The following is a 55,335-nucleotide window of genomic DNA, read 5'->3' on the forward strand; positions in this document are numbered from 1 at the left end:
GGGAGCGGCCTCGGCCGTGGTGCCGAGGGTCGTCGCGGCGATGCCCGCCGCGGCTGCCGAGGCGATGACCGTGCGTCTGTTCAGTTCCATGGGTACGGCTCCTCACACGACGTCAAAGGGAGGGGCCCCGCCGTGTGGCGGGGCCCCGGTGACTCACGAACCGGACTTGCGCTTGTTCCACACGTCGAACCCGACAGCCGCCAGCAGGGCGAAGCCCTTGATGACCTGCTGCCAGTCGGTGCCGACGCTGAGCAGGTTCATGCCGTTGTTCAGCACGCCGAGGACGAGACCACCGATGATCGCGCCGAGGACGGTTCCCACACCGCCGCTCATGGACGCGCCGCCGATGAACGCCGAGGCGATCGCCTCGAGTTCGTAGTTCAGGCCCGCCTTCGGGGACGCCGCGTTCAGCCGGGCTGCGATCGCCAGCCCCGCCAGGGCCGCGAGCGCGCCCATGTTCAGGAAGACGAAGAAGGTGACCTTCTTGTCCTTCACACCCGACAGCTTCGCCGCGGGCAGGTTGCCGCCGATGGCGTAGATGTGCCGGCCGAACACCGAGTTGCGCATCACATAGCCGTAGCCCACGACCAGGACGCCCAGGATCAGCAGCACGATCGGCGCGCCCTTGTAGCTGGCGAGCAGCATGGTGACGACGAGGATCGCGGCGACGATGGCGACCAGCTTCAGCAGGAAGAGGTTGCGCGGCACGACGTCGAGCGAGAACTCCCGCTGCCGCCTGCGGTCGCGGACTTCCTGCACGACCGAGAAGACGATCAGCGCGATGCCCAGCAGCAGTGTGATGTTGTGGTAGTTGGTGTGCGGACCGGCCTCCGGCAGGAAGCCGTTGCCGATCTTCTGCAGGCCGTTCGGGAACGGCCCGAGGGTCTGCCCCTGGAGCAGGATCTCCGTGAAGCCGCGGAAGATCAGCATGCCCGCGAGGGTGACGATGAACGACGGTATGCCGAGGTAGGCGATGAAGTAGCCCTGCACCGCGCCGGCCACCGCGCCCGCCAGCAGGCACAGCACCACCGCGACGGGCCACGCCACGTGGTGTTCCACCGTCAGCACGGCGGCGAAGGCGCCCACGAACGCGGTGACCGAGCCCACCGACAGGTCGATGTGACCGGCGATGATCACCAGCATCATGCCGATCGCGAGGACCAGCACATAGCTGTTCTGCAGGACCAGGTTGGAGACGTTGCGCGGCAGCAGCAGGTCGCCGTCGGTCCACACCGCGAAGACGGCGACGATCAGGCCGAGCGCGAGCAGCATGCCGTACTGGCGCATGTTGCGGCGCAGGCCGCCCACCACCAGCTGCAGCAGGTTCTCGCCCGTCGTGCCCTGGCCCGGGCCGCCGCCCGGCGGGGCGGCCACCGGGCTCTTGGTCACTTCGGTGCTCATCGCGTCACCTCTTCGTTCTGGGTGTCCTTCGTCATCCGGCGCATCAGCACTTCCTGCGTGGCCTCGGCCCGCGGGACCTCGCCGGTGAGCCGCCCGGCGGCCATGGTGTAGATCCGGTCGCACATCCCGAGCAGCTCGGGCAGCTCGGAGGAGATGAAGACGACCGCCTTGCCCTGCGCGGCCAGCTGGTCGATGACCGTGTAGATCTCGTACTTGGCGCCGACGTCGATGCCGCGCGTGGGCTCGTCCAGGATCAGCACGTCCGGACCCGCGAAGATCCACTTGCTGAGGACGACCTTCTGCTGGTTGCCGCCGGACAGCTTGCCCACCGGTTCGAACACGGTCGGCGCCTTGATGTTCATGGACTTCCTGAAGCCCTCGGCGACCTGCCGCTCCTCGTGCTCGTCGACCACGCCCCGCTTGGCGACCTTCTTCAGCGCGGTCAGCGAGATGTTGCGGTTGATCGTGTCGATCAGGTTGAGGCCGTAGTGCTTGCGGTCCTCGGTGACGTACGCGATGCCGTGCTCCACCGCCTCCGCGACGGTCTTCGTCCGGATCTCCTTGCCGTCCTTCAGAACCGTGCCGCCGGCGTAGCGGCCGTAGGAGCGCCCGAAGACGCTCATCGCGAGTTCGGTGCGGCCCGCGCCCATCAGGCCGGCGATGCCGACGATCTCCCCGCGGCGCACGGTCAGCGACACGTCGTCGACGACCTTGCGCTGCTGGTCGATGGGGTGGTGCACGCTCCAGTTGCGGATCTCCAGCGCCGGTGCCGCGCCGGCCTCCGGCTCGTGCGGGGTGCGCTCGGGGAAGCGGTTGTCGAGGTCGCGGCCGACCATGCCGCTGATGATCCGGTCCTCGGTCGTCTCCGGCGCCTTGACGTCCAGCGTCTCGATGGAGCGTCCGTCGCGGATGATCGTGACCGAGTCGGCGACCTTGCGGATCTCGTTCAGCTTGTGCGAGATGATGATCGACGTGATGCCCTGGTCCTTCAACTGCAGGATCAGATCGAGGAGTTTGCCGCTGTCCTCGTCGTTGAGCGCCGCCGTGGGCTCGTCGAGGATGAGCAGCTTCACCTTCTTCGACAGCGCCTTGGCGATCTCCACCAGCTGCTGCTTGCCGACCCCGATGTCGGCGACGCGCGTCTCGGGGTGCTCGTCGAGTCCGACACGGCGCAGCAGCTCGGTGGCGTGCTTGAGGGTGTCGTTCCAGTTGATGAAACCGCGGCCGGCGTGCTCGTTGCCGAGGAAGATGTTCTCGGCGATGGACAGATACGGCACCAGCGCCAGCTCCTGGTGGATGATGACGATGCCGTGCTGCTCACTCGCCCGGATGTCCCTGAACCGGCAGACCTCCCCCTCGAAGAGGATGTCCCCCTCGTAACTGCCGTAGGGGTGGACGCCGGAGAGCACCTTCATCAGGGTGGACTTCCCGGCGCCGTTCTCCCCGCAGATGGCGTGGACCTCGCCCTGGCGGACGGTCAGCGTGACGTCGGACAGCGCCTTGACACCGGGAAAGGTCTTGACGATCGAGCGCATTTCCAGGACGGGTCCCGCCATGGTCGTGCCTTCCAATCCTTCTCGGGGCCCGGTTACTTGAGCTGGTCGGCGGTGTAGTAGCCGCCCGCGACCAGGACCTTGTCGTAGTTGGTCTTGTCGACGCTCACCGGCTGGAGCAGGTAGGCGGGCACGACCTTGGAGCCGTTGTCGTAGGTCTTGCTGTCGTTGACCTCGGGCTTCTTGCCGTTCAGCACCGCGTCGACCATGCCGGAGGCGACCTTGGCCAGCTGGCGGGTGTCCTTGTAGACGGTCTGCGTCTGCTGCCCGGCGATGATGGACTTCACCGACGCCAGCTCGGCGTCCTGCCCGGTCAGCACCGGCAGCGGCTTGCCCGCGGAGCCGTAGCCGTCGGACTTCAGCGCCGACAGGATGCCGATGGAGATGCCGTCGTACGGCGACAGGACGGCGTCGACGCGGGCGCTCTTGTAGGACTTGGTCAGGATGTCGTCCATGCGCCGCTGGGCGGTCGCGCCGTCCCAGCGCAGCGTGGTGACCTGGTTGAGCGAGGTCTGGCCGGAGCGCACGACGAGCTTCTTGCTGTCGATGTACGGCTTCAGGACGCTCATCGCGCCGTTGAAGAAGTACTTGGTGTTGTTGTCGTCGTTGGAGCCGGCGAACAGCTCGATGTTGAACGGGCCCTTGCCGCTCTTCAGGCCCAGCTTGTCGGCGATGTAGTCCGCCTGGAGCCGGCCGACCTTCTCGTTGTCGAAGGAGGCGTAGTAGTCGACGTTCGGCGTGCCCAGGATGAGCCGGTCGTAGGCGATGACCGGGATGTTCGCGTCCTTGGCCTGCTGCAGCACGTTGCCGAGCGACTTGTTGTCGATGGCGGCGACGATGAGGGCCTTCACGCCCTGCGTGATCAGGTTCTCGATCTGGGAGACCTGCTGGTCGGGGTCGTCCTCCCCGAAGACCAGCTTGGTCTGGTAGCCCTTGGACTCCAGGTCCTTCTTGACGTTGTTGCCGTCGGCGATCCACCGCTCGGAGGACTTCGTCGGCATCGCGATGCCGATCGTGCCTCCCTTGGCGGACCCCGAGTCCTCCTTGCTGCCGCCCTCGCCGCTCTGGCCGCAGGCGGTCAGGGTGAGGGCGAGCGAGGCGGCTCCGGCTATCGCGGTCAGTGCGGCTCTGCGGTTGCGCATGGCGTCTTCCTTGATGTCGAGCACGGCCGACGGCGGCTGTGCGGCAACGCTGTCAGGAGGTGGTGCGGGGGGAACCGGTGAACGGTGGTGCGGAGAAACCGACGAACAGACGTGTGGGATTGTGTTCGGCTACGTCGTGTTCTGTGAAGAGGGAGTTGCGAAAATTTATGAACGTGTTTCGAACCGCTGCAGCTGTCCGGGCAGCCGGGACCCCAGCGGAGCCATGTCGTCGCCGGCCCCGTGCCGGGCGAGCAGGTCGAGGGCCAGCCGGCCCCGCCGCACCCGCTCCTTGGCCGTGGCCAGCGTGACGTCCCGCAGGTGGTGGCCGTAGGGATAGATCCCGGGGGCCTTGGACAGGCCGAACTTCAGATACAGCGGGGCGCCGCGCCGGATCAGCTCGGCCACCTCGTACATCCGGACGTAACCGCCCAGATCGTCCGGCGCCTCGATGTACATGTCCATCGGCGCGCCCGACGCACGCCGGATCTCGGTGAGATGCGCCGGCGTCAGATCGCTCGGCACATTGACGGAGTCGGCGCCGAGCCGCTCGTAGACCGCGTACGAGGCCGGGTTGACGGGGCCGATGAGCGCCGACACCTTCAGGGTCGTGTCGGCCGGGATGATCCCTTCCACGCGTGCCCGGTGCAGGGTCCACAGCACGCCCTCGTCGGCCACCAGCAGACACTTCACGCCCAGCTCGGTGGCGCGGACCGCGTCCTCGACACAACCCGCCACGGCGTCGTGGCCGCGGGCACGCAGCCCGGCCCCGCGCGAGTCGGTGCGGGTCGAGCCGCCGATGTCCCAGGTGCCGCGCGGCCCGGTGAACAGACACAGCTCGATGTCGCGTTCGGCGGTGGCCTCCACCATCTCGGTGATCTCGGCGTCACTCAGCATCCACACGCCGCTGCCCTGGCTGATGCGGTGGATCGGCACGTCCAGCCGCGAGGCCTCCTTCAGTACCACCGCGAGTGCCTCGGGGCCCTCGCACGAGGGGACCTCGGTGCGCCAGCGGCCGCCGCCGGGGAAGGTGTACGGCGAGGCGTCGGCGGGGTCGGGGGCGGGCGCGCCCAGGCCGAGCGCGGTGAGGGCGGGCTCACCGGGGCGACGGGCTGCCGTGGCGGAAGCGTCGGTCACAGGTTGTCCTTAGTGTCCTGGTGTCCAGAAGCCCTGGACGTTCGATATATCGGACGAGGTTCGCGGCTCATGGCGCACGGACTGCGCGGCTCATGGCGTACGTGCTGCGCGGCTCATGGCGTACGGGGCTGGTGGTACGCCGGTACGAAGGCCGTCAGGTCACCCTCGTACCGGCGTACGTCTGCACGGCGGGCGCTACGGATGCAGAAGAACCTTGCCCACCTTCGGATCGCCCGACCCCACCAGCTCCATGGCCCGCGGGAACTCACTGAGCGACAGTTCGTGCGTCACCAGCGGCACCGGATCCAGCAGCCCGGCGGCGAACACCCGCACCGTGTGCGACCAGGCGTCGGGCGTCGCCCCGAAGACGGTGTGCACCTCCAGCTGCCGTACGACGAGATCGGTCGGGTCGAGACCGTCGGCGCCCGGTGCCGGGATCCCGGTCAGCACCAGCCGCCCGCCCCGCCGCAGCAGTGCCGAGGCCGTTCGGGCCGCGTCGGCGGACCCGGCGGTCTCGATGACGACGTCGAAGTCGCCGGGAAGCTCCTGCTCCTTGGTGCAAAAGTCGGTGGCGCCGAACTGCCGCGCCAGCGCCTCCCGGTCCCTCCTGGTGCCCACGACCAGCAGTTCGGCCGGCGATCCGGCGCGCAGGAACTGCACGGCGAACATGCCGAGCGTTCCGGTGCCGACGACCGCGACCCGCTCCCCTGGCCGGGCGTTCGCCTTGAGCGCGGCCGCCGCGACACAGGCGGCCGGCTCCAGCAGGGCGGCAGCCGTCAGGTCGGCGTCGTCGGGCAGCACGTGCAGCAGCCGGGCCGGCAGGGTCAGCGTCGGCGCCATCGCGCCGGGCTGGGTGAACCCCGTCTCCTCGTATCCGTCGGTGCACAGCGTGGTCTCGCCGGCGTGGCAGCGGTCGCACACCTGGCAGTTGCGGAAACCCTCGCCGACCACCTTGCGGCCGGCCAGGCCCGCCGGGACACCCGGGCCGACGGCCTCGACGGTCCCGGACCACTCGTGTCCCGGCGTCAGCGGGTAACGGACGTACCCCTCGGGCCGGTTGCCCTGGTAGACCTCGCGGTCGCTGCCGCAGATCCCGACCGAGTGCACCCGCACCAGCGCCTCGCCGGCCTCGGGCGCGCGCGGGGTGTGCGCGGCGAGGCGGTGGTCGCCGGGCGCCTCGATGACGACGTGGACGGTCACTGCGCGCCCTTCGGCTGCCGCTTCTCCCAGCCCTCGGCCCACAGGTCGAACCGGGCCTGCTGCTGCGGGAACTCGGCGGCCGCGTCCACGTCCAGCTCGACGCCGAGGCCCGGCGCGTCGGAGAGGTGGAAGTAGCCGTCGACGACCTCGGGCGCGCCCTTGACGACCTTCTTGATCTCCGCGTCGGCGAAGTCGTTGAAGTGTTCGAGGATCTTGAAGTTCGGCGAGGTGAATCCGACCTGGAGGGAGGCCGCGGTGAGCACCGAACCACCCACGTTGTGCGGGGCGATGAGCATGTAGTGGGTCTCGGCGGTCGCCGCGAGCTTGCGCGTCTCCCAGATGCCGCCGATGTGGCCGAGGTCCGGCTGGATGATGTCGACGGCCTGGCTGTCGAACAGCTCCCGGAACTCGATGCGGTCGTGGATGCGCTCACCCGTGGCCACCGGGATGTCCACCTTCGCCGCCACCTTCTCCAGCGCCTTCAGGTTCTCCGGCGGCACCGGCTCCTCCAGCCAGGCCGGCTGGAAGGGCGCCATCTCCTTGGCGAGCCGCACCGCGGTGGCGGGGGAGAAGCGGCCGTGCATCTCCAGCATCAGCTCGGTCTCCGGACCGATGGCGTCCCGCACCGCCTCGATCAGCGAGACCGCGTACAGGGTCTGCTGGTGGTCCAGCTCGAAGTGCCCGGTGCCGAAGGGATCGATCTTCAGCGCCCGGTATCCGCGCTCGACGACCCCCTGCGCGGCCTTGTGGTACGCCTCCGGGGTGCGCTCGGTGGTGTACCAGCCGTTGGCGTACGCCTTGACCCGGTCGGTGACCTTGCCGCCCAGCAGCTGCCACACCGGCACACCGAGGGCCTTGCCCTTGATGTCCCAGCAGGCCATCTCGACCACGGCGATGCCGGACATCACGATCTCGCCGGCCCGCCCGTAGTCGCCGTACTTCATCCGCTTGACGAGGTCCTCGACGGCGAACGGGTCGGAGCCCAGGATGTGGTTGGCCTCGGCCTCCTTGAGGTAGCCGAGGAGGGCGTCGGTGTGGCCCAGCATCCGGGTCTCTCCGACTCCGGTCAGCCCCTCGTCGGTGTGCACCTGGACGTAGGTCAGGTTGCGCCACGGCGTCCCGACCACGTGTGTGCTGATTCCGGTGATGCGCACGGCAGTTGCCCTCCGCTGTTCGAGATTTCGTCACACGTTCGAAATGCTGGCGTGACAGTAAGGACGCGGCGGCGGCAGCGTCAAGGGGTCGGACGGGTAACGGTTTCGAGACTTTCGGTGAGCGGACGCTTGCCTTCCCACACAACATTCACAGCGGTGCCTAGGAACGTTACCCAGGGCGCACCTAGTCTTCCCGCGTCATGGACTTCTGCCACTCCTGTCACCGCCACCTCAACGGCGCCCTCGCCTGCCCGGGCTGCGGCGTGCCGGTGGACCAACTGCCCACCCGCACCGAGGAGCACCCGGGGGAGGGGTACGCCTACGGGACGACGTACGACTACGGGGAGCGGGGCGCGGAGGGCGCGGAGGATCCGGGGGACCCGGGGGATCGGGACGCGCCGGAGGCCACGCGGGACGCCCCCGCCGGCCGACGCCTCCGCAACGCCGCCGGAGTGCGCGCCGCGGACCGTGCGGCCACCGGTGGGCGCGCCGCCGGCCGCGCCGCCGCCGGAGGGCGCGGCGGGGAGGGTGGGAGCCGCCGGGACCGCAAGGCCGCCGCGCACCGCAGGCGGCGCCGCCGCACCCTGCTCATCGCCGCCGGGTTCGTGCTGGCCGCCGGTGGGCTGAGCCTCGCCGAACTGGGCACGGACGCCCCCGGCTTCTCCGCCCCCGACCCGGCGGCGGCGGGCGACCAGTCGCCGGACGGCGCGGCCGGCGGCGACGCGCAGCCCGGCACGGACGAGTCGTCCCGCCCGCACCAGGTCCCGGCCTCGGACACGCACACCGCGTCCGCGTCGCCGGGCCCCTCCACGTCCGCCTCGCCGTCCCCGTCGGGCAGCGCGCCGACCCCGAGTGCCGGTGCCAGTGCGAGCAGCGGCACCCCGGCCGCGCCCGAGACCCCCCGCTCCGCCCCCTCGGCGACCCGGACGGAAGGTCCGGCCCCGGAGCCCACCCGGCCGCCCGCGCCGACGACCCAGCCCCCCGCCCCGGCCCCCGAACCGTCGCAGACCTGCAACCGATTCCTGTGGTGGTGCACCTGAGCGCGATCCGCCGTTGAGTCGAACGGGCGCCCGCCGCCGTACCCGTCTGCGCACAACCGGCGTGGAGCACCACCGACATGATCTCCGTCGGGCACCATGGGAGGCGGAGACCAGGGGAGGAGAGCGGATGGGTCAGGAGATTCACGGCGCCGTGGCGGACGGCTTCGAGGCCGTGCGTGAGGAGTTCGCGGCTTTCGCGGCCACCGAACGGCCCGACTACGAGGGCCAGTTGTGCGCGTATGTGCGCGGGCGCCGGGTCGTGGACCTGTGGACGGGCAACGCGGCCGACTCCCTGTACGGCGTGTTCTCGTCCACGAAGGGTGCCGCCCATCTCGTGGTCGCGCTCCTGGTCCAGGACGGCACCCTGGAGCTGGACCGCAAGGTGACGTACTACTGGCCCGAGTTCGGCGCCGAGGGCAAGGGCGCGGTGACCCTGCGGGACCTGCTCGCCCACCGGGCCGGCCTCATCGGGATCGACGCCGGGTTCTCGGCGCAGGAACTGGCCGACGACCGGGCCGTCGCCGAACGGCTCGCGGACCAGAAGCCGTACTGGCGGCCCGGTACCGCCTTCGGCTACCACGCCTTCACCATCGGTGCCCTCACCGGCGAGGTGGTCCGCCGGGCGACGGGCCACACGCTCCAGGAGGTCTACGAGGAGCGGGTGCGCGCGCCGTACGCGCTGGACTTCTTCCTGGGCCTGCCGCAGTCCGAGGAGCCGCGCGTGCGGGCGGTGCAGCCGATGGCCCCGACTCCGGAGCAGCGGGCCGAGCTGGACGCCCGGCCGGCCGGGCCGCACACGCTGGCCTCGATCGCCTTCAACACCCAGGTGCCCGAGCCGGGAACGATGGAGGGCTACGCCAACTCCCCGCTGGTGCGCGCCAAGGGGCCGGCGTCGGCGGGCGGGGTGGCCTCCGCGCGCGGTCTGGCGAAGATGTACGCGGCGGCGATCAGCGAGGTGGACGACCGTCCGCCGCTGCTGAAGCCGGACACCGTCGCCGAGGTCGGCCAGATCCACTCCGTGGGCTACGACGTGGTGGCCCGCACCCACAAGGCCTTCGGCCTCGGCTTCCAGGCGACCTCGGAATTGTGGCACCCGTTCCTGGGCGCCGGTTCCTTCGGCCACAGCGGCGCGGGGGGCTCCCAGGCGTTCGCCGACCCCCGCAGCGGCCTCGCCTACGGCTACACCCGCCGCCGCATGGCGTACCCGGGAGGGGCGGCGCCGGAGAACGAGCGCCTGGTCAGGGCCGTACACCTGGCGGCGCTGAACGCGAACTGACGCGGGCAGGGGAATGCCGGGCGCTTCGGCCGTCGGTGGAAGGGGCGCGGGGAACTGCGCGAGCAGCACCCCACGACCCGCACCGGGACGACCGCCGCACCCGGCAGACGCAGGATCCGCTTCTCAGACGAGCGTCACCGTGATGTTGCCGCGGGTGGCCTTGGAGTACGGGCACACCTCGTGCGCCTTCTTCACCAGGCTCGCGGCCGTCTCCGCGTCCACGTTCGGGATGGTCGCGGAGATCTCGACGATGATGCCGAAGCCGTCCTCGTTCTTGCCGATGCCGACCTTCGCGGTGACGGTCGAGCCGGAGACGTCGGCGCCCTCCTGGCGGGCTACGACGCCGAGCGCGCCCTGGAAGCAGGCGCTGTAGCCGGCGGCGAACAGCTGCTCCGGGTTGGTGCCGGCGCCGCTGCCGCCCATCTCGACCGGCGGGTTGACGACGACGTCGAGCTTGCCGTCGTCGGTGGAGACACGGCCGTCGCGGCCGTTCTCGGCGGTGGCGACGGCGGTGTACAGGACGTCGGACTGCTGGATGGACATGCGGTTGTCTTCCTCCTCCTCGGTCCGCCGCGACTCGCGCCCACGATCGGCGACGGATTTCGGAAAGAAGTTACCGCATACCGGAAAGCGCCGGAAGGCTAGAGCTTGACGACCATCTTTCCGATGTTGTCGCCGCGCAGGACTCCGAGGAACGCCTCCAGGGTGTTCTCGACGCCCTCGACCACGGTCTCCCGGTACTTCAGCTCGCCCGAGGCGACCCACGGGCCGACCTCCTGGACGAACTGCGGCTGCAGGTCGTAGTGGTCGCCGACCAGGAAGCCCTCGATGCGGCCGCGGGTCTGGATGAGGCGGGCGAGGTTGCGCGGGCCGGGGGCGGGCTCGGTGTTGTTGTAGACCGAGATCATTCCGCAGACCGCGATCCGGCCGCCCTCGTTCAGGGAGCCGATGGCCGCCTCCAGGTGGTCCCCGCCGACGTTGTCGAAGTACACGTCGATGCCGTCGGGGGCGGCGGCGCGCAGCTGCTCGCTCACGGGGCCGTTCTTGTAGTTGAACGCGGCGTCGAAGCCGTACTCCTCGACCAGGAGCTTGACCTTCTCGTCGGAGCCGGCCGAGCCGATGACCCGGGAGGCGCCCTTGAGCTTGGCGATCTGCCCGACCTGGCTGCCGACGGCGCCGGCCGCGCCGGAGACGAAGACGGCGTCGCCCTCCTTGAAGGACGCGGTGCGCAGCAGGCCGGCGTAGGCGGTCAGGCCGGTCATGCCGAGCACGCCGAGGTAGGCCGACAGGGGTACGCCCTCGGGGTCGACCTTGACGGACGGTACGGCGGTCGGGCCGACCTTGACCGCGTGCTTCGCGTCCAGGACGGCGTACTCGCGCCAGCCGAAGAAGTGCAGGACGTGGTCGCCGGCCGCGATGCCCTCGGCGTTCGAGGCGATCACCTCGCCGACCGCGCCGCCCTGCATGGCCTTGCCGAGCTCGAACGGGGCGGCGTAGGACTTCGCGGCACTCATCCGGCCGCGCATGTAGGGGTCCACGGAGAGGTACTTGTTCCGTACCAGGACCTGACCCTCACCCGGCTGCGGTACCTCCGCCTCGACCAGGGCGAAGTCCTCGGGCTTCGGCCAGCCGACGGGGCGGCTGAGCAGGTGCCATTCGCGGTTGATCATGACAGGGCCTTTCAGTGGGGTTCAGGCGATTTACTTCAGTACCTGAAACAACGATGCTCCTGAATATTTCAGGTTGTCAAGTAACCGGGTATCCTGGAGGCCATGGCCACCCCACACACCTCCCGCCGCCCCGACCCGCTCACCCTCGAGGTCGTCGAGCTCATCGGGGACGTCGTGGCCCGCTTCTACGCGGACTACGAGGAGGCGGCGGGCCGGCACACGCTGACCGGCGCCCAGGCGCGCCTGCTCAGCCTGCTGTCCCTGGAGCCGCTGCCGATGCGCAAGCTGGCGCAGAAGCTGAAGTGCGAACCGTCCAACGTCACCGGGATCGTCGACCGGCTGGAGGCGCGCGGCCTGGTCGAACGCCGCCCCGACCCCGCGGACCGGCGGGTGAAGCTGGCGGCCGCCACCGACGAGGGCCGCCGGGTCGCCCACGACCTCCGCAACGGCCTGCGCTTCGCCCGCGAGCCCCTGGCCGCTCTCTCCGACACGGAACGCGAGTCCCTACGAGACCTGCTCCGCAGAATGCTCACGGACTGACCGGCCGCCACGACCGGCCGATCCCGCCCCCGGCGAACCGCGTCCGGACACGGGGCCCGCATCCCCGGGAACCGCGGGCGGACAGCGGGCCCGCACCCCGTGAACCGCGGGCGGTCCGGCCCCGCGCCGCGCGCCCCGCGAGCCGCGGGCGGACCGGGCGGGCCGGGCCGCCAGGCGGCAGGGCCACGGCCCGGCGTGTGCGGCGGGCCGCGGATCCCCGGGCCGGTGCCTGCGGCGAAGCCGCGCTACCGGTGCCGGTGCCGGCTCGCTGCGGCAGCCATCGCGTTGGCGTCCCGGAGCGGGTGCCCGGGGCCGGGCCGTCGGAGGGCCCGGCCCGGTGCCCGGTGGGGCCGCCCCACCGGGCATCCCGGCCGGCGCTCGCCGGCGGTCCCGCCGGGCGTCCTGGCCGGCGCTCGCTGCGACGGCGCTCGCCGCGTCGGCGCCCGCTGCGACGGCGCTCGCCGTGACGGCGCTCGGGGGCGGGTCTTCGGGGGCCGTGGGCGGAAGGCTCGCGGGGTGGGATCGCTAGAGTGCTGGTATGCGTGATCTCGGGGTGGGCTTCGGCTACTTGCTCAAAGGCCAGCGGTGGGTGGCCCGGCACGGCAGGAGTTATGGGTTCGGGCTGCTGCCCGGTCTGGTGACCCTCGTCCTGTACGCCGCGGCGCTCGTCGCACTGGCACTGTGGGGCGAGGACTTCGTCGCGTGGACGACGCCGTTCGCCGACGACTGGACCGGCCCCTGGCAGGGCCTGTTCCGCGGCTTCCTCACCGCCGTGCTCTTCGCGCTCGGCCTGCTCCTCGCCGTCCTGTCCTTCACCGCCGTCACGCTGCTGATCGGCCAGCCCTTCTACGAGAACCTCTCCGAGACGGTCGACCGCGACGTGTCCGCCGACGGCACCGCGCCCGAGTCGGGCCTGCCGCTGTGGCGGGAGCTGTGGATCTCCGCCCGCGACAGCCTGCGCATCCTGGTCCGGGCCGCCGTGTGGGGCGTGCTGCTCTTCGCCCTCGGGTTCGTGCCCGTCGTAGGCCAGACCGTGATCCCGGTGATCGGCTTCTTCGTCACCGGCTTCTTCCTCACCGAGGAACTCGCCGCCGTCGCCCTGGAGCGGCGCGGCGTAGCCCTCCGCGAGCGCCTCGCCCTGCTGCGCTCGCGCAAGCTCCTCGTCTGGGGCTTCGGCACCCCCCTGGGCCTGGCCTTCCTGGTTCCCTTCGTCGCCGTGTTCCTGATGCCGGGCGCCGTCGCGGGCGCCACACTCCTCGCGCGCGACCTGCGGGGCGAGGAGATCGAGGAGGGCGAGCCCGACGGCGACGAGACCGCTACACCGTTCCCGCAGCCACCGACAGGATCGCCCGCACCTGGGCGATGATGTCCAGCCGGTTGCGGACGAACTCCGGGTCCGTGACCGCGCCCGTCGCCGGATCCGTGTTGCCCGCCCCGAACTGAAGCACCGGCGTGTGCACGTGCCCGCCGGGCAGCGTGTCGTGCAGACCGAGCCGGTCGCGCAGCAGCGTCGCCCGGTAGGCGATCTCGTTGGACAGGTAGTTCCCGCCGCCCCCGGCCCGCGCCAGCGACCCCGGCGTCGGCCCGTCCGGCCGCACCACCGGCTCACCGCCGCCCGCCGGGATCTCGGTCACGGACGTGTTGTCGTACACCGGGAACCGGCCCGTGTCCGCCGCCGCGATCCGGGCGTACGGCAGGGTCGTCGTCGTCCACTGCGGCTGCGTCGCCGGGTCGCCGACCGGGACGGGGCCGGCCGTACCCGTGTTGTCGTTGTCCGGGGAGCCGCCCCGCCAGGCCCCGTTGGTGCGCTCGACGTCGAAGCGCCCGACGCGGCCCTGGCTCACCGTCGTGAACAGATCCACCCGCGGCAGATACGGACGCAGCGCCCGCTCCACCGTCCCCTGCGCGAAGTCCCGCCAGCGCACCGGGAACACCACGGCCTCCACCCGCGCAGGACCGCCGGCCGTCTCGATCACCGTGCCGTCCAGGGCCAGCGCGGACGCGCCGGACGGGTTGGAGATGCGGATGTCCCGGTCGAGCGTGAACGGGTCGAACCCGGTGACGAGGACCCGCTTCGTCCCCCGCGCGGCACCCGGATACCGGACGTCGGTCTGCCCGCGCGACGTACGCTCCAAGTCGTCCAGGAGCGCGGCCCGTTGCGCCTCGCCGAGCGCGAAGCCGGGCTGCCATCCCCGCAGTTCCCGTGTCATCCCCAGTCGCGCCCAGTACAGCGGCCGGTCGTCGTCGCGGCCGATGTCCCCGCCGGCCGGTCCCCGCCCCTGCGCCCGCTCCACGGCCCGCCGCCACAGCGCGGCCCCTTCCCGTACGACGACCCGGCGCGCCTGCGCGCAGGAGTGCGCGCGGCTCAGCGCCCGGCTGAACTCCGCTGCCACGGTGTCGAATCCGGACCGCCGCAGGATCTCCTGCGGTGCCGCCCGGTCGAGGCGCTGTTCCTCGACGGTCGGGGCGAGGGCCGTCGAGGGCGCCGCCGAGACGGTGGTGGGCGCGGCCAGGGCCGCGGTGAGGGCCAGTCCGAGGGCGGCCGCGCCAACGCGTAGGGAAATCAAGGTGGTTGTCGTCCTTCTGTCGCCGTGGGGTGCGTACTCGCGGGGGCGAGCGCAGTATCGCGTGACGGAAGTGGCGTACACCATGGGGTTGTCGGTCAGAGCGGCAGCCCGACGAGGTGATGTCCGCCAGGTGCTGGCGGCGGTCGCGGCGGTGAGGCGATACTCGCGCCCATGAAGGCAGTCAACCTGGGCGTTCTCTTCCTCGTCGAACTGGGCGCCCTGGTGGCCGCCGCCTACTGGGGATTCACCTTGGGCCGGCCGGCCCCGCAGCAGTGGCTGGCCGGGCTCGCCGCGCCGGCCGTACTGGTCGTGCTGTGGTCGCTCTTCGGTTCGCCCCGGGCCCGGTACAAGGTGCGCGGGGCGGCCCGGGTGGTCTTCGAGGCGCTGTGGTTCGGCGCGGGCGTGGTGGCGCTGCTGCTCGCCGGAGCACCGGGATGGGCGCTCGCCTTCGCCGTCGTGTGCGTCCTCACCAAGGCGCTCGCCCACGCGTGGGGGCAGTGACGTTCAGTCCGCCGGCTCGCCCAGCAGGCGCAGGAAGTCCCGGAACGCGCCCGCCATGTCCACCGTCTCCGGGTCCAGCAGCCACTGGTACTGCAGGCCGTCCATCACCGCGACCAGCAGCGGGGCCGTACGTTCGGGGGTGAGACCGTTGGGCAGGCGGTCGCCGTACTCGGCGCGCAGGACGGCCGCCATGTTCTCCCGCACCCGGCGGTAGCGGTCGGTGAAGTAGGCGCGGGCCGGGTGCTCCTCCGTGACGCTCTCCCCGAGCAGCGCCGAGAAGGTCTGGATGATGCCGGGGCGCATCGCGTTGTACTCGACCAGGGAGGCGAGCAGGTCCAGGCGCCACCGGCTGTCCGGCACCGCGTCCCACTGGTCCCGCTCCTCGAGCACCGTGACCAGCAGTGCGTCCTTCGTCGGGAAGTAGTGCAGCAGCCCCTGCTGGGTGAGCCCCACCCGCTCCGCCACCGCGGCCAGGCTCGCCCCCCGGTACCCGCGCTCGGCGATCACCTCCAGGGCCGCCCGCACGATCTCCGCGCGCCGCTCCTCGCTCCTGACCCTTGCGTTCATGGCGTCACCGTACGGCATGCCGCCCACGTATTATAACGGCAAAATAACGAAACCTACCGCTCTACAGGTAACGGGTGCACCATGGGGCCACCTGCACAGAGGCAACGAGGAGGCACCGCGATGGCGGGAACCCAGCGCACCCCGGCCGACGAGGCCCGCGAGGCGGCCGTCGAGTCCGCACTCGGCACGCTCGACCTGGACGCCAAGACCCGGCTGCTGGCCGGCCAGGACATGTGGTCCCTGCCCGCACTGCCCGAGATCGGCCTGACGTCCCTCGTGATGTCCGACGGGCCGATCGGCGTGCGCGGCGTGCGCTGGAGCGCCGACGACCCCTCCGTCGCCCTGCCGTCCCCGACCGCGCTGGCCGCCACCTGGGACCCGGAACTCGCCCGCCGGGCCGGCGTGCTGCTCGCCCAGGAGGCCCGCCGCAAGGGCGTCCACGTGCTGCTGGCGCCCACCGTCAACCTGCACCGCTCCCCGCTCGGCGGCCGCCACTTCGAGGCCTACAGCGAGGACCCCTACCTCACCGGCCGCATCGGCACCGGCTATGTCCAAGGGGTGCAGTCCGGCGGCGTCGGCACCACCGTCAAGCACTTCGTCGCCAACGACGCCGAGACCGACCGCTTCACCGTCGACAACCGCGTCTCCGGGCGAGCCCTGCGCGAGCTGTACCTGGCGCCCTTCGAGGCGATCGTGGACAACGCCCGCCCCTGGGGCGTCATGACCGCCTACAACGCGGTCAACGGCACCACCATGACCGAGCACCACCACCTGGTGAACGAGGTGCTGCGCGGCCAGTGGGGCTTCGACGGCTTCAACGTCTCCGACTGGTTCGCCGCCCGCGACACCACCGGTGCCCTAGCCGGAGGCCTCGACGTGGCGATGCCCGGTCCGCAGACCGTCTACGGCGAGGCCCTCGCCCGGGCCGTACGCGACGGCAAGGTCACCGAGAGCGCCGTCGACGACGCCGTACGCCGCGTCCTGCGGCTCGCCGCGCGCGTCGGCGCCCTCGCCGGTGCCGAGCCGGCCGTCGCCGAACTCCCCGGCACCGTCGACGGCGACGCGCTCGCCCGCGAGATCGCCCGCCGCTCCTTCGTCCTGGTCCGCAACGAGGGCGCCGCGCTGCCGCTGAAGCCCGGCCGCACCGTCGCTCTCATCGGCGCCGCCGCCCGCGACGCCCGCGTCCTCGGCGGCGGCTCCGCCACCGTCTTCCCGGCCCACGTCGTCTCGCCGCTCGACGGCCTCACCGCCGCCCTGCCCGACGGCGCCGTCCGCTACGCCCTCGGCGCCGACCCCGCCACCGAACTAGCCGTCGCCGACCGGGGCTTCGTCCTGCGCGCCGTCTGCCGCGACGAGAACGGCGAGGTCATCGGCACCGCCTCCGCCCCGAACGGGCAACTGCAGTGGCTCGGCGCCGACCTGCCCGAGGGCGTCACCCACGACAGGCTGCACTCCGTCGAACTGACCGGCACCTTCACCCCGCGCGAGGGCGGCCCGCACACCTTCGGCATCCGCGGCACCGGCACCTTCACGCTCCGCGTCGACGCCACCACGTACTTCGACGGCGTCCAGCCCCCGGCCGACGACAGCGACCCCTTCGAGGCCTTCTTCGGCTCCCCGGTGCCGCGCGCCCAGGCCGACCTCGCCGCCGGTGAGTCCGTCGAGGTCTCCCTGACCCACGTCATCGAGCAGCAGGGCGGCGTGCCCCTGAAAGCCGTCCTCTTCGCGCTCGCCCACCAGGCCCCGCAGCGCGGCCCCGAGGAGCTGATCGCCGAGGCCGTCGAGGCCGCCCGCGCCGCCGACACCGCCGTCGTCGTGGTCGCCACCACCGAGCGCGTGGAGTCCGAGGGCTTCGACCGCACGAGCCTGGAACTCCCCGGCCACCAGGACGACCTGGTGCGCGCGGTCGCCGCCGCCAACCCCCGTACCGTCGTGGTCGTCAACTCCGGCTCCCCGGTGGAACTGCCCTGGCGCGACCAGGTCGCCGCCGTGCTGCTGAGCTGGTTCCCCGGCCAGGAGGGCGGCGCCGCCCTGGCCGACGTGCTCACCGGTGCGTACGAGCCGGGCGGCCGGCTGCCCACCACCTGGGGCTCGCTCGAGGACGCGCCCGTCACACGGGTCGTGCCCGCCGACGGCCGGCTCGACTACGACGAGGACGTGTTCATCGGCTACCGGGCCTGGGAGAAGGAGGCCCGCACTCCGGCCTACCCCTTCGGCCACGGCCTCGGCTACACCGACTGGACCTACGAGGCTCTCGAGACGGACGGGACGACGGTGACCGTGCGGGTGCGCAACCGCGGCGGCCGGGCCGGGCGCGAGGTCGTGCAGGTCTACCTCGCGCCCGTCGAGCCCGACGCGAGCCGCCCGGCGCGGTGGCTGGCCGGCTTCGCGGGCGTCGAGGCCGGCCCGGGCGAGGTCGCCGAGGTGGTCGTCGAGCTGCCGCGCCGCGCCTTCGAGATCTGGGACGAGACGACCAACTCATGGTCATTTGTGAAGGGTTCGTACGAGATCCAGGCCGGGCGCTCGATCGCCGACCGCCGCATCGCCGCCACGATTAACGTCTGATCCGGGACGCCGCCCCACCCGACGGGGGACGGCCCCCCACCAGCAGCCCCGGTCCGGGACCTGACCCCTGGGCCGGGGCTCACGCCGTTCAGCGTGCGGAGAAGCCGTACACCGTCTGCGAGCGGTACACCTCGCCCGGCCTGAGCACCGTGCTCGGGAACTCCGGCCGGTTCGGGGAGTCCGGGAAGTGCTGCGTCTCCAGGGCGACGCCGCCCCCGGGGAGGAACGGCTCACCCAGATGGTCGGCGGTGTACAGCTGCACACCAGGCTCGGTCGTCGCCACCGTCAGCACCCGCCCCGACACCGGGTCGTACAGCTCGGCCACCTCCACGGGGGCCTGCGTGACCCCCTTGTCCAGCACGAAGTTGTGGTCGTAGCCGGAGCCGGTCTTGCGGGGCGTACGGAAGTCGAAGCGGGTGCCGGTGACGTCCGCGAGTTCGCCGGTCGGGATCGACTCGGCGTCGACCGGGGTGTAGCGGGAGGCCGCGAGGCGCAGTTCGTGCCCGCCCGCGTGCCCCGAACCGGCCAGGTTGAAGTAACTGTGGTTGGTCAGGTTCACCACGGTCGGCGCGTCGGTGACCGCCTCGTAGGCCAGGTGCAGGGCACCGGAGGCGTCCAGGGTGTACGTCGCCGTGACCTCCAGACGGCCCGGGAAGCCCTCCTCGTCGCGCGGGCTGACCCGGGTCAGCCGCAGCCCGTGCTCCACCGGCTCGACGTCCCACACCCGCTTGTCGAAGCCGCGCTCACCGCCGTGCAGCGTATTGCGGCCCTCGTTCGCCACGAGCGGGTACGTCGTCCCGTCCAGGGTGAAGCGGGCGCCTGCGATCCGGTTGGCGTACCGCCCGATCAGCGCACCGAGATGCGGCTCGGGATGGGCGAGATACCCCTCGAGGCCGTCGAACCCCAGCACCACGTTCCCGGCCCGCCCCTGACGGTCCGGGACCTCGACCGACTGCACGACCCCGCCGTACGACAGGACCCGCACCCGCACCCCCGCGCGCTCCAGGGTCCAGCGGTGCACCGGTGTGCCGTCGGAAAGTGTGCCGAAAAGTTCGCCCATGTGGGAAACCCTAGGCCCTGTCGTACGGATCTCACGTCATCGGCTCTTCGCCGTCACCGTGCGGTAGGCGATCTCCGCCAGACGGGCCTGGCCGTCGGTGCTCGGGTGGAACCAGTCCCAGTGACTCAACTGCTCCGTGCCGAACCGGAAGTCGTGCACCGCGTTGCCGTCGAAGCGGCAGTACCGGTCCTTGGCACACACGTCCTTCAGCACCGCGTTGTACGCCTCCACCCGGTCCTGCACGGTGTCCCGGCGCAGGGTCGCCGCCGCGCTGAAGGAGTCCGCGTCACCCAGCATCGACGGGCAGATGCCCAGCTTCCAGATCTGCTTGCCGAGCGCGTTGGTCCGCCCCTGCGACCACAGCCGCTTCAGATCGGGCACGCTCGCCACATACACCTGCGCCTTGGGCAGGCTCGCCCGCAGCGTGTGCAGGGCCTGTTCGAACCGGGCGCGGAAGTCCGCCACGGACGTCATCGCCGCCGTACTGTCCCGGCAGGCGTCGTTCGCGCCCGCCATCACCGTCACCAACTGGGGCCGGTGTGACGCCGCCTGCGCCATCTGGGCCGGCAGGTCGGCCATCCGCGCCCCCGTCACCGCGAAGTTCCAGCTGTGGGTGGCCGCCCGCTCCCTGCCGAGCAGCCGCACCGCCAGCGAGTCGACGCCCGGGCTGGTGCCGGTCGCCCAGGACACCTCCGGGCAGTCCGACAGCACCGAGCAGGCGTCGAAACCGCGCGTGATGGAGTCGCCCACCGCAGCGACCGAGTCCGGTCTGGTGTTCCACGACGGGGTCGGCGACGGACGCGCCGAGCGCGCCTGACCGCCGGGAGAGTCCCCGCCGACCGCGTCACAGCCCGCGGCGCCCAGCACGACGGCCGCCACGGCCGCCGCGACGGCCCGCGCCCGGTGGCTTCGCTTCCGCATCCGCAGCAGATCCCCTCACCTCGTCCGGCAGACTCCTCCCAGCATGACAACGCGCGGGAGTTCCCCACCGTGCCGTGCAACGGCTCACACCCGCCATTCGGGCCCGCCCGGCGCATCGTCCGGGCCACGGCACGCCCGTGCGCGCCGCCCCCGCACCCGATCCACCGGGCCCGTCCCAAGCGTCCCCACGGGTGAATGGCGGGCGTTTCGGGGCGCCGGGACCGACGGTACGTCACACTCCTTGCGCCGCCGCACGGTAGCCTCGCCATCAACGTGGCCTGACGGCCGCCGCCCCGCCCGCAAGACGACCCGCCTGCCCGGAGGTCCCGGTGACGACACGTGGAGTTCTGTACGTGCACTCCGCGCCGCGCGCGCTGTGCCCGCACGTCGAGTGGGCCGTCGCCGGGGTGCTCGGCACGCGCGTCAACCTCGACTGGATCCGGCAGCCCGCCGCACCCGGCACCTGGCGCTCGGAGTTCTCCTGGCAGGGCGAGGCGGGCACCGCCTCCAAACTCGCCTCCGCGCTGCGCGGCTGGCACCTGCTGCGCTTCGAGGTGACCGCCGAACCCTGCGCGAGCGCCGAGGGCGAGCGCTACTCCTGCACCCCCGACCTCGGCATCTTCCATGCCGTCACCGGCATCCACGGCGACATCCTCATCCCCGAGGACCGCCTGCGCGCCGCCCTGCTGCGCTCCCAGCGCGACGAGACCGACCTCGAGGCCGAGATCGCCAGACTCCTCGGCAAGCCCTGGGACGACGAACTGGAGCCGTTCCGCTACGCGGGAGAGGGCGCCCCGGTCCGCTGGCTGCACCAGGTGGTCTGAGTCCCCCCGAACCCGAAGGGCCCCCACCCGGAGGTGGGGGCCCTTCACGCACGTGTACGCGGCTGTCAGACCGTCCGGAACGCCAGCACGACGTTGTGCCCACCGAAGCCGAACGAGTCGTTCAGCGCGGCGATACGGCCCTCCACGGGCAGCTTGCGCGCCTCCCCGCGGACCACGTCCGCGTTGGCCTCGGCCTCGGGGTCGATGTGGTCGACGTTGATGGTCGGCGGAGCCACCCGGTGGTACAGGGCGAGCACGCACGCGACCGACTCGACACCGCCGGCGCCACCGAGCAGGTGACCGGTCATCGACTTGGTCGCGGAGACCGCCATGTGGTCGGCGTCGTCGCCGAAGACCTTGCGCAGCGCCTTCAGTTCCGCGATGTCACCGGCCGGCGTCGAGGTCGCGTGCGCGTTGACGTGCACGATCTCGGCGGGGTTCAGGTCGGTGCGGTCCAGCAGGTTCTGCAGGGCGTGCGCGATGCCGCGGCCCTCCGGCTCCGGCTGCACGATGTCGTGGCTGTCGGCGGAGATGCCCTGGCCGATCGCCTCCGCGTACACCCGGGCACCGCGCTTGGCGGCGTGCTCGGCGGACTCCAGGACGAGCACCCCGGCGCCCTCGCCGAGGACGAAACCGTCCCGGGCGACGTCGTAGGGACGCGAGGCGCCCTGCGGGTCGTCGTTGTTCTTGGACATCGCCATCATGTTGCCGAACGCGGCGATGGGCAGCGGGTGGATCGCCGCCTCCGTACCACCGGCGACGACGACGTCGGCACGGCCGGTGCGGATCATCTCGATGGCGTAACCGATGGCCTCGGCGCCGGAGGCGCACGCGGAGACCGGCGTGTGCACGCCCGCGCGGGCGCCCACGGCCAGGCCCACGTTGGCCGAGGGGCTGTTCGGCATCAGCATGGGGACGGTGTGCGGGGAGACGCGGCGGACGCCCTTCTCCTTCAGCACGTCGTACTGGTCCAGCAGGGTCGTCACGCCGCCGATGCCGGAGGCGATGACCGCGCCGAGCCGGTCGGGGTCGATGGCCGGGTCCTCGCCGGCCTTCGCCTCGAAGCCGGCGTCCTTCCACGCCTCCTGGGCCGCGATCAGCGCGAACTGCGCCGAGCGGTCCAGCTTGCGGGCCTGCGGCCGCGGGATGACCTCGGTGGGCTCCACGGCGATCGAGGCCGCGATCTTGACGGCCTGGTCGGCCGCCCAGTCCTGCTCCAGGGGCTTGACGCCGGAACGTCCGGCGACCAGACCCTCCCAGGTCGAGGCCGCGTCGCCACCCAGCGGTGTGGTTGCGCCGATACCGGTGACGACCACGGTGCGATTGGTCGAGCTCACGGGAATTCTTTCTCCAACGATCGAACGAGGATTAGTCTCGGCGCCACCGCCGGGTGGCGGGGCCGGGGGCACCCCGGCCCGAGCGGGACTCAGGCCTGGTGCTTGAGGATGTAGTCGGTCGCGTCGCCGACGGTCTTGAGGTTCTTGACGTCGTCGTCCGGGATCTTGACGTCGAAACGCTCTTCGGCGGCGACGACGACCTCGACCATGGACAGCGAGTCGACGTCCAGGTCGTCGGTGAAGGACTTGTCCAGCTGGACGTCCTCAACCGGGATCCCGGCGATCTCGTTCACGATCTCCGCGAGACCGGCGACGATCTCTTCCTGAGTGGCGGCCATGATGGCGCTCCTTCGTTGGTGTTCTTCAGGGTGTGGCGCCCACCGCGGGAGCGGCGGGGTGGTGCTGCGCCGTGCCGGAGACGATGATCCGGCACGGAGTGCCTAGGGGAGGGTAACGACCGTCGCGGCGTAGACGAGACCCGCCCCGAATCCGATGACGAGCGCGGTGTCCCCGCTCTTCGCCTCCCCGGTCGCCAGGAGCCGCTCCATCGCGAGCGGGATCGAGGCGGCGGAGGTGTTGCCGGTGGTGCGCACGTCACGGGCGACCGTGACCGTCTCCGGCAGCTTCAGCGTCTTCACCATCGAGTCGATGATCCGCTCGTTGGCCTGGTGCGGGATGAAGACGTCCAGCTCGGTCGCGGAGACGCCGGCCGCGTCCAGCGCCTGCTGGGCGACCTTGGCCATCTCGAACACGGCCCAGCGGAAGACCGCCTGGCCCTCCTGCGTGATGGCCGGGAACTTCTCGACCGTGCCCTCGCGGTAGTCCGTCCACGGCACCGTCTGCTTGATGGTCTCGGACTTGTCGCCCTCCGAGCCCCAGACCGTCGGGCCGATGTGCGGCTCCTGCGAGGGGCCGACCACGACCGCGCCGGCGCCGTCACCGAACAGGAAGGCCGTCGCGCGGTCCTCCAGGTCGGTCAGGTCGCTCAGCCGCTCCACGCCGATGACCAGCACGTACTCGGCCGAGCCCTCGACGATCATGCCCTTGGCGAGGGTGAGGCCGTAGCCGAAGCCGGCGCAGCCCGCGGAGATGTCGAAGGCGGCGGCCTTGTTCGTGCCGAGCTTGTCGGCGATCTCCGTGGCCACGGCCGGGGTCTGCTTGAAGTGCGAGACGGTGGAGACGATCACCGCGCCGATCTGCTCGGCGGAGATCCCGGCGTCCGCGATCGCCTTGCCGGACGCCTCGACGGACATCGCGGCGACGGTCTCCTCGTCGTTCGCCCAGTGCCGGGTCTGGATGCCGGAGCGCGAGCGGATCCACTCGTCGGACGAGTCGATCGTCTCGAGGATGACCTCGTTGGGCACCACCCGGGTCGGGCGGTAGCCGCCGACGCCGACGATGCGCGCGTACGGGGCGCCCTTGCTGGCCTTGATCTTCGCCATGTTCGATTCGGCTCCTTGGGCGTCTCAGGCGTGCTCGGCGATGAGTTCGCGGGCCGCGTCGAGGTCGTCGGGGGTCTTCAGCGCCAGCGTCTGCACGCCCGGCAGGGCCCGCTTGGCCAGGCCGGTGAGGGTGCCGCCGGGGCACACCTCCAGCAGGGCGGTGACGCCGAGCTGCTGGAAGGTCTCCATGCACAGGTCCCAGCGGACCGGGTTGGCGACCTGGCCGACCAGGCGGTCCAGCACCTCCGCGCCGGTGGCGACGGCCTGCCCGTCCTTGTTGGAGACGTACGCAACCTCGGGGTCGGCGGGCGTGAGGGCCTTGGCGGCCTCGGCCAGCTTGTCGACCGCGGGGGCCATGTGGTGCGTGTGGAAGGCACCGGCCACCTTCAGCGGGACGACCTTGCGGACACCCTCGGGCTTGTCCTCGTTCAGCGCGGCGAGCTGCTCCAGCGTGCCGGCGGCCACGATCTGGCCGGCGCCGTTGATGTTCGCCGGGGTCAGGCCGAGCCCCTGCAGGTGCGCGACCGAGACCTCCGGGTCGCCGCCGAGCAGCGCCGACATGCCGGTCTCGGTGATCGCGGCGGCCTCGGCCATCGCGAGACCCCGGGTGCGCACCAGGGTCAGGGCGGCGGTGTCGTCCAGGACGCCCGCGAAGGCGGCGGCGGTGATCTCACCGACGCTGTGCCCGGCGACCGCGCCGGGGGTCACGTCACCCAGTGCCGCGGCGGACAGGATGCCGGCCGCCACCAGCAGCGGCTGGGCCACCGCGGTGTCGCGGATCTCCTCCGCGTCGGCCTTCGTGCCGTAGTGGGCGAGGTCCAGTCCGATGGCCTCGGACCAGGCGGCGACGCGGTCGGCCGCGCCGGGCAGGTCGAGCCAGGGAGTCAGGAAGCCGGGCGTCTGAGCGCCCTGGCCGGGAGCGACGAGTACGAGCACTCTCACACTCTCTCTTGGGGACGGCCGTGGCCGCCCGTGGGGACAAGGACGAAGAACACGAGGGGGATTTGTGGGCCCCCGACAAAACATTAGGTCCCGGGATCACCGTCGGCCAGACGCCCCAGAATGAGCGCGATGCGCAAGGTGAACGCCGAGCGTACATCGGAAGGCGACCAACCGGTGACGTCAGTCACACGTCGAAGCCGGTAGCGCACGGTGTTGGGGTGAACGAACAGCATCCGGGCCGCCCCCTCCAGGCTGCTCGCCTGTTCCAGGTAGACGGAGAGCGTCTCCAGCAGAGCTGAGCCGGCCTCCTCCAGCGGTCTGTAGATCTCCTCCACCAACTGCTCGCGTGCCATCGGATCACCTGCCATCGCGCGCTCCGGCAGCAGATCGTCCGCCAGCACCGGCCGCGGCGCGTCCTGCCACGCCGAGCAGGCCTTCAGCCCCGCCGCCGCGGCCTGCGCGGACCGGGTCGCCGCCTGCAGGTCCGGCACGATGGGGCCGGCCACCACCGGACCCGCGGCGAACGGGCCGATCAGCGACTTCGCCACCGCCAGCGGGTTGTCGCTGCCGCCCGCCACGACGACGAGCCGACTGCCCAGCACGCCGGTGAGTACCTGGAGCTTGGCGTGCCGGGCCGCGCGCCGGATCGCCTCCACCGTCAGCTCGCTGTCCCCGTCCGGGGCGGTTCCGAGCACCACGCACACATGTTCGGGGGAGTTCCAGCCGAGCGCCGCGGCCCGGCTGACGGCGCCCTCGTCGGCCTCCCCGCTCAGCACGGCGTTGACGACGAGCGACTCCAGGCGGGCGTCCCAGGCACCGCGTGCCTCGGCGGCCTGCGCGTACACCTGGGCGGTCGCGAAGGCGATCTCGCGGGCGTACACCAGCAGCGCCTCGCGCAGCACGCTCTCGTCACCAGGGGCGGCCACCTCGTCGATGGCCGACTCCATGACCTCGATGGTGGTCCGCACCATCTCCACGGTCTGCCGCAGTGTGATCGCCCGGGTCAGCTCGCGCGGCGCGGTGCCGAAGACGTCCGTCGAGATCGCCTGTGGGGTCTCGGGGTGCCGGAACCACTCGGTGAAGGCGGCGATGCCCGCCTGGGCGACCAGCCCGATCCAGGAACGGTTCTCCGGAGGCATCGCCCGGTACCAGGGCAGGGTCTCGTCCATCCGCGCGATCGCCTGCGCGGCGAGCGAACCGGAGGACTTCTCCAGCCGCTTCAGCGTCGCGGCGTGCGGATGGACGGGGTGCGCTGCGGGGTCGGGATGACGGGATTCGGGTTCGGGCACGGGGACAAGACTGCCTTATCGGGCCGACACCGTGCGCCGCCGGGTCAGCTCAGCAACAACCGACGAGACACAGACAGCCTCCGAACCCGCCCCGGCGCAGGTGCCACACCCGCGGAGCCTGGCACGGGCCGCGCCCGCACCCTGGCGCCCGGCCGCACCCGCGCCTCGGCGCCCGACGCACGCCCCGCACCCACCCCTCGGGGCCGTATCAGCGCCCCGGCGGCCGGGACGTAGCCGCACCCGCGCCGCGGCGCTCGCGACAGGGCCGCGTCCGCGCCCCGGCGCCTGGCGCGCTGTCGTGTCCGCACCCCGGCGCCTGGCGCGCTGTCGTGTCCGCACCCCGGTGTCTGGCGCGCTGTCGCACCCGCGCCCTGGCGCGCGGCCGCCCCGGCGCCTGGTGCACGGCTGCGCCCGCGCCTTGGCGCGCGGGACGCGGCGGCGCCCCGGCGGCCGGGCCACGGCCGTACCCGCGCGCCCCGGCGGCCGGGCCACGGCCGTACCCGCGCGCCCCGGCGCCCGGGTCACGGCCGAGCCGTCGCCCCGGAGCCTGCCCGGCGCCCGGCCGCCCGGCGCCCCGGTGCCTGACAGGCGCCCGCACTCGCGCCCCGGCGCCCGGGTAACGGCCGTACCCGCGCCCCGGAGCCTGGCGCCCGACCGCACTCGCGTCCCGGCGGCCGGGTCACGGTCGCGCCCCGGCGCCCGGGTCACGGCCGTACCCGCGCCCCGGCGCCTGGTGCACGGCTGCGCCCGCGCCTTGGCGCGCGGGACGCGGCCGCACCCCGGCGCCCGGATCACGGCCGTACCCACTCCCGGGAGCCGTGGCGCCCGGCCACACTCGCGACCACGCGTCCGGGGCACGGCCGCGCCGCACCCCCGGCGGCCACATCACGGCCGAGCCGCGCCCCCGGCCGCCGGACGCGCCGCCGGTGCCGAGCGGTGGCGGCTCGCAGGGCTACCGTGGGGTTCGTGATGGTGGACGTACAGCGGGCGGGCGCGCGCTACCCCGGTGGGGATCCGGATGCCGGGATCGAGTCGTGGCACTCCTTCTCCTTCGGGCCGCACTACGACCCGGACAACCTCCGCTTCGGCGCGCTGATCGCCTGCAACGAGGAGCGTCTCGCGCCCGGCGCCGGCTTCGACGAGCATCCGCACAGCCACACCGAGATCGTCACCTGGGTCGTCGAGGGCGAGCTGACCCACCGCGACTCCGCCGGCCACGAGACGCGCGTGTACCCCGGTGACGTGCAGCGCCTCAGCTCGGCGGCGGGCGTACGGCACGTGGAACGCAACGACGGCACCGCGCCCCTGACCTTCGTGCAGATGTGGCTGGCCCCGCTGCGGCCGGGCGGCGAGCCGTCGTACGAGATCGTCCGCGGCATCGCCGACTCCACCCCGTACGCCGTACCGGAGGCCGGCGCGCTGCTGCACGTGCGGCGTCTCGCGGCGGGGGAGCGGACCGCGGTGCCGGACGCGGCGCACCTGTACGTCCACGTCGTACGCGGACACGTCCGGCTCGGGCAGGAGCGGCTGGGACCGGGCGACGCGGCCCGCGTCACGGACGCGAAGGACCTGGAGCTGCCGGCGGAGTCGGCCGCGGAGGTCCTGCTGTGGGAGATGACCGGCGCCGGCAGGTGACCAGCCGCAGGTGACCGGCCGGAGTGCCTACCGCAGCTCCGCCCGCACCGCGTCCGTGAACGGCGGCCACGCCTCGATCGCCCACGGTCCGAAGGCCCGGTCCGTCAGCGCCACGCACGCGGCGCCCGCGTCCGGGTCGATCCACACGAACGTCCCCGACTGCCCGAAGTGCCCGAAGGTGCGCGGCGACGACGAAGCGCCCGTCCAGTGCGGCGACTTGCCGTCACGGATCTCGAAGCCGAGACCCCAGTCGTTCGGGTTCTGGTGCCCGTAGCCCGGCAGCACCCCCTTGGTGCCCGGGTACTGGACGGTCATCGCCTCGGCGACCGTGCGCGGATCCAGCAGCCGCGGCGCCTGCACCTCGGCGGCGAAGCGCAGCAGGTCCGCGACCGTCGACACGCCGTCCTTGGCCGGGGAACCCTCCAGCGAGGTCGCCGTCATGCCGAGCGGCTCCAGCACCGCCTGCCGCAGATACTCCGCGAACGGGATGTCCGTCGCCTTGGCCACGTGGTCGCCCAGCTGCTCGAACCCGGCGTTGGAGTACAGCCGCCGCTCTCCTGGCGCGGCCGTCACCCGGTGCTCGTCGAAGGCGAGGCCCGAGGTGTGCGCCAGCAGATGCCGCACCGTCGACCCGGCGGGCCCGGCCGGCTCGTCCAGCTCGATCGCACCCTCCTCGTAGGCGACGAGCACGGCGTACGCCGCGAGCGGCTTGGTCACCGAGGCGAGCGGGAAGCGCCGGTCGGCCGGCCCGTGCGTGCCGAGCACGGTCCCGTCGGCCCGTACGACGCCCGCCGCGGCGGTGGGAACCGGCCAGTTCTCGATCAACGCGAGGCTGTTCAGCGACATGCCGACGAGCCTAAGCGCTCACAGCGTCAGCTCCATCAAGGGGTCGGGCTTGCGGACGAAGCCCATCGACGCGTACAGCGGCTCCGCCTCGGCCGACGCCGTCAGGTGCACGTAGCCCGCGCCCCGTTCCCGGAACCACGCCAGCAGCTCCTCCATGCAGGCGCGCGCGTAGCCGCGCCGCCGGGCGTCCGGGTCGGTCGCCACGCTGAAGACGAACCCGGCAACGCCGCGCGGATGCCCCGCCCGCCCGATCCGGTACTCCAGCGTGCCGACGACCAGCGCGGCCAGGGCGCCGGGCCGCTCGGGGTGGTCCACGACGAAGGCGGCGAAGTCCCCGTCCGGGTCCGCCAGCCGCGTCCGCAGCCCGGGCAGCGACTCGGCGTGCCAGTCGGCTGCCGCCTCGGACCGTACGGCGTCGATCATCACCTGGCGCAGCCGGAGCAGTTCCCCGGCATCCTCCGGCACGGCACGGCGTACTAGGCTCATGGGGCCTACGGTACTTACATCACGCGGTTCTGTCCCGCCGGTTTCTTACTGAATCCGCTTGCTTGGAGTGCACTCCAACGTCATAGCGTGGGAGCCATGACGGTGATGCAGAGCACAGCCGCGGCCCGCCTGACGGGGACCGAGGACACAGCCACCCGAAGGGACGTCTGTTCCGCCCCGCCGCCACGCCACCCCCGCCCCGACGGACAGGACCGCTACACGATCAGCGAGGTCGTCGCCTTCACCGGCCTGACCGCCCACACCCTGCGCTGGTACGAGCGGATCGGGCTGATGGACCACATCGACCGCTCGCACACCGGCCAGCGCCGCTACAGCAACCGCGACCTGGACTGGCTCGACCTCGTCGGCAAGCTGCGGCTGACCGGCATGCCGGTCGCCGACATGGTCCGCTACGCGCAGCTGGTGCGCGAGGGCGAGAGCACGTACGCCGAGCGCCAGGAGCTGCTCGAGACGACCCGCCGGGACGTCCTGGCGAGGATCGCCGAACTGCACGACACCCTCGCGGTACTGGACCGCAAGATCAGCTTCTACGGCGGCGCTACAGCTCGGAGAGCAGCTCCGCCTTCTTGACGGAGAACTCCTCGTCCGTCACCAGCCCCGCCTGATGGAGCTCCCCCAGGTGCCGGATCCGCTCGGCGATGTCCGCGGGATCCCGCCGCGCGGCCGGCACCGACACGGCCGGCCGGCACTCCCGTATCGCGGCCAGGACCGCCGCCGCGAACGGCAGCGATTCGTGCACCGGCCCGTAGCCGAGCCCGAACACCACCGCGGCCGGATCCTGGTCCGGCTGGAGCGGCGGGGCGGTGTCGCCCTCCCGCGGTATCAGCCGCAGGTGCCCCTCGAAGACCTCGGGGGAGCGCCACTCCACCCCGCTGAGGCCCTCGACCGGGAAGCTCTGGTCGCCGGCCTTCCACTTCGCCGACGACGCTCCCGTCCACGACCAGCGGAAACGTACCGTCGTCCCGTCGAAGGACGCCTTCGCGTCGTACGCCTTGAACGCCCGCGGCGGCCCCGGCGCCTCGACCAGGAACCGCCCGGCCGGACCGGATTCGGTCAGCAGGCCGCGCAGCTCGTCGGCGTAGTACTCGGCGAGCGTCTCCTTCTCGGCCGGCAGCACCAGCCGGTAGGGGTCGCCGGCCTCCTTCAGCTGACCGTCGGCGGCCTCCAGCAGCGGATCGGCCCCGGGCCGCGGTGCGGCGCGCAGGACGACCGTGCCCCGTTTGCCGGGCGTCAGCGTCACCGACTCCAGCGCCGAGAGCGGGACACGCCGCTCCCCGAGCGCCTGGAACAGCTTCGGCGTTCGGATCCCCCGTTCGTAACGGATGAGCACGGAGTCGGACTCGAACTCCCAGGCGGCATGAAATCCGGCCAGTACGTCACCCATGCGGCTCATCGTAAGCGGCTCCGCTTCTTCGGCCCATCCCCCCGCAGACCGCACTTCCTGCTGTCTCTACGCGCGTCCGGCCATCGAGGCACCGGACAAACCCACCCGGCAGGCGCCGTCCTCGTCGCCGCAACTCACCGAGTCATATGCGCCGACCCCGATGTCGGCGAAGTTGCGCACGCTGTCCGTGCCGGGTTCGAAGTAGCCGGCGTGTCCCTCGGCGTCCCGCGCCGACAGCACGCGCGCGCCGAACGCCGACGACACCGGGTCCGCGCCGTGGCCGAGACCGCCGAACTCCAGGTACGGCACGTCCTGGATCCAGTCGGTGGCGTCCCGCATCGCCCACACCCGGGCGGAGGTGCCCAGATGCGCCGCCTTCGCCACCCGCATGCCGGGGCTGCCAGCCACCGCGATGTCGGACACCCGGCCCGGCAGTGCGTGCGCGGCCACCCCGCACACCACGGAGCCGTAGCTGTGGCAGAACAGTGAGACCGGTGAGCGCCCGGGCAGCGCGCGGACCAGTGCGTTCAGCCGTACGGCGCCGTCCTGGGCGCGCATCGCGGTCGCCGAGTCGATGCCGAGACCGGCGGGCGCGGTGTAGTCGGCCCAGGCGATGACGGCCGTACGGGTCGACGGGCTAGCCGCCCGCTCGGCGGCGTACAGGGAGTCGGCCATGCCGACCGGCGCCGAGTACTTGCGGTAGGTGCGCTGGAAGGTGAGCAGGTCGGTGTCGACGCCCGGGACGATCACCGAGATGCGCTCGGCCTTGTCGAGGTCGCCGAAGACCTCGGCGACGCGGCCGGAGCCGTCCGGGTCGAACGCGAGGATCTGCCGCCCGTCGCGCAGCATCGACTCGTACCGGTGCATCCGCTTGCCCGCGGCCTGCTGTCCGGCCCGGCTGAGCCGGGTGTCGTGCATGCGGTCGCGCTCGGTGTGCGCGGCCTGCGCGAGCGCGACGCGGTTGGCGTGGTAGCGCAGCTGGGGCGGGGCGCCGTTCATGTTGCCGACGGCGAGCGGATAGCGGCGGGCGAGCGACGCCCGCTCCTGCGCGGTCAGCGAGGTGAAGAACCGGGTGAGGCGGGCGGGACCGGCGGCCGGGTCGGGCAGCCGGTGGCCTGCGATGCGGCCGCGCTCCCAGTCCGAGAGCGACGCCTGCAGCGCGGTGCTCTCCGGCCCGTGGCGCAGGGCCGTCCAGCCGGTGGTCGCCAGCATCACGAAGACGACGGCCAGCGCGAGCAGCATGCGCCAGACGTTCAGGTGTGGGGAGGTGTCGAAGGAAGTCACTGGGAGGACACACTAGGAGAACGAGAGGGTCTCGCGTGAACCGAGTGACGGGGATCACGTTTCGTAAACGCGGCGCGGGGTTCAGGTGGTGCGCCAGTTGCCGCTGATGGCCGGCCCGACCTGATCGAGGTACCGGGCCGTGAGCTCGCGCATCGCCTCGACGCTGCCGTCCTCGCCCACGCTCCACTGGCGTTCGGTGACCCTTATCACCCCGCCGAAGACGGCCACCACGAGCCGCGGCCGCGGGTCGGCGTCCACGTCGATGCCCTCGCGGTCGGCCAGTACCCGCGCGATCTTGTCCTCCGTCTCGGCGGAGCGGCGCAGGTGCGCGGCGAGCAGCACGGGGGTCGACTCGATCATCCGGTACATGCGCAGATACAGCTCGACCGGGACGACCGCCTCGAGCGCCTCGCCGATCCGGTCCCAGCCCTCCACGACGGCCTGCCGGAGCGCCTGCATCGGCGTCTCGTGCGGCGGGCGGGCGCGCACGGCCTCCAGGAAGTACGCCTCCGTCATGGCCTGCAGGGCGAGGGCGGCGTCCTCCTTGCTCGCGAAGTAGCGGAAGAAGGTGCGCTGCGAGACGTCGACGGCCTCGGCGATCTCGTCGACCGTCGTCCGGTCGTAGCCCTGGGTGGTGAACAGCTCCAGGGCGGCCCGCACCAGCGCGTCCCGGGTGCGCTGCTTCTTGATCTCGCGCAGCCCCGGCCGCGGTGCCGTGCGCGGGGTCCCGAGCGTGCCCACATTCCTCCTTCGACAACGGTTGCCCCAGTTCAGGCTATCCGTCAGTGTCGTGTCAGTTACCGACTTGTGAATCCGTTTGTCAATTGTCAGTGACTGTCACTAGCCTCGAACGCATGACTAGTCAGATCACCCTCGACAAGACGGGACCGGGGGGCGGCGGCCCGTCGGACGCGTCGGGGCGGGCGCCGGGCGCCAGCGGCCTGCGCGGCCATCAGTGGCTCACCCTCATAACCGTCGCGGTCGGCGTCATGATGGTGGCCCTCGACGGCACGATCGTCGCCATCGCCAACCCGGCGATCCAGAAGGATCTCGGCGCCACCTTCCAGCAGGTGCAGTGGATCACCAACGGCTACTTCCTGGCCCTCGCCGTCTCGCTCATCACGGCCGGCAAGCTCGGTGACCGCTTCGGCCACCGCCAGACCTTCCTGATCGGTGTCGTCGGCTTCGCCGCCGCCTCGGGCGCGATCGGGCTGTCCGACTCCATCGCGCTCGTCGTGACGTTCCGCGTCTTCCAGGGCCTGTTCGGCGCGCTGCTGATGCCGGCCGCGCTGGGCCTGCTGCGGGCGACCTTCCCGGCCGAGAAGCTGAACATGGCGATCGGCATCTGGGGCATGGTCATCGGCGCCTCCACCGCCGGCGGCCCCATCCTCGGCGGTGTGCTCGTCGAGCACGTCAGCTGGCAGTCGGTGTTCTTCATCAACGTGCCGGTCGGTGCCCTCGCGCTGATCCTCGGCCTGCTGATCCTGCTCGACCACCGCGCGCAGAACGCACCGCGCTCCTTCGACCTGCTCGGCATCGCGCTGCTGTCCGGCGCGATGTTCTGCCTGGTGTGGGCGCTGATCAAGGCCCCCGAGTGGGGCTGGGGCGACGGCAAGACGTGGCTGTTCATCGGCGCGTCGGCCCTCGGCTTCGTCCTCTTCGCCCTGTGGGAGACCAAGGTCGCCGAACCGCTCATCCCGCTGAAGCTCTTCCGCTCCGTGCCGCTGTCCGCGGGTGTGGTGCTGATGGTCCTCATGGCCATCGCCTTCATGGGCGGTCTGTTCTTCGTCACCTTCTACCTGCAGAACGTGCACGGCATGAGCCCCATCGACGCCGGCCTGCACCTGCTGCCGCTCACCGGAATGATGATCGTCGGCTCGCCGCTGGCCGGTGCGCTGATCACCAAGCTGGGCCCGCGTGTCCCGCTGGCGGGCGGCATGGCCGTCACCGCGGTCGCGATGTACGGCATGTCGACGCTGAAGGTGGACACCGGCAGCGGTCTGATGTCGCTCTGGTTCGCCCTGCTCGGTCTCGGCCTCGCCCCGGTGATGGTCGGCGCCACCGAGGTCATCGTCGGCAACGCGCCCATGGAGCTGTCCGGCGTCGCCGGCGGTCTCCAGCAGGCCGCGATGCAGATCGGCGGCAGCCTCGGTACGGCGGTGCTGGGCGCCGTGATGGCCTCCAAGGTCGACAGCGACCTGCCCGTCAACTGGAAGGACGCCGGTCTGCCGCCGCTCACGCCGCAGCAGCTCGGTCAGGCCTCCGAGGCCGTCCAGGTGGGCGTGGCCCCGGTCCCGCCGGGCACCCCGGCGCAGATCGGCGAGAAGATCGCCGGCGTCGCGCACGACACTTTCATCTCCGGCATGAGCCTGGCGTCGCTGGTCGCCGCCGGCGTGGCCGTGGTGGCGGTCTTCGTCGCCTTTCTCACCAAGCGCGGCGAGAACGCCGAGGCGGGCGCGGGAGCGGCACACATCTGACACAACGTCAGGGACATTCGCTCATCAGGGTGACAGCGCGCAGGATCCCGCCCCTCCGGCGCCGGGCCTACGTCACAGTGGGTCAAGCCTTCCGGTACGGCACGTTCGCCGGGCATCTTCGCCCGGCATGTGCGCGCCTGCCGGAAGGCGGGCCCGGACGTCGCCGCGCTGCCGGAGGGGGACAGCGCGCCGGCGCCCGGGTTTTTTCTTGAAATCCGAACTCCCGGCGGCATGACCGCGCCAAGCGGGGTTACCCGAAGCGACAGAACCCCGAAGCACTCCAACTGACCCCGGGGTTCTGGGAGTTGATGATGGCGAGCTTCGGCAACGGAACGCGCGGGTACCCCCGGTCACGTGGCCGGATGTGGTCACGGACCGGGCCGGACCGCGCGACGCTCGGAATCATCGGCGCCATCTGCGCTCTCGCCGGCTTCTTCACCCTGGGGATCGTCCTCGGTCCCGCGGCGATGGCCTGCGGATGGCTCGCTCTGGGCCGCACCTGGTCAGGCGCCTCGCGCCAGACCCCGGCCCTGGTCGCCTTCGTCCTGGGCGCCATCGACACGCTCCTGGCCATCCTGTGGCTGGTCGGAGCGGCCACCCCGGGCAACGGCATGCTGTAACCGGGGAGAAAAGGGAAGGACCCCTGGCACCGGCCGGGGGCCCACCCATGCACGGACGGACCGCGCCGGTCGCACCGTCACCTCCGCCCCGACAGCGCCCGCAGCTCGGCCACCTCGGCCCGCAGCGCCCGGACCTCCTCGGTCAGCGACTCGATCGCCTCCGTCTGGCGCCGCTCCTCCACGTCGTCCTTCTCGAACCGCGCGATGAACCACGCCGCGATGTTCGCCGTCACCACACCGAGCAGCGCGATCCCGGACAGCATCAGCCCGACCGCGATCAACCGCCCCAGTCCGGTCGTCGGCGCGTGATCCCCGTACCCCACGGTCGTCATCGTCGTGAACGACCACCACAGCGCGTCACCCAGCGTCCGGATGTTCCCGTGCGGAGCCGACCGCTCCACCGAGAGCACCGCCAGCGACCCGAACATCAGCAGTCCGACGACCGCCCCGACGACATAGGTCGTGAGCCGGATCTGGTTCGCCATCCGCGCCCGCCGCCCCACCAGCAGCAGCGTCGCGACGATCCGCAGCAGCCGCAGCGGTTGCAGCACCGGCACCACCACCGCGCACAGGTCCAGCCAGTGCCTGCGCACGAACCGCATCCGGTCCGGGGCGAGCGCCAGCCGGACGAGGTAGTCGGTGGCGAACGCCCCCCACACCACCCACTCGGCGACCGTGCAGGCGACGATCACCGTCCGTTCGGCCGAGCTGTCCACGATCGGCACGGCGTAGGCGACGGCGAACAGCACGGCGAGCGCCAGCAACGGCCGCTGGGTGCGCTGCTCCCAGTGGGCCTGGCGAGCCTGGCGGACCTGCGCCGATTGTGCGTCCATGCAACGCATCGTAAAGAACGGATAAGGGCGGTGGAGACTCGAGCTCCACCGCCCTGAGGGCCGCCCCGAAGACCGCGCTGAAGGCCGGGAGGGGGTTACGCGTCGCCGCCCGCCGCCCCCGGGTCCGCCGCCGTGACGTCCAGCAGCTGGTACCGGTCGACGGCCTGCTTGAGCACCGACCGGTCGATCCTGCCCTCGCGCGCCAGCTCGGTCAGCACCGCCACCACGACCGACTGCGCGTCGATGTGGAAGAACCGCCGGGCCGCGCCCCGGGTGTCGGCGAAGCCGAACCCGTCCGCGCCGAGCGACTGGTACGTGCCCGGCACCCACCGCGCGATCTGGTCCGGCACCGACCGCATCCAGTCGGAGACGGCCACGAACGGCCCCTGCGCCCCGGACAGCTTGCGGGTCACATAGGGCACCAGCTGCTCCTCCTCCGGGTGCAGCAGGTTGTGCTCCTCGCAGGCCACCGCCTCGCGGCGCAGCTCGTTCCAGGACGTCGCCGACCACACGTCGGCCTTGACGTTCCACTCCTCGGCGAGGATCTTCTGCGCCTCGATCGCCCACGGCAGCGCCACACCGGAGGCCATGATCTGCGCCGGGATCGAGCCGTCCGTGCCTTCGGCGAACCGGTAGATGCCCTTGACGATGCCCTCGGCGTCGACGTTCTCCGGCTCGGCCGGATGCCGGATGGGCTCGTTGTAGACGGTGAGGTAGTAGAAGACGTCCTCGCCGTGCGGGTGCTCCTCGGAGCTGCCGTACATCCGGCGCAGGCCGTCCTTGACGATGTGCGCGATCTCGAACCCGAAGGCCGGGTCGTACGCCACGCACGCCGGGTTCGTCGAGGCCAGCAGCTGCGAATGGCCGTCCGCGTGCTGCAGGCCCTCACCGGTCAGGGTCGTACGGCCGGCGGTCGCGCCCAGCACGAAACCGCGCGACAGCTGGTCGGCCATCTGCCAGAACTGGTCGCCGGTGCGCTGGAAACCGAACATCGAGTAGAAGACGTACACCGGGATCAGCGGCTCGCCGTGCGTGGCGTACGCCGAGCCGGCCGCGATCAGCGACGCCGTGCAGCCTGCCTCCGAGATGCCGTCGTGCAGCATCTGGCCGGTCGGCGACTCCTTGTAGGCGAGCAGCAGCTCGCGGTCCACCGACTCGTACTGCTGGCCGAGCGGGTTGTAGATCTTCGCACTCGGGAAGAAGGAGTCCATGCCGAACGTGCGGTACTCGTCCGGCGCGATCAGGACGAACCGCTTGCCGAGTTCCTTGTCCCGCATGAGGTCCTTGAGCAGCCGTACGAACGCCATGGTCGTGGCGATCGACTGCTGACCCGACCCCTTCTTCACCGTCGCGTACGTCTTGTCGTCCGGCAGCGCGAGGGGCTGGGAGCGCACGACCCGGGTCGGCACGTACCCGCCGAGCGACTTGCGCCGGTCGTGCATGTACTGGATCTCCTCGCTGTCCCGCCCCGGGTGGTAGTAGGGCGGGGCACCGCTCTCCAGCTCCTTGTCGGAGATCGGCAGGTGCAGCCGGTCACGGAAGCCCTTGAGGTCGTCGACCGTCAGCTTCTTCATCTGGTGCGTGGCGTTGCGGCCCTCGAAGTTCGGCCCCAGCGTCCAGCCCTTGATCGTCTTGGCCAGGATGACCGTCGGCTGGCCCTTGTGCTCCTTGGCAGCCTTGAACGCCGCGTAGATCTTGCGGTGGTCGTGGCCGCCGCGGCCCAGATGCAGGATCTGGTCGTCGGTCATGTTCTCGACCATCGCGCGCAGCCGGTGGTCGTCACCGAAGAAGTGCTCGCGGATGTACGAACCGGACTCGGTGGCGTACGTCTGGAACTGGCCGTCCGGGGTCGTGTTCATCCGGTTGACCAGCACGCCGTCGCGGTCCTGGGCGAGCAGCGGGTCCCAGCTGCGGTCCCAGATCAGCTTGATCACGTTCCAGCCGGCGCCCCGGAAGACCGACTCCAGCTCCTGGATGATCTTGCCGTTGCCGCGCACGGGCCCGTCCAGGCGCTGCAGGTTGCAGTTCACCACGAAGGTCAGGTTGTCCAGGCCCTCGCGCGCGGCGATGGACAGCTGTCCCAGCGACTCCGGCTCGTCCATCTCGCCGTCGCCGAGGAACGCCCACACATGCGACCTGGACGTGTCGGCGATGCCCCGCGCCTCCATGTAGCGGTTCATGCGCGCCTGGTAGATCGCCCCGATCGGGCCGAGGCCCATGGAGACCGTCGGGAACTCCCAGAAGTCCGGCATCGAGCGCGGGTGCGGGTAGCTGGACAGGGCGTTCGGAGCCTTCGACTTCTCCTGGCGGAAGCCGTCCAGCTGCTCCGCGCTGAGCCGGTCGAGCAGGTACGCGCGTGCGTAGATGCCCGGCGAGGCGTGGCCCTGGAAGAAGACCTGGTCGCCGCCGTCGCCCTCGTCCTTGCCGCGGAAGAAGTGGTTGAAGCCCACGTCGTAGAGCGAGGCGGAGGAGGCGAACGTGGCGATGTGCCCGCCGACGCCGATGCCCGGGCGCTGGGCGCGCGAGACCATCACGGCCGCGTTCCAGCGGGTGGCGTTGAGGACCTTGCGCTCGATCTCCTCGTTGCCGGGGAAGAACGGCTCGTCCTTGGTGGCGATCGTGTTGACGTAGTCCGTGCTGCGCATCTCGGGCACGGCCACGCGCTTCTCGCGGGCCCGCTCGATCAGCCGCAGCATCAGATAGCGCGCCCGCTCCCGGCCGCGCTCGTCGATGGCGGCGTCGAGCGAGTCGAGCCACTCCTGGGTCTCTTCGGGGTCGAAGTCGGGGACCTGACTCGGAAGGCCGCCAATGATGATCGGGGTGCGATCGGATCCGGAAGCCACGCTGATCCTTACCTGTCGAGGGACCTGTCGAAAGGGACCTGTCCAAAGGGCCGTGTTGCCGCCGACCCCATCGTCCACCCCGGGCGGGGCGCACGTCATCTCCGACGCCGTCACTACCGCGAGGTAATCCACGGGTCGGCCGGGGTGGGAAACTCATTCGAGTCTCGTACCCACACGTGGTTCCCAAACGCCCAAAGGGGGCAGAAAGGTGTGGTGCGCATCACCCGGGTCTGAGATCCTGTGCCGTAAGTTGCGGCGACACGGCCAGGAACGTCACCGTTTCGGCGGTCCGAACCGCCGGGTACTTGCGCGATCCGTCCCGCCCGTGTGGACTACGGCCAATGCTTCGCGCACGCGCGTGGCTGAGAAATTCACCAAAACATGATCAGGAGGCAACCCGTGAGCGCGACCGCGGACCACGCGGAGGAGCGGACGAACCCTGCCGGCAGGCTGGGGTTCCAGCCCGGGCAGGTGGTCCAGGAGATCGGCTACGACGACGACGTCGACCAGGAGCTCCGCGAGGCCATCGAGGAAGCCATCGAGGGCGACCTGATGGACGAGGACTACGACGACGTGGCCGACGCCGTTGTGCTGTGGTTCCGTGACGACGACGGCGACCTGACGGATGCGCTGGTGGATGCCACCACGTACATCGAGGAGGGCGGGGCGATCCTGCTCCTCACGCCGAAGACCGGCCGTTCGGGATACGTCGAGCCCAGCGACATCTCGGAAGCCGCCACCACGGCAGGGCTGACGGCGTCCAAGAGCGTCAGCGTGGGCAAGGACTGGAGCGGCAGCCGTCTGGCCACGCCGAAGGCGGCCAAGTCGAAGCGGTGACTGAAGAGCCCGGGCGGGCCGGCCGACGCCGGCCCGCCCGCAGGCCTGCCGTCGTCCCCGGGTGATCGCCTCGTAGGGTGGTACCGAGCGTTCTCACCCGAACAGCGCACCGAAAGGGACGTAACGACGATGGCGATCCAGGTCGGCGACAAGGCCCCCGACTTCGAGCTGAAGGACAACCACGGCCGGACCGTGAAGCTGTCCGACTTCCGCGGCAGCAAGAACGTCGTCCTGATCTTCTACCCGTTCGCCTTCACCGGCGTGTGCACGGGCGAGCTGTGCGAGGTCCGCGACAACCTGCCGCAGTTCTCCGACCGCGACACCCAGGTGCTCGCCGTCTCCAACGACTCCATCCACACCCTGCGCGTCTTCGCCGAGCAGGAAGGCCTGGAGTACCCGCTGCTCAGCGACTTCTGGCCGCACGGCGAGGTCTCGCGCGCCTACGGCGTCTTCGCCGAGGACAAGGGCTGCGCGGTGCGCGGCACCTTCGTCATCGACCGGGAGGGCGTCGTGCGCTGGAGCGTCGTCAACGCCCTGCCCGACGCCCGGGACCTGAACGAGTACGTCAAGGCCCTCGACACCCTCTGAGGCCCTCGGCCTGAGGCCCTCGACACCCTCTGAGGCCCTCGGCCTGAGGTCCCTGGCGCCCTGCGAGGCCCTCGGTACGCCGCGAGGCCCCCGGCACCCTCTGATCCGGGCCGACACCCGGCGATTGTTCGGTGCCAGGGCCTGCGTGGTGCGGGAACCCGTCACTAGGATCGGTTCGTTGATCCGATGTCACAGCACGACGGGGCTCCCCGCCCCCGAACACCAATGGAGGACTCGTGGGAGTCAGCCTCAGCAAGGGCGGCAACGTATCGCTGACGAAGGAGGCCCCGGGCCTGACCGCGGTCATCGTCGGTCTGGGCTGGGACGTGCGCACCACCACCGGCACCGACTTCGACCTCGACGCCAGCGCGCTGCTGCTCAACAACTCCGGCAAGGTCGCCAGCGACCAGCACTTCGTCTTCTTCAACAACCTCAAGAGCCCGGACGGCTCCGTGGAGCACACGGGCGACAACATCACCGGTGAGGGCGAGGGCGACGACGAGCAGATCAAGATCAACCTCGTCGGCGTCCCGGCGGACGTCGAGAAGATCGTCTTCCCGGTCTCCATCTACGACGCCGAGAACCGCCAGCAGTCCTTCGGGCAGGTGCGCAACGCCTTCATCCGCGTCGTCAACCAGGCCAACGAGCAGGAGATCGCCCGCTACGACCTGAGCGAGGACGCCTCCACCGAGACGGCGATGGTCTTCGGCGAGCTCTACCGGCACGGCGCGGAGTGGAAGTTCCGCGCCATCGGCCAGGGCTACGCCTCGGGTCTGCGCGGCATCGCGCAGGACTTCGGCGTGAACGTCTGAGCAGAACGAACCACCGCCTGAACGTCACCGTCCGGCGCCGCGCGGTTTGCGCGCGGCGCCGGACGCGCAGGACAACCACACAGGCACCACCAGGGGAGGACCAGCATCATGGGCGTCACGCTCGCCAAGGGGGGCAACGTCTCCCTGTCCAAGGCCGCACCGAACCTCACCCACATCATGGTCGGACTCGGCTGGGACGCGCGCTCCACCACCGGCGCGCCGTTCGACCTCGACGCCAGCGCCCTGCTGTGCGACGCCGGCAACCGGGTCCTGGGCGACGAGTGGTTCGTCTTCTACAACCAGCTCAAGAGCCCGGACGGCTCGGTGGAGCACACCGGCGACAACCTCACCGGTGAGGGCGAGGGCGACGACGAATCGGTCCTGGTCGACCTCGCGAAGGTCCCGGCCCGCTGCGAGAAGATCGTCTTCCCGGTCTCCATCCACATGGCCGACGAGCGCGGCCAGACCTTCGGCCAGGTCTCCAACGCCTTCATCCGCGTCGTCAACCAGGCCGACGGCCAGGAACTCGCCCGCTACGACCTGAGCGAGGACGCCTCCACCGAGACGGCCATGATCTTCGGCGAGGTCTACCGATACCAGGGCGAATGGAAGTTCCGGGCCGTGGGACAGGGGTACGCGTCGGGGCTCCGGGGCATCGCTCTAGACTTCGGGGTCAACGTTTCGTAAAGCCGAGTGCGGCGCGGGGAGCGAACGCTCCCCCCTTCGCCTCGCTCGGGGGGACCCCCGGACACAGGATTGGGTAGCCAGTGCTTCTGAAAACCTTCGGCTGGTCGTTCGCGGTCACCGCGCTCGGCCTGGTCGCGGCGGTCTTCTACGGGGGGTGGGAGGCCTTCGGCATCGTGGCGATCCTCTCCGTCCTGGAGATCTCGCTGTCCTTCGACAACGCGGTGGTCAACGCCGGAATCCTGAAGAAGATGAGCGCCTTCTGGCAGAAGATCTTCCTCACCGTCGGCGTCCTCATCGCGGTCTTCGGCATGCGCCTGGTCTTCCCGGTCGTCATCGTCGCGATCAGCGCCAAGATGGGCCCCCTGGAGGCCGTGGACCTCGCGCTCAACAACAAGGACCGCTACCAGCAGCTGGTCACCGACGCCCACCCGGCGATCGCCGCGTTCGGTGGCATGTTCCTGCTGATGATCTTCCTCGACTTCATCTTCGAGGACCGGGACATCCAGTGGCTGCGCTGGATCGAGCGGCCGCTTGCCAAGCTCGGCAAGGTCGACATGCTGTCGGTCTGCATCTCCCTGATCGTCCTGCTGATCACCTCCTTCACCTTCGCCACCCACGCCCACCAGCACGGCGGCGCGCACGTCGACAAGGCGCAGACGGTCCTGATCGCCGGCATCGCCGGTCTGATCACCTACATGGTCGTGGGCGGCCTGTCCGGCTACTTCGAGGACAAGCTGGAGGAAGAGGAGGAACGCGAGCACGAGGAGGAGGAAGAAGCCGCCCGCAGCGGCAAACAGAAGCCGGCGATCGTCCTGGCCGGCCAGGCCGCGTTCTTCATGTTCCTCTACCTCGAGGTCCTGGACGCGTCCTTCTCCTTCGACGGCGTGATCGGCGCCTTCGCCATCACCAACGACATCGTCCTGATGGCCCTCGGCCTCGGCATCGGCGCGATGTACGTCCGCTCGCTCACCGTCTACCTGGTCCGCCAGGGCACCCTCGACGACTACGTCTACCTGGAGCACGGCGCCCACTACGCCATCGGCGCCCTCGCGGTGATCCTCATGGTCACCATCCAGTACGAGATCAACGAGGTCATCACCGGCCTGGTCGGCGTCGTCCTGATCGCCTGGTCCTTCTGGTCCTCCGTGCGCCGCAACAAGGCGCTCGCGGCGGCCGGGGGAGACGCCGGCTCCGACGACAAGACGGAGGTCCCCTCCGGGGTGTGACGACCTCCCCGGCGAGGGAACGCTTCACGGCGGGGCGGCTGCGGAGGACGACTCCTCCCGACGGCCGTCCCGCCGGTCTGTGCTGTGACACCTGGGGGCGGGAATGGGACTCTTCGACGGGCTGCTCGGCGGACGCGCCGCCGACTTCGACTCGGGCAACGCCGCGACCAACGCCATCGAGCTGACCAAACGGCACCGCCAGGTCTCGCTCACCAAACAGGGCGCTGCCACCGGCAACCTGCGGATCAACCTGGCCTGGCGCATGCGCACCTCCGACATCGGCGGCTCCCAGCGCGAAAGCCTGCTGCGCCACCCCTTCCAGGCGCTCAAGCCGCCGGAGGTGCTCGAACACAGCCAGTCCATGGTCAACGTCGACCTCGACCTGGGCTGCCTGTACGAGCTGACCGACGGCACGAAGGGGGTCGTCCAGCCGCTGGGCGGCTATCTCGGCGACGTCAACGCACCGCCGTACGTCAAACTCAGCGGCGACGACCGGTTCGGGTCCGGGTCGGGGGAGACGATGTACGTCAACCTCGACCACCGGGAGGACATCAAACGGCTGCTGGTCTTCGTCTACATCTACGACCAGACGCCCGCCTTCGACCGTACGCACGCCATCGTCACCCTGTACCCCAGCAACGGGCCGCGGATCGAGATCGGACTCGACGAACGGCACCCGCAGGCCCGCTCCTGCGCCGTCGTGATGATCGAGAACGTGAAGGGGGAACTTCTCGTCCGGCGCGAGGTGAAGTTCGTGTACGGCTTCCAGGGCGAGATCGACCGGCTGTACGGCTGGGGGCTGCAGTGGGGCAGGGGCTACAAGGCCAAGGCCGAGCGGTAAGTCCGGCCGCGTCAGCGTCCGACGAACTGCGGGCCCATCGGCGGCAGGCGGAAGTCCGGGTCCGGGGCGGTCACCGGCTGCGGATAGCCGTAGCCGTCCGCCGCCGGGGGATAGCCGTACGCCGGCCGGCTGTCCGGCTGCGGATAGCCGTACGCCGGCTGCAGCGGGGCCGTGGGCGGGGGCTGCTGCGGGTAGCCGTAGCCCGGCTGGGTCGGCACCGCCGACGGCGTCTCCGGAGGCAGGGGCTGGGACGGCGGTGCGGTGGCCGCCGGCTCGTCCCCTGCCGGCTCCTCCGACTCGTCCACCGAGATGCCGAAGTCCGTCGCCAGGCCCTTCAGGCCGTTGGAATAGCCCTCGCCGAGCGCGCGGAACTTCCAGCCCTCGCCCCGCCGGTACAGCTCCCCGCAGATCAGCGCCGTCTCCTCGCCGGTCTCCGGCCGGATCGTGAAGGACGCCAGCGCCTCACCGTCCGCCGCCGCGTCGTACACCAGGATGCTCAAGTCCCGCACCCGGTCGAAGGCGACCCCGTCCGCCGACGCGACCAGCAGAATGCGCGAGACCCCCGCCTCCACCCCCGTGAGGTCCGTCTGGATCGTGTCGGTCAGCCCCTCGGCCAGCCGCTTCTTGCCCAGCCGCCACACCGCCCCCGACGGATGCCGGGGCTGGTTGTAGAACACGAAGTCCTCGTCCGAGCGCACACGGCCGCCGGAGCCCAGCAGCAGCGCCGAGGCGTCCACGTCCGGCACGTCCTGCCCCGGCGACCAGCGCAGCACGGCACGGACCGTCGTGGCCTCGACGGGGACGTTCGACCCCTTCAGCATCGCGTGCGTCATGCCGTCATCCTGCCTTCTGAGTCCTGTCCACGACAACGCGGGGTGGCCCCGCGCCGACCCAGCGCTGCCTCGGGCGCGTTACCGGAAATTCATGCCCCGCGGGAACTCCGGACATGGATCCGTACGTACTATTACCGGCCACCTTTTACCGCAACCACAGGCCAGAATCCTGCGCCCCGGGGGAGATACATGCGTCATTTCGGGCACATCGCCCCTGAGCTGCGAGAGCGCCTGTTCCACCGCCAGCCCTGCGAGTTCACCACCGACTCCCCGGCCCGGCTGCTCTCCGCGGCCCTCGGTGCCACCCTGTACAGCCCGGCGACCCGCCCCCGCCTGGCCGACGACATCGTCAAGCAGGCCGCCCGCGGAGTCGTCTCCATGGTGCTGTGCCTGGAGGACTCCATCGGCGACGACGACGTCGCGCACGGCGAGGACAACCTCGTCCGCCAGTTCGCCGACCTCGCCGCCCTCCCGGACGGCGACCGTCCCCTGCTGTTCATCCGGGTCCGCACCCCCCGCCAGATCCCCGACCTGGTACGCCGCCTCGGCCCGACCGTACGCCTGCTGTCCGGATTCGTACTGCCCAAGTTCACCGAGGAACGCGGCATCCCCTTCCTCGAGGCCCTCGCCCTCGCCGAGGCCGACAGCGGCCGCCGCCTGTTCGCCATGCCGGTCCTCGAATCCCCCGAGCTGCTCTACCGCGAATCCCGCGTGGAGACCCTCGAGGGCATCTTCCGCGCCGTCGACAAGTACCGCGACCGCGTCCTCGCCCTGCGCCTCGGCGTCACCGACTTCTGCTCCAGCTACGGCCTGCGCCGCGCCCCCGACATGACCGCCTACGACGTCCAGATCGTCGCCTCCGTCATCGGCGACGTCGTGAACATGCTGGCCCGCGCCGACGGCACCGGCTTCACCGTCACCGGCCCCGTCTGGGAGTACTTCCGCGTCTCCGAACGCATGTTCAAGCCGATGCTGCGCACCAGCCCCTTCCTGGAGGGGCAGGCCGTCGAACTGCGCGAGAGACTGATCGAGCACGCCATGGACGGACTGCTGCGGGAGATCTCCCTCGACCAGGCCAACGGCCTGCTCGGCAAGACCTGCATCCACCCCTCCCACGTGCTGCCCGTGCACGCGCTGTCCGTCGTCAGCCACGAGGAGTACAGCGACGCCCAGGACATCCTCAAGCCAGAACGCGGCGGCGGGGGTGTTCTCAGGTCGGCCTACACGAACAAGATGAACGAAGTGAAGCCGCACCGCGCCTGGGCCGAGCGGACCCTGCTGCGCGCCGAGGTCTTCGGCGTCGCGGACGAGGGCGTCAGCTTCGTGGAACTGCTCGCCGCCGGCATAACCGGCCGATGACACAGGGACGGATGAAAAACGCAGTGAACAACGGGGTCTGGACCGGCACCTGGGTCGCCGAGCGGCTCGGCGTCGAACTCGTCGGCGACGACGGGCTCACCGAGCTGCTGGGACTCGCACTGCGCCGCAACCCCAAGCGCGCGCACCTGCTCGTGTCCCACGTCCTCGGCAAGCACGTCCCGCAGGCACCATCGGTCGTCTACGGCTCCGGCCTGGCACTCGGCCGCCGGGTGCGGGACCTGCTCGGAGCCGAGGAGGCGGCCCGCGCCGTCGTCCTCGGCTACGCCGAGACCGCGACCGGACTCGGCCACTCCGTCGCCGACGGCCTCGGCACCGCGCCCTACCTGCACTCCACCCGCCGCCCGGTACCCGGCGTGCCCCGGGCCGGAGGCTTCGAGGAGTCCCACTCCCACGCCACCACCCACCTGCTGCTCCCCGAGAACCCGGCCCTGCTGGCCGGCGACGGCCCGCTGATCCTGGTCGACGACGAGTTCTCCACGGGCAACACCGTCCTGAACACGATCCGCGACCTCCACGAGCGCCACCCCCGGCGACGGTACGTGGTCGTCGCCCTGGTCGACATGCGCTCGGCGGAGGACACCGACCGCCTGGACGCCTTCGCCCGGGAGATCGACGCCCGGGTGGACCTGGTGGCGGCGGCCTCGGGCACCGTCAGGCTGCCGGAGGGCGTGCTGGAAAAGGGACGGGACCTGGTGGCGAAGTACGAGCCGGCCGACCCGCAGGCGCGGGGCGGTGACATGGGCCGCTCCGCCGCGTGGGCGCGATCGGCCCCCACCGGCCCGCGGACGCCGGACGGCCGTCTCACCCGGGTCGACCTGCGCTGGCCCCACGGCGTCCCCGACGGCGGCCGCCACGGCTTCACCCCCGCACACCGCCGGCGGCTCGACGCCGCCCTGCCGACGATGGCAGCCCGCCTCGCAGACACACTGCCCCGGACAGCACACCGCGTCCTCGTCCTCGGCAACGAGGAGCTGATGTACGCCCCCCTCCGCCTCGCCCGCGAACTGGAGCAGATCACCGACGCCGAGGTGCGATTCTCCACCACCACCCGCTCACCCGTCCTCGCCGTCGACGACCCCGGCTACGCCATCCGCACCCGCCTGGTCTTCCCCGCCCACGACGACCCCGCCGACGGCCCCGGCGAGCGCTACGCCTACAACGTGGCCGGCGCCGGCTTCGACGCCGTCGTCGCCGTCGTCGACTCCGCCGGCGACACGGACGCGCTGCACGCCCCCGGCGGACTGCTCGACCGGCTCGGCGCGCACACCCCGCACGTGGTCCTCACGGTCGTACCGTCGTACGTCCCAGCGCCCGCCCTCGAAAGGCCCGCCATGCTGCCCGAGCCACTCCGTGGCCCCGCCTTCTCCTCCTACGCACCCGAGGAGGTCGGCTGGCTGCTGCAGGACCTCTCGGACGTCACGCTGGAGGCGCCCACCGAGGAGCGCGAGGAAGCCATCCAGAGCGGCGGCGCCCACTACGCCGAGTCACTGCCCGTGGAGTACCAGCCCAGCGAGCAGTACCAGAACCTCTTCCACCAGGCCCTGGACGTCTCCGCGGCACGCATCGCGCACGCCGTCGGCGTGGTCACCGAGACGGTCATCGCCGAACGGTCGCCCCGCCCCGTCCTGGTCTCCCTCGCCCGCGCCGGCACCCCCGTCGGCATCCTCATGCGCCGCTGGGCGCAGTACCGGCACGGCCGCGACCTGCCGCACTACGCCGTGTCCATCGTGCGCGGCCGCGGCATCGACGCCAACGCGCTGCGCTGGCTGGCCGCCCACCACGACCCCGCAGACGTCGTCTTCGTCGACGGCTGGACCGGCAAGGGCGCCATCACCCGCGAACTCGCCCAGGCCGTCGAGGAGTTCGAGAAGCAGGAGGGGATCACCGGCTTCGACCCGGAGATCGCCGTCCTCGCCGACCCCGGCTCCTGCGTGAGCACCTACGGCACCCGCGAGGACTTCCTCATCCCCTCCGCCTGCCTCAACTCCACCGTCTCCGGCCTGATCTCCCGTACCGTGCTGCGCGCCGACCTGGTCGGCCCCCACGACTTCCACGGCGCGAAGTTCTACCGCGAACTCGCCGGAGCCGACCTCTCGAACGCCTTCCTCGACGCCGTCGCCGCCCGCTTCCCCGAGGTCGCCGACACCGTCGACGCGGCCGTCAAGGAACTGCTCGCGAGCGACCGCACCCCGACCTGGGCGGGCTGGGCCGCCGTCGAGCGGATCAGCGAGGAGTACGGCATCCACGACGTCAACCTCGTCAAGCCCGGCGTCGGCGAGACCACCCGGGTGCTGCTGCGCCGGGTGCCGTGGAAGATCCTGGCCCGCGAAGGCGCCGGCGCCGACCTCGACCACGTCCGCCTGCTCGCCGAGCAGCGCGGCGTCCCCGTCGAGGAGGTCGCCGAACTGCCCTACACCTGCGTCGGCTTGATACACCCCCAGTACACGCGCGGCGCGACCGGCGCCGACGGCAAGGCGGTGACCGTCTGATGCCGGTGCTGGTGGCAAGCGACCTCGACCGCACGCTGATCTACTCCTCGGCGGCCCTCGCCCTGACCATGCCCGACCCGCGTGCGCCCCGCCTGCTGTGCGTGGAGGTCCACGAGAGCAAGCCCCTGTCCTACCTGACCGAGACGGCGGCCCAGCTGCTGACCGACCTCGGCGACACGGCCGTCTTCGTCCCCACCACCACCCGCACCCGCAAGCAGTACCAGCGCATCAACCTTCCCGGGCCGCCCCCGGCGTACGCGATCTGCGCCAACGGCGGCCATCTGCTGGTCGACGGGGTGACCGACGCGGACTGGCACGCGGGCGTACAGGCACGGCTCGCCGACGAGTGCGCGCCGCTCGCGCAGATCCAGGACCACCTGATGCGCACCGCCGACCCCGTCTGGGTCCGCAAGCACCGCACCGCCGAGGACCTCTTCGCCTACCTCGTCGTGGAGCGCGAACTGCTCCCCGAGGAGTGGGTGAAGGAACTCGCCGCCTGGGCGGAACCCCGCGGCTGGACAGTGTCCCTGCAGGGCCGCAAGATCTACGCCGTACCGGGGCCGCTGACCAAGAGCGCGGCGGTACGCGAGGTCGCCCGCCGCACCGGCGCGGGCCTCACCCTGGCCGCCGGAGACTCCCTCCTCGACGCCGACCTCCTGCTCGCCGCGGACCGAGGCTGGCGCCCCGGCCACGGCGAACTGGCCGACGAGGGCTGGACGGCACCCCACATCACGGCACTGCCGGAACGGGGGGTACTGGCGGGGGAGAGGATCGTCCGCGAGTTCGTCAAAGCGACGCGGACGACAGCGCCCCGATAGGGGCGCGGGGAACGGCGCGACCGGCCGCGATGGTGCCGCACCCGCTCAACGCGTGGCGCGGCACCCCGGCCGGTGCCTACCCGCAGCACCCTCCGCCACAGCACCCGCCCCCGCCGCCCGCGCGAGGAGCGGGCGCCGGCGCGGACGCCGTGCCGCCCACCGCCACCGTCGACAGCAACTTCACCGTGTCCTCGTGCCCGGCAGGGCAACGTGCCGGCGCGGACGACTCCGCCATGGGCCGGCTCAGCTCGAAGGTGTCACCACAGGTACGGCACCGATAGTCATAGCGAGGCATGCCAGAAGACTAACCGGCGTGGTGGCCCCGCTCCTCGCGGATCTGCGCCACCACCCGGGCCACCGACTGCCGCACCGCCTCCGCCTCGGTAAGGAAGTGCCAGTAGTCGGGATGGCGCCCGCCCTCCAGAGAGGCGACCGCGCGGTCCAGCCGCGCCACAGCGTCGTCCAACGGCCGCGCGTGCCGCGGATCCGGCGTCGTACGGCCCGTCATGGCGAGCCGCTGCGCGTCCCGGATCGCGAACCGCGTGCGCTCGACCTCCTGCCGCGGATCCTTCTGCACGGCGTTCAGCCGCCGCAGCCGGTCACCGGCGGCCGACACGGCCTCGTCGGTGGCGTTCAGCAGCGCCCGCACCGTCGACAGCAGCGCCGTCGCGTCGGCCCACCGCTGCCCGTCCCGCGCACCCTGCGCCTCCCGCAGCTTCAGCTCGGCCTGCCGCACGTTCTGCGCGGCCTGCTCCGGCACCGGCTGCAAGTCCTGCCAGCAGGCCACCGTGAACCGCCGCCGCAGCTCGCTCAGCACCGGCTCGACCTGCCCGGCCCGGGTGGTCAGCGCCTGCGCCCGGGTCCGCAGCGACACCAGCCGGTGGTCGATCTCGGCCGCCCGCTCCGGCAGCCGCTCGGCCTCCGCCCGGACCGCCTCGGCCTCCCGCGCCACCCGCTCGGCCCGCTCCAGCGTCGGCCCCACCCCGTGCCGACCGGCCCCCTGATTGAGCTTCGTCAGCTCCGGCGACAGGGCGGCGAGCCGCGCCGCGAGATCGTCGGCCTTCAGCCCCGACTGCCGTACGGCGTCCAGCGCGACCGTCGCCGCCAGCAGCGCCTGCCGGGCCCGCTCCACGGCCGGCGCGACCCGCGCCAGCTGCGTCTCGGCCTTGCCGAGCAGCGGCCCGAGCCCCTCGCCGAACCGTTCCAGCTCCCGCCTGACCTGCTCCAGCTCGTCCTTGGCCCCGGTCAGCTCCGTGCGCGCCCGCGCGGCGGCCGACGCCTCCAGGTCGTCGCGGTCCAGATCGTGGGCGTCCACGGCCGCGATGTACCGCTGTGAGACCTCGTCGATGCGCCGCCCGAGCGCCGCGAAGTCGGCGACAGCGCGCCGGGCGGCCGGGGAGTCGTCCACGGCCGTGATCGTCTCCACGGAGATCCGCAGGTCCCGCTGGGCGGTGTCCAGTTCGTAGAAGGCAGCGGCGGCGGCGTCCTTCGCGGCCTGCGCCTCGGCCCGCTGGCTCTCCGCCCGCCCGCCGAACCACCGCCGCGTACCGCCACCGGCGAAGGCCGCGGGCAGCGCCAGCACCGCGACGAGCGGCAGCCCCACCAAGGTGAGCGTGTCCCGTAGGGCGCGCGCGTACGACATCGACGGCGACGAATACGGCTGCGCTGGTGTCGCCGTCACATCCCTCTCCCGTGCTGCGTCCGACCCTGCCCGGTGTCATTCTCCCACCGCTGGAAGACGAACACACGAGCCGGTCAGTTCGCCGTCCCCCCGCTGTTTTTCCCACCACCGCCGCGGGCGGGCCGGCGGCGTTCCCCCGCACCGGGAGACACCGCTGCTCCGGCCCCTTCGGTGCGCCGCCACGGGTTTGCTGTGCACTGCCCAAGGCAAGGTAGGCTGTCGGCTTGTCCCGGGTGCGTAGCTCAGTGGTAGAGCGCCTGCCTTACAAGCAGGATGTCGGCGGTTCGAAACCGTCCGCGCCCACTGACCATCAGGTCCAGGTCCGGACATCGTGGCGGCCCCTCGGAGATTCTCCGGGGGGCCGTCGTCGTGTCCGGTCGCCGCCTCACACTGTCACTACGTGCCGCGTCAGTAGTTCGCGTTGGCCAGGATCTCGCCGTTCTTGTCGTACACCGTCACGAGGCCGTTCTTGGACTCGTAGCAGGACGTGAACGCGGACGCGATCAGCTTCCCCTCGCCCTGGTGCGGGCCCGTCATCCCGCCGGAGAAGTCGGTGAACACCTCGGCCGAGTCGAGGATGTCGTTGCGCTTGTCCGCGCCGGTCACCTTGGTGACGTGCTGGGCAGCGGCCTTCTCTGTGGCCGTGCCGTTCGCGGCGACGCACTCCTGGAACTCCTGGGCCTGGGTCTTCTCCTTCTTCGCCGGGGCCTTGTCGGTGCTGTCCTTCTTGGGCGTGTCCGCAGCCGTGACGGCCTTGTCCTTCTTGGAGGTGTCGTTGGAATCCCCGCCACCGCCGCCGGAGACGGCGGCGATGACGACGATGGCGACGACACCCAGGCAGCCGAGCCCGGCGACCCTGCCCACCTTGCGCTTCTTCGGCGGCTGCGCGGTCGGTGCGTTGTCCGGCTGCTGCTGGTGGCTCATGTGTGCCCCCCGGGGGTTGTGTGGTGCTTGTGACTGTGCGACCCGTGGGGGAGCCGCGCGGTTGCCGCACGCCGCGGAAACTCACCTGATCGGGGGGCAGCGGTGGCGTGCGGGTGACGCGCCCAGGGGCCTTCGTCGCGTCAGGGGGCCCGTTGCCTACGATGTGACACGTGCGTCGGTTCGAGGTGGGGCTTTCCGTGGTGCCGCGGGTGCGGTGGCGGCGGCTGGTTGCCGTGCTCGGACTGCTGGCCGGATTGCTGGGGATGCACGCGCTGGCGCCCGGTGGGGTCGTGCCGGAGCGGCACGGGCGGATGAGTGCCCCGGCTGTCGTCGGCGTCGTGGTCGCCGGGGACGGGTGCGCGGGGAGCGACGGGCACTGCGGTGGCGGGCACGCGCGGCATGCCGACGTCACCTGTGCCTCCCCCGCGGTGAGTGGCGGGCCCGAGCTGCCCGCGCCGCTTGCCGACCCGGGCCCCGTCGTCGTACCGCCTGGTGCCCGGTGTGCGTATGTCGGTGCCGCGCCCGACGGGGCCCGCGCCCCGCCCTCTCTGGCCGAACTCCAACTCCTGCGGATCTAGACACCGCCCGTGCCGTGCCGTCGGTTTCCACGGCGCGGTGCGTTCGCGTGTCCGGAGATTTCCCTTCTTCCAGCAGGAGTTCCTTCATGAGCTGCACCACCCGTACCCTCGCGCGTCGTTCCGGTCTGGTCGCGGTGGGGGTGAGCGCCGTCTTCCTTCTGGCCGCCTGTGGGGGCGGCAGCGGGGACGGCGGACACAAGGGGCACGCCGCGGCCTCCGCCTCCCCCTCCGCCTCCGTGTCCGGGGGCGTGAGCGCGGGGGCGCACAACGCGCAGGACGTTGCCTTCGCGCAGGGCATGATCCCGCACCACCGGCAGGCGCTGGAGATGGCGCGGCTCGCTGCCGAGCGGGGGTCGTCCGCGCAGGTCAAGGACCTCGCGGCACGGATCGAGAAGGCCCAGGACCCGGAGATCCGGACCATGAGCGGCTGGCTGACGGCCTGGGGCGAGGACGTGCCCCAGGACGGCGGTTCGGACATGCCCGGCATGGAGCACCACTCGGCGCACTCCGGTGCGTCCGGCATGGCCGGGATGCCCGGGATGATGGGCGAGCAGGACATGTCCGAGCTGCGGAAGGCCTCGGGCAAGGACTTCGACCGGCTGTTCCTGACCATGATGGTGGAGCACCACAAGGGTGCTCTGGAGATGGCGAAGGCCGAGCGGGCCAAGGGCGCCTACGGGCCCGCGAAGAAGACGGCCGGTGACATCGTCACCGGCCAGAGCGCCGAGATCGCGGAGATGAACGGGCTGCTCGGCTAGTCCGCTGTCGGGGCCCCGGCCCTGGGTCGGGGGCCCCGACAGTCCCGCGGGCCCTCAGGCCTCGGTCCCGGCCTCACCCTCGCCGGGTGGAGTCTCGTGCGCGTGCTTGAGCCGCGAACGGGCCTCCATCCGGCTCTCGGGCGCTATTTCGGACCAGAAGCGGTGCGTGGTCACGAACACCGCCAGCTCGTGCTCGCGGCGCCGCAGCTTCTCCACCTCGGCCTGCTCGTCGGCGGTCCAGCCGGGGGAGGCGGGGCGCTCCAGCTTGCGCCAGCCGTTGTCGTCGCTGAAGCCGTCCAGTGGCTCCACCGACCAGGGGAGCCGCTTGAGCAGGGCCGACAGTTCGGCCCGGACCTGATGCAGCTCCTCCTGGCCGGCGAGGAGGTCACTGGGGAATTCATAGGTCGTAGCCACAGCGCAATGCTACGCCTGTTCGAATTGAGGCAGCGAGCTGCTTCTGGGGCTTCACTCGAATGAGTGCACGAGGTGCTGGTACGTGCGTTCCCCTCCCGCCGCTGTGCTCAGTGACCCGCTTCCCGCAGCTCCCGCACCACCCGCGCCGCCACCGGGACGGGCACCCCGTGCCGCTGCGCCGCACGCAGCAACGCACCGCCGATCGCGTCGAGTTCGAGCGGGCGGCCCGCTTCCGCGTCGCGCTGCATGGAGGACTTCGTGGCGGCCGGGAAGCTGTCGTAACGGGCGAGGGAAGCGACCGGGTCGCCGGGGCCACCGCAGGCGTGACTGACCGCCGCCGTCTCCTGCGCCAGGGCGGTCAGTTCGTCGCGGTGGCGGGTGCGCAGCTCGCCCATGGGCAGGCCGTGGCGGGTGGTGAGCAGGGCCATGGGGGCGAGGAAGGCCATCTTCGCCCACAGCGTCGCGGCCTCGTCGGGCAGCACGCGGGTGGTGACACCGGCGTCGGACAGCGCCTCGGCGAGTGCGGTCAGCCGGTGCTGCGGGACCGGGTCGCCGGTGACGTCGACCTCGGCGAAGGCGGTGCCGTGCTCGATCACACCGGGCGCGGTCCGGGTCGACTCGACGCGGATGACGGCCGGGGCGACGCGGTCGGGCCGGTAGCGCTCGCGCAGGTGCGCCGGGTGCTCGACGCCGTTGAGGAGCGGGACCAGCAGGCCGTCGCCGAGGGCGGTGCGCGGAACGCGGGTGAGGGCCGCGTCCAGCGCCGTGTGCTTCACGGCGACCAGGCAGGCGTCGACCGGCTCGCGCAGCTCGGTGTCCGCCTCCACCGGGACGGTGAAGTCGCCGAACAGGCCGCTGCGGACGCTGATGCCGGTGCCGCGCAGCGCGTCGGCCGTATCCCCTCCGGCGAGGCAGATCACGCGGTGGCCGGCCCGGGCGAGCAACGCGGCGAGCAGCCCGCCGACGCCGCCGGGGCCGAGGACGGCCACGGTGAGCCGGTCGTGGGTCGTGAGGGTCATCGGTGTGTCCTCTCCTCGGTCGGCCCCATGGACGGTGGCCGCCTGGAGGAGATCATCGCAGCGCGCTGCGGATCGGCCGGACGAGGGGCCAGACTTGAGGCATGTGCCGGAGTATCAAGACCCTGCGCCCGCCCGTCCTGCCCGGTGAGGCCACCGAGGACGACATCCGGGCCGCCGCCCTGCAGTACGTACGGAAGGTGTCCGGCTTCCGGGCGCCCGCCGCGCACAACCGGGAGGTGTTCGACCGCGCGGTGGAGGAGATCGCCGCCGCCACGGCCCACCTCCTCGACGACCTGGAGGTCCGGGGCGCCCCGGCGCGGCAGGCGGGATAGCGGCCGGGCGGCGGCTGCGGCGCGCCGGGTGACCGGTAGGGCCGCCTGGCCCGCCTGGTCCCCCAGGGTGCGGCCGATGTCGACGGCCGCCGGCCCTGCACGGCGCGGCCGATGCCGACGGCGGGGTGGCTGCCCGGCGAGGAGCGGTGTCACGGCTGGATGGGCCCCCAAGGCGACCTGCTGCTGCCGCCCAGGCGGGCTCAGCCCCGGTCGGCTGCCCAGCGAGGTGGTGCCACCGCTCGGCGGCTCGCCGCGGGGCCGGTGCACGTCACCGCTGGGTGGTTACTGGCGGGCCGGGCCGGTGCACTGGCGGCTCGGTGCACGTCACCGCTGGGTGGTTACTGGCGGCCCGGTGCACGTCACCGCTGTGGGGCTACTGGCGGGCGGTCGCCGCCGCCGGCACAGGTCGTCGGCGCATCACGTACACCGCTGCCGCGCCCGCGGCGAAGAGGGCCGCCACCGACACGCCCGTGGCGAGCCAGGTCGCGCCGAGCCAGTGGGCGCCGTAGTAGCCGAGGGCGGCGCTGTAGCCGGCCCAGGACAGGCCGGCCAGGGCGGACCAGG

Annotated in this window: 55 protein-coding genes and 1 tRNA gene (2 of these 56 cut by a window edge); 24 read left to right on the top strand and 32 right to left on the bottom strand. The window is 71.7% G+C overall.

Going from position 1 to position 55,335, the window contains the following annotated elements:
- The 7 genes from ACZ67Q_RS20195 to ACZ67Q_RS20225 form a co-directional block, all read right to left on the bottom strand.
- Positions 1–90, bottom strand: partial view of an aldose epimerase family protein gene (locus ACZ67Q_RS20195; RefSeq protein ID WP_471183809.1) — the 5' portion only. 1,074 nt of this gene lie to the left of the window's left edge; only the first 90 of its 1,164 coding nucleotides appear in the window; its start codon is at positions 88–90; the stop codon falls past the left edge of the window.
- 63 nt (positions 91–153) lie between these two features.
- Entirely contained in the window at positions 154–1,401 is a 1,248-nt protein-coding gene (gene mmsB / locus ACZ67Q_RS20200) for a multiple monosaccharide ABC transporter permease (protein WP_471183812.1), read from the bottom strand.
- Positions 1,398–2,957 carry a multiple monosaccharide ABC transporter ATP-binding protein gene (gene mmsA, locus ACZ67Q_RS20205; RefSeq protein WP_471183815.1) on the bottom strand — a complete coding sequence of 520 codons (1,560 nt, stop codon included), beginning with the start codon at positions 2,955–2,957 and terminating at the stop codon, positions 1,398–1,400. The genes mmsB and mmsA overlap by 4 nt, the downstream gene beginning before the upstream one ends.
- A 32-nt stretch (positions 2,958–2,989) precedes the next feature.
- Positions 2,990–4,096 carry a multiple monosaccharide ABC transporter substrate-binding protein gene (chvE, locus tag ACZ67Q_RS20210; RefSeq protein ID WP_471183818.1) on the bottom strand — a complete coding sequence of 369 codons (1,107 nt, stop codon included), beginning with the start codon at positions 4,094–4,096 and terminating at the stop codon, positions 2,990–2,992.
- A gap of 165 nt (positions 4,097–4,261) precedes the next feature.
- Positions 4,262–5,230: a glycosyltransferase family protein gene (locus tag ACZ67Q_RS20215; protein ID WP_471183820.1), complete on the bottom strand. Its 969-nt coding sequence runs from the start codon at positions 5,228–5,230 to the stop codon at positions 4,262–4,264.
- Positions 5,231–5,425: 195 nt separating this feature from the next.
- Positions 5,426–6,430 carry a zinc-dependent alcohol dehydrogenase gene (locus ACZ67Q_RS20220; protein ID WP_471183823.1) on the bottom strand — a complete coding sequence of 335 codons (1,005 nt, stop codon included), beginning with the start codon at positions 6,428–6,430 and terminating at the stop codon, positions 5,426–5,428.
- Positions 6,427–7,584 carry a mandelate racemase/muconate lactonizing enzyme family protein gene (locus ACZ67Q_RS20225; RefSeq protein WP_471183826.1) on the bottom strand — a complete coding sequence of 386 codons (1,158 nt, stop codon included), beginning with the start codon at positions 7,582–7,584 and terminating at the stop codon, positions 6,427–6,429. The genes ACZ67Q_RS20220 and ACZ67Q_RS20225 overlap by 4 nt, the downstream gene beginning before the upstream one ends.
- A 200-nt stretch (positions 7,585–7,784) precedes the next feature.
- On the opposite strand from ACZ67Q_RS20225, the gene ACZ67Q_RS20230 reads away from it, so the two are divergent.
- Entirely contained in the window at positions 7,785–8,624 is an 840-nt protein-coding gene (locus ACZ67Q_RS20230) for an SCO2400 family protein (RefSeq protein WP_471183828.1), read from the top strand.
- Positions 8,625–8,751: 127 nt separating this feature from the next.
- The gene (locus ACZ67Q_RS20235) at positions 8,752–9,900 is read left to right on the top strand and encodes a serine hydrolase domain-containing protein (protein WP_471183830.1); all 1,149 of its coding nucleotides are present in this window, start codon (positions 8,752–8,754) and stop codon (positions 9,898–9,900) included.
- A gap of 123 nt (positions 9,901–10,023) precedes the next feature.
- Here ACZ67Q_RS20235 and ACZ67Q_RS20240 read toward each other — a convergent pair whose 3' ends face one another.
- Positions 10,024–10,443 (bottom strand): organic hydroperoxide resistance protein, encoded by a 420-nt coding sequence (locus ACZ67Q_RS20240; protein WP_471183833.1) that lies wholly within the window; start codon positions 10,441–10,443, stop codon positions 10,024–10,026.
- 98 nt (positions 10,444–10,541) lie between these two features.
- Positions 10,542–11,570, bottom strand: a complete 1,029-nt coding sequence (locus tag ACZ67Q_RS20245; protein WP_471183836.1) for an NADP-dependent oxidoreductase — start codon at positions 11,568–11,570, stop codon at positions 10,542–10,544.
- A gap of 102 nt (positions 11,571–11,672) precedes the next feature.
- Between ACZ67Q_RS20245 and ACZ67Q_RS20250 the strand changes: the two genes are divergently transcribed.
- On the top strand, positions 11,673–12,110 hold the full coding sequence (locus tag ACZ67Q_RS20250) for a MarR family winged helix-turn-helix transcriptional regulator (protein WP_471183838.1): 438 nt from the start codon (positions 11,673–11,675) through the stop codon (positions 12,108–12,110).
- A 538-nt stretch (positions 12,111–12,648) separates the two neighbouring features.
- Positions 12,649–13,476, top strand: coding sequence for an EI24 domain-containing protein (locus ACZ67Q_RS20255; RefSeq protein WP_471183841.1), 828 nt, complete (start codon positions 12,649–12,651; stop codon positions 13,474–13,476).
- On the opposite strand, the gene ACZ67Q_RS20260 is transcribed toward ACZ67Q_RS20255, so the two are convergent.
- Positions 13,427–14,677 carry a pyroglutamyl-peptidase I gene (locus ACZ67Q_RS20260; protein WP_471183843.1) on the bottom strand — a complete coding sequence of 417 codons (1,251 nt, stop codon included), beginning with the start codon at positions 14,675–14,677 and terminating at the stop codon, positions 13,427–13,429. The two genes, ACZ67Q_RS20255 and ACZ67Q_RS20260, sit on opposite strands and share 50 nt — an antisense overlap.
- A 171-nt stretch (positions 14,678–14,848) precedes the next feature.
- Between ACZ67Q_RS20260 and ACZ67Q_RS20265 the strand changes: the two genes are divergently transcribed.
- The gene (locus ACZ67Q_RS20265) at positions 14,849–15,178 is read left to right on the top strand and encodes a YrdB family protein (protein ID WP_471183846.1); all 330 of its coding nucleotides are present in this window, start codon (positions 14,849–14,851) and stop codon (positions 15,176–15,178) included.
- A gap of 3 nt (positions 15,179–15,181) precedes the next feature.
- On the opposite strand, the gene ACZ67Q_RS20270 is transcribed toward ACZ67Q_RS20265, so the two are convergent.
- The gene (locus ACZ67Q_RS20270; protein ID WP_471183848.1) at positions 15,182–15,763 is read right to left on the bottom strand and encodes a TetR/AcrR family transcriptional regulator; all 582 of its coding nucleotides are present in this window, start codon (positions 15,761–15,763) and stop codon (positions 15,182–15,184) included.
- A 102-nt stretch (positions 15,764–15,865) separates the two neighbouring features.
- On the opposite strand from ACZ67Q_RS20270, the gene ACZ67Q_RS20275 reads away from it, so the two are divergent.
- Positions 15,866–18,310 (top strand): beta-glucosidase, encoded by a 2,445-nt coding sequence (locus ACZ67Q_RS20275; RefSeq protein WP_471183850.1) that lies wholly within the window; start codon positions 15,866–15,868, stop codon positions 18,308–18,310.
- A gap of 88 nt (positions 18,311–18,398) precedes the next feature.
- On the opposite strand, the gene ACZ67Q_RS20280 is transcribed toward ACZ67Q_RS20275, so the two are convergent.
- Positions 18,399–19,370, bottom strand: a complete 972-nt coding sequence (locus tag ACZ67Q_RS20280; protein WP_471183853.1) for an aldose epimerase family protein — start codon at positions 19,368–19,370, stop codon at positions 18,399–18,401.
- Positions 19,371–19,406: 36 nt separating this feature from the next.
- Entirely contained in the window at positions 19,407–20,291 is an 885-nt protein-coding gene (locus ACZ67Q_RS20285) for an SGNH/GDSL hydrolase family protein (protein WP_471183855.1), read from the bottom strand.
- A 329-nt stretch (positions 20,292–20,620) separates the two neighbouring features.
- On the opposite strand from ACZ67Q_RS20285, the gene ACZ67Q_RS20290 reads away from it, so the two are divergent.
- Positions 20,621–21,115, top strand: coding sequence for a DUF3145 domain-containing protein (locus tag ACZ67Q_RS20290; protein WP_361631989.1), 495 nt, complete (start codon positions 20,621–20,623; stop codon positions 21,113–21,115).
- 65 nt (positions 21,116–21,180) lie between these two features.
- On the opposite strand, the gene fabF is transcribed toward ACZ67Q_RS20290, so the two are convergent.
- The 5 genes from fabF to ACZ67Q_RS20315 all read right to left on the bottom strand — a co-directional run bounded on the left by fabF (position 21,181) and on the right by ACZ67Q_RS20315 (position 26,125).
- Positions 21,181–22,452, bottom strand: a complete 1,272-nt coding sequence (fabF, locus tag ACZ67Q_RS20295; protein WP_471183858.1) for a beta-ketoacyl-ACP synthase II — start codon at positions 22,450–22,452, stop codon at positions 21,181–21,183.
- Between the two features lie 89 nt (positions 22,453–22,541).
- Complete coding sequence (locus ACZ67Q_RS20300) at positions 22,542–22,790, bottom strand: acyl carrier protein (protein ID WP_004931691.1); 249 nt, start codon at positions 22,788–22,790, stop codon at positions 22,542–22,544.
- Between the two features lie 102 nt (positions 22,791–22,892).
- Positions 22,893–23,894, bottom strand: coding sequence for a beta-ketoacyl-ACP synthase 3 (locus tag ACZ67Q_RS20305; protein ID WP_471183861.1), 1,002 nt, complete (start codon positions 23,892–23,894; stop codon positions 22,893–22,895).
- A 24-nt stretch (positions 23,895–23,918) separates the two neighbouring features.
- Positions 23,919–24,830 carry an ACP S-malonyltransferase gene (locus ACZ67Q_RS20310; protein WP_471183863.1) on the bottom strand — a complete coding sequence of 304 codons (912 nt, stop codon included), beginning with the start codon at positions 24,828–24,830 and terminating at the stop codon, positions 23,919–23,921.
- Positions 24,831–24,919: 89 nt separating this feature from the next.
- A complete protein-coding gene (locus ACZ67Q_RS20315; protein WP_471183866.1) occupies positions 24,920–26,125 on the bottom strand; it encodes a PucR family transcriptional regulator in 1,206 nt (401 codons plus the stop codon).
- Between the two features lie 969 nt (positions 26,126–27,094).
- Between ACZ67Q_RS20315 and ACZ67Q_RS20320 the strand changes: the two genes are divergently transcribed.
- Positions 27,095–27,760: a pirin family protein gene (locus ACZ67Q_RS20320; protein ID WP_471184226.1), complete on the top strand. Its 666-nt coding sequence runs from the start codon at positions 27,095–27,097 to the stop codon at positions 27,758–27,760.
- A gap of 27 nt (positions 27,761–27,787) precedes the next feature.
- Here the strand turns inward: ACZ67Q_RS20320 and ACZ67Q_RS20325 are convergent, their stop codons facing one another.
- A complete protein-coding gene (locus ACZ67Q_RS20325; RefSeq protein ID WP_471183868.1) occupies positions 27,788–28,606 on the bottom strand; it encodes a serine hydrolase domain-containing protein in 819 nt (272 codons plus the stop codon).
- 18 nt (positions 28,607–28,624) lie between these two features.
- Positions 28,625–29,092: a GNAT family N-acetyltransferase gene (locus ACZ67Q_RS20330; protein ID WP_471183871.1), complete on the bottom strand. Its 468-nt coding sequence runs from the start codon at positions 29,090–29,092 to the stop codon at positions 28,625–28,627.
- A gap of 96 nt (positions 29,093–29,188) precedes the next feature.
- Here ACZ67Q_RS20330 and ACZ67Q_RS20335 point away from each other — a divergent pair, with 96 nt between their 5' ends.
- Positions 29,189–29,683, top strand: coding sequence for a MerR family transcriptional regulator (locus ACZ67Q_RS20335; protein ID WP_471183873.1), 495 nt, complete (start codon positions 29,189–29,191; stop codon positions 29,681–29,683).
- Here ACZ67Q_RS20335 and ACZ67Q_RS20340 read toward each other — a convergent pair.
- The 3 genes from ACZ67Q_RS20340 to ACZ67Q_RS20350 all read right to left on the bottom strand — a co-directional run bounded on the left by ACZ67Q_RS20340 (position 29,652) and on the right by ACZ67Q_RS20350 (position 32,522).
- Positions 29,652–30,497, bottom strand: a complete 846-nt coding sequence (locus ACZ67Q_RS20340; RefSeq protein ID WP_471183875.1) for a DUF4429 domain-containing protein — start codon at positions 30,495–30,497, stop codon at positions 29,652–29,654. The two genes, ACZ67Q_RS20335 and ACZ67Q_RS20340, sit on opposite strands and share 32 nt — an antisense overlap.
- 66 nt (positions 30,498–30,563) lie before the next feature.
- Positions 30,564–31,781 (bottom strand): alpha/beta hydrolase, encoded by a 1,218-nt coding sequence (locus ACZ67Q_RS20345; RefSeq protein WP_471183878.1) that lies wholly within the window; start codon positions 31,779–31,781, stop codon positions 30,564–30,566.
- Positions 31,782–31,862: 81 nt separating this feature from the next.
- Positions 31,863–32,522, bottom strand: a complete 660-nt coding sequence (locus ACZ67Q_RS20350; protein ID WP_471183880.1) for a TetR family transcriptional regulator — start codon at positions 32,520–32,522, stop codon at positions 31,863–31,865.
- 113 nt (positions 32,523–32,635) lie between these two features.
- On the opposite strand from ACZ67Q_RS20350, the gene ACZ67Q_RS20355 reads away from it, so the two are divergent.
- Entirely contained in the window at positions 32,636–34,258 is a 1,623-nt protein-coding gene (locus ACZ67Q_RS20355; RefSeq protein ID WP_471183882.1) for an MFS transporter, read from the top strand.
- Positions 34,259–34,566: 308 nt separating this feature from the next.
- Positions 34,567–34,878, top strand: a complete 312-nt coding sequence (locus ACZ67Q_RS20360) for a small hydrophobic protein (RefSeq protein WP_471183885.1) — start codon at positions 34,567–34,569, stop codon at positions 34,876–34,878.
- Positions 34,879–34,955: 77 nt separating this feature from the next.
- Here the strand turns inward: ACZ67Q_RS20360 and ACZ67Q_RS20365 are convergent, their stop codons facing one another.
- Together ACZ67Q_RS20365 and aceE are read right to left on the bottom strand one after the other, a co-directional pair.
- Complete coding sequence (locus ACZ67Q_RS20365) at positions 34,956–35,711, bottom strand: ion channel (RefSeq protein WP_471183887.1); 756 nt, start codon at positions 35,709–35,711, stop codon at positions 34,956–34,958.
- 95 nt (positions 35,712–35,806) lie between these two features.
- Positions 35,807–38,554, bottom strand: a complete 2,748-nt coding sequence (gene aceE, locus ACZ67Q_RS20370; RefSeq protein WP_471183890.1) for a pyruvate dehydrogenase (acetyl-transferring), homodimeric type — start codon at positions 38,552–38,554, stop codon at positions 35,807–35,809.
- A 399-nt stretch (positions 38,555–38,953) separates the two neighbouring features.
- Between aceE and ACZ67Q_RS20375 the strand changes: the two genes are divergently transcribed.
- The 6 genes from ACZ67Q_RS20375 to ACZ67Q_RS20400 all read left to right on the top strand — a co-directional run bounded on the left by ACZ67Q_RS20375 (position 38,954) and on the right by ACZ67Q_RS20400 (position 43,545).
- Entirely contained in the window at positions 38,954–39,391 is a 438-nt protein-coding gene (locus ACZ67Q_RS20375) for a DUF3052 domain-containing protein (protein ID WP_361631961.1), read from the top strand.
- Between the two features lie 129 nt (positions 39,392–39,520).
- A complete protein-coding gene (locus tag ACZ67Q_RS20380) occupies positions 39,521–39,979 on the top strand; it encodes a peroxiredoxin (RefSeq protein ID WP_471183892.1) in 459 nt (152 codons plus the stop codon).
- A gap of 236 nt (positions 39,980–40,215) precedes the next feature.
- Positions 40,216–40,791, top strand: a complete 576-nt coding sequence (locus ACZ67Q_RS20385) for a calcium homeostasis/redox stress adaptation protein (protein WP_471183894.1) — start codon at positions 40,216–40,218, stop codon at positions 40,789–40,791.
- Between the two features lie 108 nt (positions 40,792–40,899).
- Positions 40,900–41,478, top strand: a complete 579-nt coding sequence (locus tag ACZ67Q_RS20390) for a TerD family protein (protein WP_471183896.1) — start codon at positions 40,900–40,902, stop codon at positions 41,476–41,478.
- A gap of 80 nt (positions 41,479–41,558) precedes the next feature.
- On the top strand, positions 41,559–42,704 hold the full coding sequence (locus tag ACZ67Q_RS20395) for a DUF475 domain-containing protein (RefSeq protein WP_471183898.1): 1,146 nt from the start codon (positions 41,559–41,561) through the stop codon (positions 42,702–42,704).
- 103 nt (positions 42,705–42,807) lie between these two features.
- Positions 42,808–43,545, top strand: a complete 738-nt coding sequence (locus ACZ67Q_RS20400; protein WP_471183900.1) for a TerD family protein — start codon at positions 42,808–42,810, stop codon at positions 43,543–43,545.
- Between the two features lie 11 nt (positions 43,546–43,556).
- On the opposite strand, the gene ACZ67Q_RS20405 is transcribed toward ACZ67Q_RS20400, so the two are convergent.
- Positions 43,557–44,378 (bottom strand): TerD family protein, encoded by an 822-nt coding sequence (locus tag ACZ67Q_RS20405; protein ID WP_471183903.1) that lies wholly within the window; start codon positions 44,376–44,378, stop codon positions 43,557–43,559.
- A gap of 189 nt (positions 44,379–44,567) precedes the next feature.
- Here ACZ67Q_RS20405 and ACZ67Q_RS20410 point away from each other — a divergent pair, with 189 nt between their 5' ends.
- The 3 genes from ACZ67Q_RS20410 to ACZ67Q_RS20420 are packed head-to-tail and all read left to right on the top strand — an operon-like array spanning position 44,568 to position 49,065.
- On the top strand, positions 44,568–45,737 hold the full coding sequence (locus ACZ67Q_RS20410; protein WP_471183905.1) for an HpcH/HpaI aldolase/citrate lyase family protein: 1,170 nt from the start codon (positions 44,568–44,570) through the stop codon (positions 45,735–45,737).
- A gap of 11 nt (positions 45,738–45,748) precedes the next feature.
- Positions 45,749–48,247: a phosphoribosyltransferase gene (locus ACZ67Q_RS20415; RefSeq protein WP_471183908.1), complete on the top strand. Its 2,499-nt coding sequence runs from the start codon at positions 45,749–45,751 to the stop codon at positions 48,245–48,247.
- Positions 48,247–49,065, top strand: coding sequence for an HAD family hydrolase (locus ACZ67Q_RS20420; RefSeq protein ID WP_471183910.1), 819 nt, complete (start codon positions 48,247–48,249; stop codon positions 49,063–49,065). Before ACZ67Q_RS20415 ends, ACZ67Q_RS20420 begins: the two co-directional genes overlap by 1 nt.
- A 76-nt stretch (positions 49,066–49,141) precedes the next feature.
- Here ACZ67Q_RS20420 and ACZ67Q_RS20425 read toward each other — a convergent pair whose 3' ends face one another.
- Together ACZ67Q_RS20425 and ACZ67Q_RS20430 are read right to left on the bottom strand one after the other, a co-directional pair.
- Positions 49,142–49,360 carry an FmdB family zinc ribbon protein gene (locus ACZ67Q_RS20425; protein WP_471183913.1) on the bottom strand — a complete coding sequence of 73 codons (219 nt, stop codon included), beginning with the start codon at positions 49,358–49,360 and terminating at the stop codon, positions 49,142–49,144.
- Between the two features lie 9 nt (positions 49,361–49,369).
- Positions 49,370–50,746: a hypothetical protein gene (locus ACZ67Q_RS20430; RefSeq protein ID WP_471183915.1), complete on the bottom strand. Its 1,377-nt coding sequence runs from the start codon at positions 50,744–50,746 to the stop codon at positions 49,370–49,372.
- Positions 50,747–50,977: 231 nt separating this feature from the next.
- On the opposite strand from ACZ67Q_RS20430, the gene ACZ67Q_RS20435 reads away from it, so the two are divergent.
- A tRNA-Val gene (locus ACZ67Q_RS20435) sits at positions 50,978–51,049 on the top strand.
- Positions 51,050–51,154: 105 nt separating this feature from the next.
- On the opposite strand, the gene ACZ67Q_RS20440 is transcribed toward ACZ67Q_RS20435, so the two are convergent.
- Positions 51,155–51,670: a hypothetical protein gene (locus ACZ67Q_RS20440; RefSeq protein ID WP_471183918.1), complete on the bottom strand. Its 516-nt coding sequence runs from the start codon at positions 51,668–51,670 to the stop codon at positions 51,155–51,157.
- Between the two features lie 170 nt (positions 51,671–51,840).
- On the opposite strand from ACZ67Q_RS20440, the gene ACZ67Q_RS20445 reads away from it, so the two are divergent.
- Both ACZ67Q_RS20445 and ACZ67Q_RS20450 read left to right on the top strand, forming a co-directional pair.
- Entirely contained in the window at positions 51,841–52,248 is a 408-nt protein-coding gene (locus ACZ67Q_RS20445) for a DUF6153 family protein (RefSeq protein ID WP_471183920.1), read from the top strand.
- Positions 52,249–52,334: 86 nt separating this feature from the next.
- Positions 52,335–53,006 carry a DUF305 domain-containing protein gene (locus tag ACZ67Q_RS20450; protein WP_471183922.1) on the top strand — a complete coding sequence of 224 codons (672 nt, stop codon included), beginning with the start codon at positions 52,335–52,337 and terminating at the stop codon, positions 53,004–53,006.
- Between the two features lie 54 nt (positions 53,007–53,060).
- Here the strand turns inward: ACZ67Q_RS20450 and ACZ67Q_RS20455 are convergent, their stop codons facing one another.
- Both ACZ67Q_RS20455 and ACZ67Q_RS20460 read right to left on the bottom strand, forming a co-directional pair.
- The gene (locus ACZ67Q_RS20455; RefSeq protein WP_471183924.1) at positions 53,061–53,420 is read right to left on the bottom strand and encodes a hypothetical protein; all 360 of its coding nucleotides are present in this window, start codon (positions 53,418–53,420) and stop codon (positions 53,061–53,063) included.
- Positions 53,421–53,527: 107 nt separating this feature from the next.
- Positions 53,528–54,439, bottom strand: a complete 912-nt coding sequence (locus tag ACZ67Q_RS20460) for a ketopantoate reductase family protein (RefSeq protein ID WP_471183927.1) — start codon at positions 54,437–54,439, stop codon at positions 53,528–53,530.
- Positions 54,440–54,540: 101 nt separating this feature from the next.
- Here ACZ67Q_RS20460 and ACZ67Q_RS20465 point away from each other — a divergent pair, with 101 nt between their 5' ends.
- Positions 54,541–54,771 (top strand): DUF2277 domain-containing protein, encoded by a 231-nt coding sequence (locus ACZ67Q_RS20465; RefSeq protein ID WP_471183929.1) that lies wholly within the window; start codon positions 54,541–54,543, stop codon positions 54,769–54,771.
- A gap of 373 nt (positions 54,772–55,144) precedes the next feature.
- On the opposite strand, the gene ACZ67Q_RS20470 is transcribed toward ACZ67Q_RS20465, so the two are convergent.
- Positions 55,145–55,335 carry the 3' end of a DedA family protein gene (locus ACZ67Q_RS20470; protein WP_471183931.1) on the bottom strand. 445 nt of this gene lie beyond the right edge of the window, so 191 of the gene's 636 nt are visible here — the last part of the coding sequence; the start codon falls outside the window, past its right edge; the stop codon is at positions 55,145–55,147.

The organism is Streptomyces sp. NPDC036813 (genome assembly GCF_055609245.1).

Excerpts from the sequence above, each read along its gene's own strand:
- mmsB (WP_471183812.1), bottom strand. The coding sequence starts at position 1,401 with ATGAGCACCGAAGTGACCAAGAGCCCGGTGGCCGCCCCGCCGGGCGGC.
- mmsA (WP_471183815.1), bottom strand. The coding sequence starts at position 2,957 with ATGGCGGGACCCGTCCTGGAAATGCGCTCGATCGTCAAGACCTTTCCC.
- chvE (WP_471183818.1), bottom strand. The coding sequence starts at position 4,096 with ATGCGCAACCGCAGAGCCGCACTGACCGCGATAGCCGGAGCCGCCTCG.
- ACZ67Q_RS20230 (WP_471183828.1), top strand. The coding sequence starts at position 7,785 with ATGGACTTCTGCCACTCCTGTCACCGCCACCTCAACGGCGCCCTCGCC.
- ACZ67Q_RS20235 (WP_471183830.1), top strand. The coding sequence starts at position 8,752 with ATGGGTCAGGAGATTCACGGCGCCGTGGCGGACGGCTTCGAGGCCGTG.
- ACZ67Q_RS20240 (WP_471183833.1), bottom strand. The coding sequence starts at position 10,443 with ATGTCCATCCAGCAGTCCGACGTCCTGTACACCGCCGTCGCCACCGCC.
- ACZ67Q_RS20245 (WP_471183836.1), bottom strand. The coding sequence starts at position 11,570 with ATGATCAACCGCGAATGGCACCTGCTCAGCCGCCCCGTCGGCTGGCCG.
- ACZ67Q_RS20250 (WP_471183838.1), top strand. The coding sequence starts at position 11,673 with ATGGCCACCCCACACACCTCCCGCCGCCCCGACCCGCTCACCCTCGAG.
- ACZ67Q_RS20255 (WP_471183841.1), top strand. The coding sequence starts at position 12,649 with ATGCGTGATCTCGGGGTGGGCTTCGGCTACTTGCTCAAAGGCCAGCGG.
- ACZ67Q_RS20265 (WP_471183846.1), top strand. The coding sequence starts at position 14,849 with ATGAAGGCAGTCAACCTGGGCGTTCTCTTCCTCGTCGAACTGGGCGCC.
- ACZ67Q_RS20270 (WP_471183848.1), bottom strand. The coding sequence starts at position 15,763 with ATGCCGTACGGTGACGCCATGAACGCAAGGGTCAGGAGCGAGGAGCGG.
- ACZ67Q_RS20275 (WP_471183850.1), top strand. The coding sequence starts at position 15,866 with ATGGCGGGAACCCAGCGCACCCCGGCCGACGAGGCCCGCGAGGCGGCC.
- ACZ67Q_RS20280 (WP_471183853.1), bottom strand. The coding sequence starts at position 19,370 with ATGGGCGAACTTTTCGGCACACTTTCCGACGGCACACCGGTGCACCGC.
- ACZ67Q_RS20285 (WP_471183855.1), bottom strand. The coding sequence starts at position 20,291 with ATGCGGAAGCGAAGCCACCGGGCGCGGGCCGTCGCGGCGGCCGTGGCG.
- ACZ67Q_RS20300 (WP_004931691.1), bottom strand. The coding sequence starts at position 22,790 with ATGGCCGCCACTCAGGAAGAGATCGTCGCCGGTCTCGCGGAGATCGTG.
- ACZ67Q_RS20305 (WP_471183861.1), bottom strand. The coding sequence starts at position 23,894 with ATGGCGAAGATCAAGGCCAGCAAGGGCGCCCCGTACGCGCGCATCGTC.
- ACZ67Q_RS20320 (WP_471184226.1), top strand. The coding sequence starts at position 27,095 with ATGGTGGACGTACAGCGGGCGGGCGCGCGCTACCCCGGTGGGGATCCG.
- ACZ67Q_RS20325 (WP_471183868.1), bottom strand. The coding sequence starts at position 28,606 with ATGTCGCTGAACAGCCTCGCGTTGATCGAGAACTGGCCGGTTCCCACC.
- ACZ67Q_RS20330 (WP_471183871.1), bottom strand. The coding sequence starts at position 29,092 with ATGAGCCTAGTACGCCGTGCCGTGCCGGAGGATGCCGGGGAACTGCTC.
- ACZ67Q_RS20335 (WP_471183873.1), top strand. The coding sequence starts at position 29,189 with ATGACGGTGATGCAGAGCACAGCCGCGGCCCGCCTGACGGGGACCGAG.
- ACZ67Q_RS20340 (WP_471183875.1), bottom strand. The coding sequence starts at position 30,497 with ATGGGTGACGTACTGGCCGGATTTCATGCCGCCTGGGAGTTCGAGTCC.
- ACZ67Q_RS20355 (WP_471183882.1), top strand. The coding sequence starts at position 32,636 with ATGACTAGTCAGATCACCCTCGACAAGACGGGACCGGGGGGCGGCGGC.
- ACZ67Q_RS20360 (WP_471183885.1), top strand. The coding sequence starts at position 34,567 with ATGATGGCGAGCTTCGGCAACGGAACGCGCGGGTACCCCCGGTCACGT.
- ACZ67Q_RS20365 (WP_471183887.1), bottom strand. The coding sequence starts at position 35,711 with ATGGACGCACAATCGGCGCAGGTCCGCCAGGCTCGCCAGGCCCACTGG.
- ACZ67Q_RS20380 (WP_471183892.1), top strand. The coding sequence starts at position 39,521 with ATGGCGATCCAGGTCGGCGACAAGGCCCCCGACTTCGAGCTGAAGGAC.
- ACZ67Q_RS20390 (WP_471183896.1), top strand. The coding sequence starts at position 40,900 with ATGGGCGTCACGCTCGCCAAGGGGGGCAACGTCTCCCTGTCCAAGGCC.
- ACZ67Q_RS20400 (WP_471183900.1), top strand. The coding sequence starts at position 42,808 with ATGGGACTCTTCGACGGGCTGCTCGGCGGACGCGCCGCCGACTTCGAC.
- ACZ67Q_RS20405 (WP_471183903.1), bottom strand. The coding sequence starts at position 44,378 with ATGACGCACGCGATGCTGAAGGGGTCGAACGTCCCCGTCGAGGCCACG.
- ACZ67Q_RS20410 (WP_471183905.1), top strand. The coding sequence starts at position 44,568 with ATGCGTCATTTCGGGCACATCGCCCCTGAGCTGCGAGAGCGCCTGTTC.
- ACZ67Q_RS20415 (WP_471183908.1), top strand. The coding sequence starts at position 45,749 with ATGAAAAACGCAGTGAACAACGGGGTCTGGACCGGCACCTGGGTCGCC.
- ACZ67Q_RS20420 (WP_471183910.1), top strand. The coding sequence starts at position 48,247 with ATGCCGGTGCTGGTGGCAAGCGACCTCGACCGCACGCTGATCTACTCC.
- ACZ67Q_RS20425 (WP_471183913.1), bottom strand. The coding sequence starts at position 49,360 with ATGCCTCGCTATGACTATCGGTGCCGTACCTGTGGTGACACCTTCGAG.
- ACZ67Q_RS20440 (WP_471183918.1), bottom strand. The coding sequence starts at position 51,670 with ATGAGCCACCAGCAGCAGCCGGACAACGCACCGACCGCGCAGCCGCCG.
- ACZ67Q_RS20450 (WP_471183922.1), top strand. The coding sequence starts at position 52,335 with ATGAGCTGCACCACCCGTACCCTCGCGCGTCGTTCCGGTCTGGTCGCG.
- ACZ67Q_RS20460 (WP_471183927.1), bottom strand. The coding sequence starts at position 54,439 with ATGACCCTCACGACCCACGACCGGCTCACCGTGGCCGTCCTCGGCCCC.
- ACZ67Q_RS20465 (WP_471183929.1), top strand. The coding sequence starts at position 54,541 with ATGTGCCGGAGTATCAAGACCCTGCGCCCGCCCGTCCTGCCCGGTGAG.